The sequence below is a fragment of the Pseudomonas helvetica genome (genome assembly GCF_039908645.1).
GTDB lineage: Bacteria > Pseudomonadota > Gammaproteobacteria > Pseudomonadales > Pseudomonadaceae > Aquipseudomonas > Aquipseudomonas helvetica.
Genome location: NZ_CP150917.1, coordinates 4,503,875 through 4,561,545 on the forward strand (window position 1 = coordinate 4,503,875; position 57,671 = coordinate 4,561,545).

The 57,671-nt window shown below is 56.9% G+C and carries 52 protein-coding genes (2 of these 52 running past the window's edge); 9 read left to right on the forward strand and 43 right to left on the reverse strand.

Annotated elements, in window-relative coordinates; all coding sequences use genetic code 11:
- The 19 genes from AABM55_RS20965 to mtnA all read right to left on the reverse strand — a co-directional run.
- On the reverse strand, nucleotides 1–1,370 hold the 5' portion of the coding sequence (locus tag AABM55_RS20965; protein WP_347927686.1) for an ABC transporter ATP-binding protein. It extends 16 nt beyond the left edge of the window; 1,370 of the gene's 1,386 nt are visible here — the first part of the coding sequence; the start codon lies at nucleotides 1,368–1,370; the stop codon falls past the left edge of the window.
- Complete coding sequence (locus AABM55_RS20970; RefSeq protein ID WP_347927687.1) at nucleotides 1,360–2,112, reverse strand: ABC transporter permease; 753 nt, start codon at nucleotides 2,110–2,112, stop codon at nucleotides 1,360–1,362. Before AABM55_RS20970 ends, AABM55_RS20965 begins: the two co-directional genes overlap by 11 nt.
- 89 nt (nucleotides 2,113–2,201) lie before the next feature.
- On the reverse strand, nucleotides 2,202–3,353 hold the full coding sequence (locus tag AABM55_RS20975; RefSeq protein ID WP_347927688.1) for a glycosyltransferase: 1,152 nt from the start codon (nucleotides 3,351–3,353) through the stop codon (nucleotides 2,202–2,204).
- A 37-nt stretch (nucleotides 3,354–3,390) separates the two neighbouring features.
- On the reverse strand, nucleotides 3,391–4,281 hold the full coding sequence (locus AABM55_RS20980) for an NAD-dependent epimerase/dehydratase family protein (RefSeq protein WP_347927689.1): 891 nt from the start codon (nucleotides 4,279–4,281) through the stop codon (nucleotides 3,391–3,393).
- A complete protein-coding gene (locus AABM55_RS20985; RefSeq protein WP_347927690.1) occupies nucleotides 4,278–6,716 on the reverse strand; it encodes a glycosyltransferase in 2,439 nt (812 codons plus the stop codon). The genes AABM55_RS20980 and AABM55_RS20985 overlap by 4 nt, the downstream gene beginning before the upstream one ends.
- Before the next feature lie 13 nt (nucleotides 6,717–6,729).
- Nucleotides 6,730–7,653, reverse strand: a complete 924-nt coding sequence (locus tag AABM55_RS20990; RefSeq protein ID WP_347927691.1) for a glycosyltransferase family 2 protein — start codon at nucleotides 7,651–7,653, stop codon at nucleotides 6,730–6,732.
- Nucleotides 7,654–7,657: 4 nt separating this feature from the next.
- The gene (locus tag AABM55_RS20995) at nucleotides 7,658–9,109 is read right to left on the reverse strand and encodes a mannose-1-phosphate guanylyltransferase/mannose-6-phosphate isomerase (RefSeq protein WP_347927692.1); all 1,452 of its coding nucleotides are present in this window, start codon (nucleotides 9,107–9,109) and stop codon (nucleotides 7,658–7,660) included.
- Nucleotides 9,110–9,940: 831 nt separating this feature from the next.
- Complete coding sequence (locus AABM55_RS29865; RefSeq protein ID WP_367576140.1) at nucleotides 9,941–10,120, reverse strand: sugar nucleotide-binding protein; 180 nt, start codon at nucleotides 10,118–10,120, stop codon at nucleotides 9,941–9,943.
- Nucleotides 10,120–10,359, reverse strand: a complete 240-nt coding sequence (locus tag AABM55_RS21000) for a LapA family protein (protein ID WP_103315828.1) — start codon at nucleotides 10,357–10,359, stop codon at nucleotides 10,120–10,122. Before AABM55_RS21000 ends, AABM55_RS29865 begins: the two co-directional genes overlap by 1 nt.
- A 24-nt stretch (nucleotides 10,360–10,383) precedes the next feature.
- Nucleotides 10,384–10,680 carry an integration host factor subunit beta gene (ihfB, locus tag AABM55_RS21005; protein ID WP_003369729.1) on the reverse strand — a complete coding sequence of 99 codons (297 nt, stop codon included), beginning with the start codon at nucleotides 10,678–10,680 and terminating at the stop codon, nucleotides 10,384–10,386.
- 173 nt (nucleotides 10,681–10,853) lie between these two features.
- On the reverse strand, nucleotides 10,854–11,135 hold the full coding sequence (locus AABM55_RS21010; RefSeq protein ID WP_054593461.1) for a hypothetical protein: 282 nt from the start codon (nucleotides 11,133–11,135) through the stop codon (nucleotides 10,854–10,856).
- Nucleotides 11,136–11,331: 196 nt separating this feature from the next.
- The gene (gene rpsA / locus AABM55_RS21015) at nucleotides 11,332–13,023 is read right to left on the reverse strand and encodes a 30S ribosomal protein S1 (protein ID WP_019692981.1); all 1,692 of its coding nucleotides are present in this window, start codon (nucleotides 13,021–13,023) and stop codon (nucleotides 11,332–11,334) included.
- A 121-nt stretch (nucleotides 13,024–13,144) separates the two neighbouring features.
- Nucleotides 13,145–13,834 (reverse strand): (d)CMP kinase, encoded by a 690-nt coding sequence (gene cmk / locus AABM55_RS21020; RefSeq protein ID WP_054593462.1) that lies wholly within the window; start codon nucleotides 13,832–13,834, stop codon nucleotides 13,145–13,147.
- Entirely contained in the window at nucleotides 13,831–16,038 is a 2,208-nt protein-coding gene (locus AABM55_RS21025) for a bifunctional prephenate dehydrogenase/3-phosphoshikimate 1-carboxyvinyltransferase (RefSeq protein WP_347930073.1), read from the reverse strand. Before AABM55_RS21025 ends, cmk begins: the two co-directional genes overlap by 4 nt.
- Before the next feature lie 28 nt (nucleotides 16,039–16,066).
- Nucleotides 16,067–17,179: a histidinol-phosphate transaminase gene (gene hisC, locus AABM55_RS21030; RefSeq protein WP_054593463.1), complete on the reverse strand. Its 1,113-nt coding sequence runs from the start codon at nucleotides 17,177–17,179 to the stop codon at nucleotides 16,067–16,069.
- Between the two features lie 11 nt (nucleotides 17,180–17,190).
- Nucleotides 17,191–18,285: a prephenate dehydratase gene (gene pheA / locus AABM55_RS21035; RefSeq protein WP_019692985.1), complete on the reverse strand. Its 1,095-nt coding sequence runs from the start codon at nucleotides 18,283–18,285 to the stop codon at nucleotides 17,191–17,193.
- Entirely contained in the window at nucleotides 18,285–19,370 is a 1,086-nt protein-coding gene (gene serC, locus AABM55_RS21040) for a 3-phosphoserine/phosphohydroxythreonine transaminase (protein WP_103315827.1), read from the reverse strand. The genes pheA and serC overlap by 1 nt, the downstream gene beginning before the upstream one ends.
- A 64-nt stretch (nucleotides 19,371–19,434) precedes the next feature.
- The gene (gyrA, locus tag AABM55_RS21045; RefSeq protein ID WP_347927693.1) at nucleotides 19,435–22,104 is read right to left on the reverse strand and encodes a DNA gyrase subunit A; all 2,670 of its coding nucleotides are present in this window, start codon (nucleotides 22,102–22,104) and stop codon (nucleotides 19,435–19,437) included.
- A 404-nt stretch (nucleotides 22,105–22,508) separates the two neighbouring features.
- Nucleotides 22,509–23,585 (reverse strand): S-methyl-5-thioribose-1-phosphate isomerase, encoded by a 1,077-nt coding sequence (mtnA, locus tag AABM55_RS21050; protein WP_347927694.1) that lies wholly within the window; start codon nucleotides 23,583–23,585, stop codon nucleotides 22,509–22,511.
- 108 nt (nucleotides 23,586–23,693) lie between these two features.
- Between mtnA and AABM55_RS21055 the strand changes: the two genes are divergently transcribed.
- The 5 genes from AABM55_RS21055 (at nucleotide 23,694) to AABM55_RS21075 (ending at nucleotide 28,676) form a co-directional block, all read left to right on the forward strand.
- On the forward strand, nucleotides 23,694–25,025 hold the full coding sequence (locus tag AABM55_RS21055) for a TRZ/ATZ family hydrolase (RefSeq protein ID WP_347927695.1): 1,332 nt from the start codon (nucleotides 23,694–23,696) through the stop codon (nucleotides 25,023–25,025).
- 63 nt (nucleotides 25,026–25,088) lie between these two features.
- Entirely contained in the window at nucleotides 25,089–25,787 is a 699-nt protein-coding gene (gene ubiG, locus AABM55_RS21060) for a bifunctional 2-polyprenyl-6-hydroxyphenol methylase/3-demethylubiquinol 3-O-methyltransferase UbiG (protein ID WP_019692990.1), read from the forward strand.
- 4 nt (nucleotides 25,788–25,791) lie between these two features.
- Entirely contained in the window at nucleotides 25,792–26,463 is a 672-nt protein-coding gene (gene mupP, locus AABM55_RS21065; protein ID WP_054593468.1) for an N-acetylmuramic acid 6-phosphate phosphatase MupP, read from the forward strand.
- Nucleotides 26,464–26,638: 175 nt separating this feature from the next.
- Nucleotides 26,639–27,379 (forward strand): YciK family oxidoreductase, encoded by a 741-nt coding sequence (locus AABM55_RS21070; RefSeq protein ID WP_054593469.1) that lies wholly within the window; start codon nucleotides 26,639–26,641, stop codon nucleotides 27,377–27,379.
- 370 nt (nucleotides 27,380–27,749) lie between these two features.
- Nucleotides 27,750–28,676 carry a GGDEF domain-containing protein gene (locus AABM55_RS21075; RefSeq protein ID WP_347927696.1) on the forward strand — a complete coding sequence of 309 codons (927 nt, stop codon included), beginning with the start codon at nucleotides 27,750–27,752 and terminating at the stop codon, nucleotides 28,674–28,676.
- A gap of 111 nt (nucleotides 28,677–28,787) precedes the next feature.
- Here AABM55_RS21075 and AABM55_RS21080 read toward each other — a convergent pair whose 3' ends face one another.
- The 7 genes from AABM55_RS21080 to AABM55_RS21110 form a co-directional block, all read right to left on the reverse strand.
- Nucleotides 28,788–29,582, reverse strand: a complete 795-nt coding sequence (locus tag AABM55_RS21080) for a TenA family transcriptional regulator (RefSeq protein WP_054593471.1) — start codon at nucleotides 29,580–29,582, stop codon at nucleotides 28,788–28,790.
- 45 nt (nucleotides 29,583–29,627) lie between these two features.
- The gene (locus AABM55_RS21085) at nucleotides 29,628–32,087 is read right to left on the reverse strand and encodes an EAL domain-containing protein (RefSeq protein WP_054593472.1); all 2,460 of its coding nucleotides are present in this window, start codon (nucleotides 32,085–32,087) and stop codon (nucleotides 29,628–29,630) included.
- 211 nt (nucleotides 32,088–32,298) lie between these two features.
- Entirely contained in the window at nucleotides 32,299–34,116 is a 1,818-nt protein-coding gene (locus AABM55_RS21090) for an ABC transporter ATP-binding protein (protein WP_103315823.1), read from the reverse strand.
- The gene (locus AABM55_RS21095; RefSeq protein WP_177474832.1) at nucleotides 34,109–34,711 is read right to left on the reverse strand and encodes a DsbA family protein; all 603 of its coding nucleotides are present in this window, start codon (nucleotides 34,709–34,711) and stop codon (nucleotides 34,109–34,111) included. The genes AABM55_RS21090 and AABM55_RS21095 overlap by 8 nt, the downstream gene beginning before the upstream one ends.
- Before the next feature lie 36 nt (nucleotides 34,712–34,747).
- Complete coding sequence (locus AABM55_RS21100; RefSeq protein WP_054593475.1) at nucleotides 34,748–35,689, reverse strand: rhodanese-related sulfurtransferase; 942 nt, start codon at nucleotides 35,687–35,689, stop codon at nucleotides 34,748–34,750.
- A 270-nt stretch (nucleotides 35,690–35,959) separates the two neighbouring features.
- Nucleotides 35,960–36,259, reverse strand: a complete 300-nt coding sequence (locus tag AABM55_RS21105; RefSeq protein ID WP_103315821.1) for a BolA family transcriptional regulator — start codon at nucleotides 36,257–36,259, stop codon at nucleotides 35,960–35,962.
- 13 nt (nucleotides 36,260–36,272) lie between these two features.
- Nucleotides 36,273–36,797, reverse strand: a complete 525-nt coding sequence (locus tag AABM55_RS21110; RefSeq protein WP_054593477.1) for a DUF2059 domain-containing protein — start codon at nucleotides 36,795–36,797, stop codon at nucleotides 36,273–36,275.
- Between the two features lie 192 nt (nucleotides 36,798–36,989).
- On the opposite strand from AABM55_RS21110, the gene AABM55_RS21115 reads away from it, so the two are divergent.
- A complete protein-coding gene (locus AABM55_RS21115; protein ID WP_347927697.1) occupies nucleotides 36,990–38,384 on the forward strand; it encodes a class II fumarate hydratase in 1,395 nt (464 codons plus the stop codon).
- Nucleotides 38,385–38,503: 119 nt separating this feature from the next.
- Here the strand turns inward: AABM55_RS21115 and AABM55_RS21120 are convergent, their stop codons facing one another.
- Complete coding sequence (locus AABM55_RS21120) at nucleotides 38,504–39,466, reverse strand: DMT family transporter (RefSeq protein WP_103315819.1); 963 nt, start codon at nucleotides 39,464–39,466, stop codon at nucleotides 38,504–38,506.
- 221 nt (nucleotides 39,467–39,687) lie between these two features.
- Nucleotides 39,688–41,211, reverse strand: a complete 1,524-nt coding sequence (pap, locus tag AABM55_RS21125) for a polyphosphate:AMP phosphotransferase (protein ID WP_347927698.1) — start codon at nucleotides 41,209–41,211, stop codon at nucleotides 39,688–39,690.
- A gap of 340 nt (nucleotides 41,212–41,551) precedes the next feature.
- On the opposite strand from pap, the gene mnmC reads away from it, so the two are divergent.
- Together mnmC and AABM55_RS21135 are read left to right on the forward strand one after the other, a co-directional pair.
- Nucleotides 41,552–43,531, forward strand: coding sequence for a bifunctional tRNA (5-methylaminomethyl-2-thiouridine)(34)-methyltransferase MnmD/FAD-dependent 5-carboxymethylaminomethyl-2-thiouridine(34) oxidoreductase MnmC (gene mnmC / locus AABM55_RS21130; RefSeq protein WP_347930074.1), 1,980 nt, complete (start codon nucleotides 41,552–41,554; stop codon nucleotides 43,529–43,531).
- 78 nt (nucleotides 43,532–43,609) lie between these two features.
- The gene (locus AABM55_RS21135; RefSeq protein WP_019693006.1) at nucleotides 43,610–43,837 is read left to right on the forward strand and encodes a YheU family protein; all 228 of its coding nucleotides are present in this window, start codon (nucleotides 43,610–43,612) and stop codon (nucleotides 43,835–43,837) included.
- Between the two features lie 37 nt (nucleotides 43,838–43,874).
- Here AABM55_RS21135 and csrA read toward each other — a convergent pair whose 3' ends face one another.
- The 9 genes from csrA to AABM55_RS21180 form a co-directional block, all read right to left on the reverse strand.
- The gene (gene csrA, locus AABM55_RS21140; RefSeq protein ID WP_054593482.1) at nucleotides 43,875–44,060 is read right to left on the reverse strand and encodes a carbon storage regulator CsrA; all 186 of its coding nucleotides are present in this window, start codon (nucleotides 44,058–44,060) and stop codon (nucleotides 43,875–43,877) included.
- A gap of 141 nt (nucleotides 44,061–44,201) precedes the next feature.
- On the reverse strand, nucleotides 44,202–44,534 hold the full coding sequence (locus AABM55_RS21145) for a YnfA family protein (protein ID WP_347927699.1): 333 nt from the start codon (nucleotides 44,532–44,534) through the stop codon (nucleotides 44,202–44,204).
- A gap of 64 nt (nucleotides 44,535–44,598) precedes the next feature.
- Nucleotides 44,599–45,414, reverse strand: a complete 816-nt coding sequence (locus AABM55_RS21150) for an SDR family oxidoreductase (protein ID WP_347927700.1) — start codon at nucleotides 45,412–45,414, stop codon at nucleotides 44,599–44,601.
- A gap of 222 nt (nucleotides 45,415–45,636) precedes the next feature.
- Nucleotides 45,637–47,730, reverse strand: coding sequence for an LTA synthase family protein (locus AABM55_RS21155; protein WP_347930075.1), 2,094 nt, complete (start codon nucleotides 47,728–47,730; stop codon nucleotides 45,637–45,639).
- Between the two features lie 314 nt (nucleotides 47,731–48,044).
- Nucleotides 48,045–48,920, reverse strand: a complete 876-nt coding sequence (gene speE / locus AABM55_RS21160; RefSeq protein WP_123580367.1) for a polyamine aminopropyltransferase — start codon at nucleotides 48,918–48,920, stop codon at nucleotides 48,045–48,047.
- Nucleotides 48,921–49,180: 260 nt separating this feature from the next.
- A complete protein-coding gene (locus AABM55_RS21165) occupies nucleotides 49,181–49,372 on the reverse strand; it encodes a PLDc N-terminal domain-containing protein (protein ID WP_054593487.1) in 192 nt (63 codons plus the stop codon).
- Nucleotides 49,373–49,460: 88 nt separating this feature from the next.
- The gene (locus tag AABM55_RS21170) at nucleotides 49,461–49,991 is read right to left on the reverse strand and encodes a hypothetical protein (protein WP_347927701.1); all 531 of its coding nucleotides are present in this window, start codon (nucleotides 49,989–49,991) and stop codon (nucleotides 49,461–49,463) included.
- A 241-nt stretch (nucleotides 49,992–50,232) separates the two neighbouring features.
- Nucleotides 50,233–50,751: an ankyrin repeat domain-containing protein gene (locus AABM55_RS21175; protein ID WP_054593488.1), complete on the reverse strand. Its 519-nt coding sequence runs from the start codon at nucleotides 50,749–50,751 to the stop codon at nucleotides 50,233–50,235.
- Nucleotides 50,752–50,848: 97 nt separating this feature from the next.
- Nucleotides 50,849–52,687, reverse strand: coding sequence for a long-chain-acyl-CoA synthetase (locus AABM55_RS21180; protein WP_347927702.1), 1,839 nt, complete (start codon nucleotides 52,685–52,687; stop codon nucleotides 50,849–50,851).
- Nucleotides 52,688–53,091: 404 nt separating this feature from the next.
- Here AABM55_RS21180 and AABM55_RS21185 point away from each other — a divergent pair, with 404 nt between their 5' ends.
- Entirely contained in the window at nucleotides 53,092–53,370 is a 279-nt protein-coding gene (locus AABM55_RS21185) for a DUF3509 domain-containing protein (RefSeq protein ID WP_024264778.1), read from the forward strand.
- A gap of 67 nt (nucleotides 53,371–53,437) precedes the next feature.
- Here AABM55_RS21185 and AABM55_RS21190 read toward each other — a convergent pair whose 3' ends face one another.
- The 6 genes from AABM55_RS21190 to aroC all read right to left on the reverse strand — a co-directional run.
- Nucleotides 53,438–53,671 carry a response regulator transcription factor gene (locus tag AABM55_RS21190; protein WP_054593490.1) on the reverse strand — a complete coding sequence of 78 codons (234 nt, stop codon included), beginning with the start codon at nucleotides 53,669–53,671 and terminating at the stop codon, nucleotides 53,438–53,440.
- 245 nt (nucleotides 53,672–53,916) lie between these two features.
- Nucleotides 53,917–54,600, reverse strand: a complete 684-nt coding sequence (mtnC, locus tag AABM55_RS21195; protein ID WP_347927703.1) for an acireductone synthase — start codon at nucleotides 54,598–54,600, stop codon at nucleotides 53,917–53,919.
- A gap of 4 nt (nucleotides 54,601–54,604) precedes the next feature.
- The gene (locus AABM55_RS21200) at nucleotides 54,605–55,150 is read right to left on the reverse strand and encodes an acireductone dioxygenase (protein ID WP_054593491.1); all 546 of its coding nucleotides are present in this window, start codon (nucleotides 55,148–55,150) and stop codon (nucleotides 54,605–54,607) included.
- Between the two features lie 100 nt (nucleotides 55,151–55,250).
- On the reverse strand, nucleotides 55,251–55,871 hold the full coding sequence (locus AABM55_RS21205; RefSeq protein WP_347927704.1) for a methylthioribulose 1-phosphate dehydratase: 621 nt from the start codon (nucleotides 55,869–55,871) through the stop codon (nucleotides 55,251–55,253).
- Nucleotides 55,868–57,013: an MFS transporter gene (locus AABM55_RS21210; protein ID WP_054593493.1), complete on the reverse strand. Its 1,146-nt coding sequence runs from the start codon at nucleotides 57,011–57,013 to the stop codon at nucleotides 55,868–55,870. The genes AABM55_RS21205 and AABM55_RS21210 overlap by 4 nt, the downstream gene beginning before the upstream one ends.
- A gap of 34 nt (nucleotides 57,014–57,047) precedes the next feature.
- Nucleotides 57,048–57,671, reverse strand: the 3' portion of a protein-coding gene (aroC, locus tag AABM55_RS21215; protein WP_019693022.1) for a chorismate synthase. The gene runs 468 nt beyond the window's last position; only the last 624 of its 1,092 coding nucleotides appear in the window; its start codon lies beyond the right edge, outside the window — the gene reads right to left on this strand; it ends in the stop codon at nucleotides 57,048–57,050.

A 57,671-nucleotide genomic window follows, 5' to 3' on the forward strand; every position in this document is an offset into this window, starting at 1 on the left:
AATACAGCATCTGATTTGACACTTGCAAGACCATAAAATGGCTGAGCGTCAAAGCCAAGATGCCCCGTGGGCACTATAGAAAAACTAACGACATTCGAAACAACACAGTGTCTAATCGACTCGGACTCAATCTCGGTCATCGATACTCTTTCAAGATTGGCATGCAACAGCTTAGGCCAGGTTGCAAAGCCAACATCCAGCAAATACTCACCAGAAGCAAAATCCAATGGAATATCAAACGTCACTCGTACCCGCTGCCCAGCTCGGACCATCTCAGGCACCAAAGAACCACACTGCCCCGTATTGCGCCCGTGCACAATGACACCCTTGTCTGTCCGTAATACAAACCCTACGACAGGAGTCTCCAAGTTAGCCAGTACTTTAAACTCAACATGAACCTTCATTGTATTGTATTGATGATAAACCTGACAGGCCTTACCTTCGGCGTTCGCCAATCCGATACGAGTACACACAACAGCACCGTCCCCAGTCTGTTCTCGCCCCTGCACATCAATCGTGGTCCCGTCAGGCCATATGAAATCAGAAGCGATAGCATCGTCAGGCGATTCATTATCTACCATGTTGCTTGCTGCCTGATTCATCCGAGCAGCATCTTCATTGATTATTTTTTTTGCACTTACATGACCCAGCGCATAATACTTGTTGATCGCGTCCGCTGCGTTACCAATAAAGAGGGCCTCACCCTTGTGAAGAAGCAGTACTTCATCACAGTAATGCATCACATCATCCATGCTGTGAGTAACAAGTATAACTGTACAGCCTTTCTCACGAAGTCTTTCCAGCCGCTCATAACACTTCAAGCGGAAGAAAATATCCCCAACAGCCAAGGCCTCATCGACAATCAATACATCCGGATCTATACAGGCTTGCACAGCGAAAGCCAGCCGAACAAACATACCACTGGAATAAGCCTTAACCGGACTATCTATAAAATCGCCAATATCTGCAAAAGCCTCAATCTCTGGGAATACCTGGTCAAATTTCGCTCCTGAGACCCCCAAAATTTGAGCATTCAATCTGGCGTTTTCACGACCGGTAAATTCCGGGTTGAACCCAGCGCCCAACTCGAGTAACGCTGCAATTCGGCCTTTGACCTGTACCTGGCCTGTGGTGGGCATCAAAATGCCGCTTATAATCTGCAGAAGCGTGGATTTACCGCTGCCATTTTGACCAATAATCCCAAAGAAACGACCACGCTGAATATCAAAGGACAACGGATGCAGCGCTTGATACGTACTACGCTTGTTTAGGTGCTGAAAAAGCAGCCCCTTGATTCGCTGCATCGGCGACTTATAAATATCGTACAATTTAGAAACATTGTTGATACTAATGGCGATTTCAGAGGACATCAGCGAATCCTGTTCGTAATCTATGGAAGATAAAATACCCAAATACGCTCATCAATGCACCCACGGCGAGATAAACTCCCATAGCTTGCCAATTGACTGCATCATGAGCGAACACCAGAGCTCTAACAGTCTCCACAGGAATTGTTAATGGATTGATATTCATCAGCCACCTGAACTTTTCAGGCACCATTTCGGCAGGGTAACAAATAGGGGCGGTAAACAGCATAATTGTGGCGAGACTGGTCGTAATCTGTGAAAGATCGCGAAAGTAAACTCCTATCGCCGCTAGTAACCAACCAGCCCCTACGGTGAACATGAGTAAACCACCAATGGGGATCGGTAGTAGCAAAACACCCCAAGAGACCGCCCCTGTTGAGTATAAGACGCCAGCAATCAATATAAGAAGGCCGAACAGGATACCCACTCCCGTACTCAAGACGTTCACCACTGGCAAGATCTCGAGCGGAAATATAACGCGCTTTACATACGAAGTGTTACTAATGATCAAAGATGGGGCTCGTACCAAAGTATCCGCCAGCAGGCCATGAAGCAAAATACCGCAGAACAATAGAAGTCCAAAGGGAATATCTTCACCGGAGGGAGTCTGAATACCCCACCGTGACTTCAAGACCACTTGAAACACGAAACCATACAATAGTAACTGCAACAGAGGTTGCCCAACCATCCACAACGCGCCAAAAAACGAATTTTTATAACGCATTGATATATCACGCAGCGTCATCTGAAAAATCAAACTCCTATTACGGAGCATTGATCGAACACCTATCATCAACCCAGTCTTCAAAATTTTTTCCCGTACATTAGTACATCTCAGTTTTTGCTATTAGCGACCTTAACGGACGACACAAGGCGCATGAACGAGTTCGCAAATTCTACTTGAGCTTCCTTGTAGTTCAACTCTTCTCGCCGGGGTTCAATTTGTGAATATTTTTCCAACAGCCTGGATAGCTGTTCGGCATCATCGGGTTCAAAAAAATCGATATTTTTTTGAGATTGCTCGATATTGGCAGGTATCGCTGAAGCAATCACGTATTGAGATACGGATTTTGCATCTTCAATCACTGTAGACCATCCTTCGAACAACGAAGGTTGCACAATGCAGGTTGCTGCCTCAAATACAACCATCTGGTCATCTCTAGGAATAAAACCCAAGAATCGAATATTGTCAGTCAACCCCAACATTTCAACCTTGCTTTTGAGTCTGGATGTATGATCTGGAGCACGGTGATCATGCTCTTTACCAGAGAATGCTACCGTTACGTTCACTCCACGCTTCTTAAGCAAGTCTACAGCGTCTATAACGACGTCATGATTCTTATGAATCCAGAACTGATTGGGGCAATAAAAGAAGGTTTCCGGCAATCCGTACCTCTGCAAAACCTCAGCCTTGCTCTTTCCTACCGACCGATTCTCAAAAGTAGCGAACCTGACCACGTACTGATTAACATTCGCCTCAGGGAAAAACTCATTAAAATCCGCCTTGACGGCTTCACTGCTAAAAACAAGATGTTTATAGTTTTGGAAGTATTGTCTGTGTTGAGCATCCCGCGCAGCAAGTTCATCCGCACTAAAAAAATCGGGAAGGCGCTTGTCTTGAAAATCAGGTATCCAACAAGCAGTTTGCTGCATGCGCGTATCGATTGGATAGGGGAATACCAAATCGAACCGCATTTGATTTTTGAAAAAACGCGGGGTCAACCAAGACAACAATTTTGTCCGCCTCGATATCCCGCCATCAATATTGGCTATATTAGCGGGCTTTATCCAGTTCAGGCGTGGATACCCAGTACTGCCATTAATAAAATCAAAAGACTCTTTCGAGTGACTGATAATCCAAACATCTGGCTTTTCACTATCTGCAATCTCATTTAAAGAACTAATGAGATTCTTTATGTAATATGTGCCGCCTATCCAGCTCTCGTCATAGTTAAATGGCACACCAATTACTGGACGCTTAAACACGGCCTTGCTCCTACCACATCAAAAATATAAAAATAAATTATTGCTCGTGCATCCAGGCCGCTACTTTTTCCAGGCCTTGCTCAAGCGTGAAGTCGGGGGTGTAACCCAAAGAACTCAAATACTGTATGTCTGCCTGCCAATTCAATGGATCACCAAGTCGTTCAGAACCGCTAAACTCTATAGTTTTTTGCAGCCCCAGCGACGAAAGCAAGCTTGTTGCCGCACAACGAATAGTCGAAGCTATCCCGTTTGCAACATTCACTGCTCGACCATCAAAACAGCCTTTCTCAATCAGACACATCACAGCCTTGGCAACATCATCCACATAAATAAAATCCCTGGTTTCATATCCCGTCCCGAACAACTCCAGTGTTTTACTCTTCAGCGCTTTATTATAAATATCCCAAAAAATTTGTTTCTTTAAACCCGGCCCAAATGCCGAGAACACTCGCAGCGAAATAGTTTTAACCCCGAACATTTCATAATATTCTTTACAAATATTCTCAGCATGGTACTTGTGCCAGCCATACGGCGATAGCGGTTTCACTCTGCACGTTTCAGCCACAGGGCTAACATCAGGGTTCCCGTAAACAGCCGCACTCGAAAAGTGCACGAACTTTGCAGTTGGCGCACAAAGACGAATGGCCTCTAACATCTCGGCAATCCGGGCGGTATTAAGCGTGTAATCGTACAAAGGGGCGGTGAAGGAGTCTGGAACGCTCGCGGCACCTGTACAATTGATAACTACATCAGGTTTAGCTTCCCTCACCAGACTTTCAAAATCCGGGCTCAATGCGTCGAAGCGTATAAACGGCATCTCCGTTGAATCACGAACATCGGCACCCACTACATCCAGTCCCGAGGAGCGCATTGTTCTGAAAAGTGCCGCTCCAATAAAACCGGTAGATCCCAAAATCAGGTGTTTCATTGGTGCACCTCGGATTTTTTTGCGATAAAGGTGTAGGGGCGCCCTGCAATTTCCTGTTCAGAAATGGACTCAGCAACTTCCTTTGTATGAGGAAAATAGTTTATAGGGCTGCCAGCAAATACCAGCGTTTCTAGCAACTCAAATTTTGCCTGTTGAATGAAGGACTCATATTCATCGGCACGATATCCATTTTCCCCACCACTATATTTGTGGAAAGGGTGATTCAATAAAAAGTTTGTCTTATCTTCATCATCAAAAATGATGTGCTCTCTGACAAGAAGCGCAACGCCTCCCACATTGAGATTATCGTTAACTTTCTGCAAGGCCTTTACAGGATCTCTGAAGTGATGAACCACTTGCCGACAATAAGCGATATCAAAAAGTTGGCTTCCATCCAGACTCTCAACGGATGTTTGCCTGATAGTAATACGATCCTTGACAGTCGGATCTAGAGATTCACAAGCTAAGCGTACTAATTTCTCTGCCGCTTGTGTACCGACTATATTGTCACTGGACGGCTCAGCCAGTGTTACCGAGTAACCTTCAAGAGCAAGTGCGACAGACATCACGCCACCGGCGCCACCAATATCGATGATGGTCTTGGCCTCAGGCGCATGCTTACGTAACTCCTGCAATGTGGCGCTAAATTCTTCTGTAGCGCGGAATCTGTTAAGTGACCCAAGCAAGTCTTTGTGCAGATACGCATCCATCAACATCTGCTGGTCCTTGGGATTCCCTTGGGAGGCGTGAATTATTTCCTCCCAGCTCCAAGTGTCGCGTGGAACAAAACCTATAAACCTAGCGGGAGTACCTGCATAAATACAAAAAGGGGCAACATCACGCGTCACCATAGAACGCGCCCCGATAACTGCACCCTTTCCGATATGGACACCTTTCAAAATAGCCGTTTCAAACCCTACCCACACGTTATCATCAATACGGATAGGAGCAGAGGCTACCTGAGACCAATCTTTATAAGCACCGATACGGTTCGCATCTACACCAGCCTTCCAGTCATACGCATCGGATGCGCGGACTTCGGGATTAAGAGAATGCGAATCGGAATCCATCACCGTACAATCCCAAGAGAGCATTACATTGTTTCCAATGTGTATCCCACCCTCTTGGGTACAGATGAGTTTACATCCGCCACCAATTGAACTCCGATTACCGATGGTGATATCGCCCAGCCCTCTTTCAAAGACAAAAGTGCCACCTACATGGCTGTATTCACCAATATTTACGTAAGGGCGATCTTCAATATTTACACGCACATCGATGTACAGGGCCTCAAGTCTCGTACCAGTACCCGCTCTCAAAAAGCGTTGTCCGCTGAGATCCACCCCGCTGTGCTGAAGCTCACCCGCCAGGGTATTCTTGATTTTGATGGCTCTCTGTACGAGTCGTCGAATCAACCCAGCCCGGATTCTTTTTGCAAAGCGCTTGGCGCCTGCAAGTGTATACCTGTTACGTCGGACTTTGCCTTGAAGCAGATTCTTCCCAAAATCGTGACTCTTGCTCTCCAGCGCATCTGCAAATGCTTTGATTCCTTCATCACCATGAAGACGAGCAAACTCCACATCACTTTTGGAGGTTTCATCATGCAAACGGTGCAAAAATTCAACTTTGTAAGCATCTGCTACATGCGCATTGAAAAAATTAATAGGCGCAATATAACCAGCCACGATTGGACCGAGACGCTCCCGCTGACCATACTTTTCAAATAGATCCAAGCACGACTTTCTGACAGTTAAAAAGTCCATCGCCTTACGATCATTAACCTTGGTCGTTGAGTCCTGGCGCTGGTAATAAGAGTATGAAATACTTCCATCAACATAAACCCGATTCGCAGTCAACATCAAATGAATTGCAAAAGGGTGATCTTCATAAAACACACCGTGCTCAAACTCTATCTTATGCTCAAGCAGGTGTTTACGTGTGGCTATCAACCGCCAAGGAGGAGTATTCCAGCAAGAAACAGCAGCAAATGTGTGGACATCAACCGTCGGATGGATCATCTCACCCACTAAATGCCCAGGCACCAAGCTGGAAGGCATTGCGGCTTTGTCGTCGAAAGAATATTCGAAGTTCGCTACAAAAACGTCGGGACGCAACTGGCTCAGTATTCGATTGATCCTAGGCATTACGGACGGCAGTAACCAGTCATCGCTATCAACAAACCAGATATAATCACCTGTAGCCTGTTTCAACCCCAACGAACGTGCCGCCCCCTGCCCTGCATTAGCCTGGGTAATAGAAAACACTCGACTATCGAGGGTTTTATATAAATCTATAATCTGCTGCGTGGCATCCGTTGATCCATCATTAACAATGATTATTTCGCAATCATTGAATGGCTGCCTCAATATTGAATCCAAGCATCGTTGCAGTGTGGCAGCAGAGTTATAAGCTGGAATAATAAAAGAAATTTTCATATATTTTTGTATTCTATGATTTGATGAATACTGACAGTTTAGCCAGCGCAGCCACAATAAATAATGAAAACCGTTCCTTTACTCGCCGCTTTGGAACCGCCCCCCCCCCTGAAACATCTGCATCATACTTAGCAGCCATTGCGGTCTCGACAGCAAGAGATAACGCCCTATCACCTGCATACCTAGAGAGTACAGAAGACAGACTATCCCCTCCTATCCAGCCCCTTACTACTTTAAATACAGTCTCCGCATCTGCCTGCGAGAGGACTGGAAAATTCCCTCTCACCAAACTGTATGTTTCAGCCATGATCAACTCATCATTGTTCGACGATGTTCCGTCAAGGCTAAAATTAACAACTACTGAATTAACTCTGGCGCATCGACATCCGGCGATGATGGATCTGTGGACCCAGTGAGCATCTGCACAAATTTTATAGTCGAGACTGTACTCACCCACCCGCTGGTACGCGGCAGGTGTTACAAACATTGCGTTGTGGCAAAAAGGGATTCCGCTGACTAAAGCACCCACTCCATAAGCTTCGTCCACCCGGAGCGATGAGCTACCATCTGGTTTAATCAGCAGTGCTTTTCCAGCAATAATATCTGTACGGTCATTTCTCCACGCTTCATCTACGGCCTTCAATGCACCTTCAGCTAGGCTGTCATCTGAACCAATAATGCAGATCAGGTCGCCACTCGACATTCTGATACCTTTGTTAATGGCATCATATATACCGCGATCTTTCTCGCTGACCACAACACAACTCAGACCGGCATAATTACTGATCAAAGCCAACGTATTATCGGTAGACTTCCCATCTACGATAACCACCTCGAGCGGCGTCCATCTTTGGGCACTTAACGATTCAAGAGTTGACAATATCGTTTTAGCGGAATTGAAGGTCGGAACAACAATACTGAATTTCGTAGGCTTCACAAGCTTAAACACCTTCCGATGTTACACGACCATAATTATCTTCAAAACGCACGATGTCATCTTCACCCAGATAATCACCGCTCTGCACTTCGATCAGCACCAGGTCAATCACACCCGGGTTCATCAAGCGGTGCTGGTGGCCTGCACGGATGAAGGTAGACTCATTGGTGTTCAACATCAGTTCTTGCTGATCGTTGACGACCATTGCCATGCCGCTGACGACGATCCAGTGCTCACTTCTGTGGTGGTGCATCTGCAGGGACAGAGAAGCCTTTGGCTTCACCACGATACGCTTGATCTTGAAGCGCTCGCCGTTCTCCAGCGTCGTGTAAGTACCCCACGGACGATGCACCGTCCGGTGAAGCAAGTGTACCGTATGGCTATTGGCCTTGAGCTGGCCAACAATGTGTTTCACATCTTGCGCGTGGTCTTTATGCGCGATCATCACGGCATCTGGCGTGTCGATTACCAGCAGATCCTCGACGCCAACCAGAGCAGTGAGTCGACCTTCACTGTTTACATAGTTGTTGCGAGAACCATGAGATAACACTTCACCTTCGAAACGGTTGCCGTCAGCATCGGGCGCTGTCAGCTCAGCAACAGCATTCCACGAGCCGATATCACTCCAGCCGATATCACAGGGAATGGTCGCAACCTTGGCAGAACGCTCCATCAACGCATAATCGATGGAGATATCCGGCACCTCTGCAAATGCCTCGGCATCGAGGGCCAGGCAACGGTACTTGTCAGACGAAGTAACGCGAGACTGCTCAATGGTCCTGACAACCGCTTCGACTACGTCTGGAGCATGCTCACGCAGTTCTTCGAGGACAGTGCCGACCCGGAAGCAGAACATTCCGGAGTTCCAGTAGTAGTTGCCGGCACTTACGTAGCCTTGAGCGGTTTCAAGGTCAGGCTTCTCGACGAAACGCGCAACTTTCAAGCCGCCGTTCAGCGGAGCATTCTTTTGCGCCTCGATGTAGCCAAAACCGGTTTCAGGGTAGGTCGGCTGGATGCCAAAAGTGACCAGCCAGCCTTCGGCGGCTAACGCAACGGCATTTGCTACTGCAGCGGCAAAGGCCTTTTCATCCTTGATCAGATGGTCGGCTGCCAGCACCAGCATATGGACGTCGGAGCCATGGGTGGCCTCCAACTGCAGCGCAGCCGCCGCAACAGCCGCAGCCGTATTACGCCCGAAAGGCTCGAGAATGAAACCTTGAGAGTGCTTGGCAGTATTGACAGCGCCGTATTCGTCTTCGGTCTTGAACAGAAGCTCACGATTAGTCACCGTAAGCACTTCTACAACACCCTCCAGTTGCGAAGCTCGCAGGAAGGTTTTCTGGATTAGATTCTGGCCACCTGGCAGATCCATGAACGGCTTAGGATGGGCCTCTCGAGAAACAGGCCACAACCGGCTCCCCACACCGCCAGACAAAATTACGGGAATCAGTTCCATACTCAACGTCCTTAATCCTCACTCTCTGAAAGGTTAACTACAGAAAACGGAGTTCGTTTATATTCTGGTCGCCTTGCACCTCTTTCAGATGCAAAGTCGAGGGGTTGAATTCTTGCGAAACCATCGAGCAGTTCGCTTGTGCTACGGCCGTTCCGCCGTTAATGGCCATTACATTTGACCCGAGCTGTAGAGGCTCGCTCGGCCAGAAATGCATATCCACGCATTCTACAGCTAACACCATTTTTTACGAACAACTCACAACCCCGAATCTGAATCTCGATCAAAGGCCAATCGGAGACCTGGTCTGGCGCCGGCTAACCCGTCCCAAACCTAACGATAAGGCCCGAAACCACAGATTTTTTAGCGAGTGAATCACCTTCGAGCATGGCACTCACCAAAGCCCGGTCCTGCACTCCACGGAGCTATCGGATCGACCTCAAAATGCTGGCGGAACAGAACACGCCAAATCCGAGAGGCCGGCGTAAAGCTTCGATCAATCAGCTCATGTGTCCAGCAGCTTTGGCAAATACTGAGCATAAACAACGCTTTTCAGTCGCACAGCCTGAACATCGAGTTCAACCGGTGTGATCCGACCAAATTATAAGCAATCCAGTCCAGCCAAGCGATCTTCAGCCCCAGGAACTGCTCAACGGTATGGATCCTTATCCATTGGATTCACGGCGACCACGGTCAACGCCTCACCGCACCTACGCGCAAAGTCGACAACATGACAAACATAGCCGCACCCGAAGATTTCACCATCCACGACCAAGCGATAACCACCGCCAAACCCCGGATGTTCGACACCTCAAAACCGCCATCATTACGACATCAGTCATGAGAGCAACGCCAGTTACGCATACCAATCTGATCAGCAATTACACTCAAAGTTTCCTGATCTTTGCTCAGGCGCAGCATCGTCTTGGCGAAATTATTACCGCGAGCCTCACAAATCCAACCCGTACGAAAAATCAGGTATTTGCAGCCGGAACGGGTTTCGCCTGATTCCATCAAGCCAGATGTTTACGCCTTGCTTTGCCGACGCGCCCGACAAGCCACCCAAGACAAGGGCCAAGCAACATTCCGAGCAGCAGTGCAATGACCGTGACTACCGAGACCGGCAACTGTGGCCCTGCCCACCCCAGGAACAACAATGAAACTGACTGCTGATTCTCCAGCACGAATGCCAATACTGCCAAAACCAGCAACAACACAAAGACTCCGAGGAGTACGCGTTTGAGATTACGCATGAATCGCTCTCTGAATGACGACTGTCAAAGCCCCTCCTCCTCATCCTCATTCACCCGATCCCGGAGCTCTTTGCCCGGTTTGAAATGAGGAACGAATTTACCGTCGAGGCTGACGGATTGGCCGGTCTTTGGGTTACGGCCGACGCGCGGTGCACGATAGTGTAAAGAGAAGCTGCCAAAGCCACGGATTTCGATTCGATCACCGGTAGCCAGGCACTGGGACATTTGCTCAAGCATGGTCTTGATGGCCAGCTCCACATCCTTGGATGAGAGTAGCCCTTGATGGGTGACAATTCGTTCGATCAACTCCGACTTCGTCATATTTTTCCCTTCTTTTTCAAGCAGCTAGATCAGCGCTTCAAAGGTTTTAGCATGCTCGAAGGGTTTTGAACAGCCTATATATTGACTTATCTATATTCCCTGACAGACACCGCAAAGCTCGCTTCTCGGAGACCGACACCCCCACCCTTCCACCACAGAGGCAAACCGAACCGTCACCTGCAAACCACCAGCATGACGCGAGTGAGGTATCCGGCCGGGTTCCACCCGAATAGATAATCCTCTTCCTCCTCCTTAGCATCACTGGACCTGCCAATGACCTTGTACCCCTCCACCCCACACTCTCTTGCAGCACGCTTGTAACACTTATCCCAACCTGATCCGAGCCCCGAACAATCGATCTCGATACCACTCACGCCGCGCACTACGTGAGTCTTGGCACTAGTCGTACACCCCACCAAGACCAAGACTGCCAATGCAACAATGAGCTTGTTCATTCCCTTCCTTAATGCCAGGAGTCACACCCGACGAATGCTCGGTTCAAGCTAAAGCCTAGCTCCAGATAGGCAATTGATACACCCAAACAACAGACCACCTTATTCCCGCATTGTTTCCCCAGCACCCCGACAACCTCAAATTTCAGGCACAAAAAAGGGCGACCGAAGTCGCCCTTTTTCTATGGTCTGACAGAACTTAGTTCTGTTTTTCCATTTGTGCACGCAGCAGAGCACCAAGAGTGGTGTCAACTGGAGCATCCGAAGCAGCTGGCTTGTCGCGCAGGCTCTGGATTGCTTCCTTCTCGTCTTCAACGTCTTTCGACTTGATCGAGAGCTGGATTACACGGCTCTTGCGGTCAACGCTGATGATCTTGGCTTCAACTTCTTCGCCTTCTTTCAGAACGTTGCGCGCATCTTCGATGCGGTCACGGCTGATTTCGGAGGCTTTCAGAGTAGCTTCGATATCGGTAGCCAAAGTGATGATGGCGCCTTTAGCGTCAACTTCTTTCACGATGCCTTTAACGATTGCGCCTTTGTCGTTCTCTTGAACGTACTCGGAGAACGGATCGCTTTCCAGTTGCTTGATACCCAGGGAGATACGCTCGCGCTCTGGGTCAACCGACAGGATAACGGTGTCCAGCTCGTCGCCCTTCTTGAAGCGACGTACGGCTTCTTCGCCCACTTCGTTCCAGGAGATGTCGGACAGGTGAACCAGGCCGTCGATGCCACCGTCCAGACCAATGAAGATACCGAAATCGGTGATCGACTTGATGGTGCCGGAGATTTTATCGCCCTTGTTGAACTGGCCAGAGAAATCTTCCCATGGGTTAGATTTGCACTGCTTGATGCCCAGGGAGATACGACGACGCTCTTCGTCGATGTCCAGAACCATAACTTCCACTTCGTCGCCGACTTGTACGACTTTCGAAGGGTGGATGTTCTTGTTGGTCCAGTCCATTTCGGAAACGTGTACCAGACCTTCAACGCCTTCTTCCAGCTCAGCGAAGCAGCCGTAGTCGGTCAGGTTGGTTACACGCGCGGTAACGCGAGTGCTTTCTGGGTAACGGGCTTTGATAGCAACCCATGGATCTTCGCCCAGTTGCTTCAGGCCCAGGGAAACACGATTGCGCTCGCGATCGTACTTCAGAACCTTGACATCGATCTCGTCGCCAACGTTGACGATTTCGGAAGGATGCTTGATACGCTTCCAAGCCATGTCGGTAATGTGCAGCAGGCCATCGACGCCACCCAGATCGACGAATGCGCCGTAATCGGTGAGGTTTTTGACGATACCTTTGACTTGTTGACCTTCCTGCAGGGATTCCAGCAGAGCTTCACGCTCAGCGGAGTTCTCGGCTTCGAGGACGCTACGACGGGAAACGACAACGTTGTTGCGTTTCTGGTCGAGTTTGATGACCTTGAATTCCAGCTCTTTGCCTTCCAGGTGCGTGGTGTCGCGCACTGGACGGACGTCAACCAGAGAACCAGGCAGGAACGCACGGATGCCGTTAACGTCGACAGTGAAGCCGCCTTTAACCTTACCGTTGATAACGCCCTTGACCACTTCTTCGGCTGCGAAGGCTGCTTCCAGAACGATCCAGCATTCAGCGCGCTTGGCTTTTTCACGGGACAGCTTGGTTTCACCAAAGCCGTCTTCAACCGAATCCAGCGCAACGTGAACTTCGTCACCGACGTTGATATTCAGTTCGCCAGCGTCGTTGTAGAACTGCTCAAGCGGGATGAGTGCTTCAGACTTCAGGCCAGCGTGAACGGTTACCCAGCGAGCTTGGTAATCGATATCAACGATAACACCGGTGATGATGGAGCCTGCCTGAAGGTTCAGGGTTTTTAGGCTTTCTTCAAAGAGTTCCGCAAAGCTTTCGCTCATTTTAATTCCTGTTGATAAGGGCGAAGAATACGCCCATCTGCCACATCCCAGACAATGTGGGTTACGTTTATATAAAAGAAACGCCGCAAGACTATGACTGGTCCCCTGCGGTGCTTCTTGGTCACCCGGCGATATCGCGAATGGCGATCTCGCTCATGATGCGTTCCAGCACCTGCTCGATGGACAACTCCGTGGAATCCAGCTGTATGGCGTCGACCGCCGGCTTGAGCGGGGCTACCGCTCGCTGGGTGTCGCGCTCATCGCGCACACGGATCTCATCTAGCAGACTCGACAGACTAACACCCTCGACTTTGCCCTTCAACTGCAAATAACGTCGGCGCGCCCGTTCCTCGGCGCTGGCGGTCAGAAAAATCTTCAGCGGCGCGTCGGGAAATACAACGGTGCCCATGTCGCGGCCATCAGCCACCAACCCCGGCGCCTCCTGAAATGCCCGCTGGCGCTGCAGCAAGGCGTCACGCACGGCAGGCAGTGCCGCCACTTGCGAGGCCCATGCACCAACCTGCTCGTTGCGCAAATCGTCAGTGACATCATCACCTTCAAGGATGATGCGCTGCGGATGACCTTCGGTCGCCCCGATGAACTGCACATCGAGATGAGCGGCCAACAGCTTCAGCGACTCTTCGTTGGTCAGGTCGACACCATGATTGCGCGCAGCGAATGCCAGCAAACGGTACAACGCACCGGAATCCAGCAAGCACCAACCCAGGCGCTTGGCGAGAATCCCGGCGATGGTGCCCTTGCCCGAGCCGCTCGGTCCGTCGATGGTGATTACCGGAGCGTGGCTGGTCACGACTGAGCCTCTTGAGCAACACGAATACCGACTTGCGCGCACAACGCGAGGAAGTTCGGGAAGGAGGTCGCAACGTTGGCGCAATCATGGATACGGATCGGTGCATTGGCACGCAACGATGCAACGCTGAACGCCATGGCAATCCGGTGATCGCCGTGACCATGCACTTCGCCGCCGCCAATCTGGCTGCCGTCGATGATGATGCCGTCCGGCGTTGGCTCGCACTTGACGCCCAGCGCCAGCAAACCATCCGCCATCACCTGGATACGATCCGACTCCTTGACCCGCAACTCTTCCGCGCCGCGCAAAATAGTCCGACCTTCTGCACAGGCCGCCGCCACGAACAGTACCGGGAACTCGTCGATGGCCAGCGGAACCAGCGCTTCAGGAATTTCGATACCCTTAAGCTTAGCTGCCCGCACGCGTAAATCAGCCACTGGCTCACCACCGACTTCACGCTGGTTTTCCAAAGTGATATCGGCGCCCATCAGACGCAGGATGTCGATCACACCGGTACGGGTCGGGTTGATCCCCACGTGCTCGAGCACCAACTCCGAACCCTCGGCAATCGACGCCGCGACCAGGAAGAATGCCGACGAGGAGATATCGCCCGGCACTTCAATGTGCGTCGCGCTCAGCTTGTGGCCGGATTCGACCGACGCGGTGGCGCCGTTGACGGTAACCGGGTAGCCGAAGCCACGCAGCATACGCTCGGTATGGTCACGGGTCGGAGCAGGTTCGGTGACGGTGGTCTTGCCCTCGGCGTACAGACCCGCCAACAGCAGGCAGGATTTAACCTGGGCGCTGGCCATCGGCATGGTGTAGGTCAGGCCCTTGAGCTTGTTGCCGCCACGAATGGTCATCGGCGGACGACCTTCTGCCGCCGTCTCGATCACCGCACCCATTTCGCGCAGCGGGTTGGCCACACGATTCATCGGACGCTTGGACAGCGACGCATCGCCCGTCAAGGTGCTGTCGAAGTCCTGCGCAGCCAGCAAGCCGGACAATAGACGCATCGACGTACCCGAGTTGCCCAGATAGATCGGGCCGGGAGCCGGTTTCAAGCCATGCAGGCCGACACCGTGGATGGTCACGCGACCATGGTGCGGACCTTCGATCACGACACCCATGTCACGGAAGGCCTGCAAGGTCGCCAGGGCATCTTCACCCTCGAGGAAACCTTCGACTTCGGTAACGCCTTCAGCGAGGGAGCCGAGCATGATCGAACGGTGGGAAATTGATTTGTCGCCCGGTACACGAATCCGCCCACTCAGGCGGCCACCAGGATTTGCCAGGAAAATCAGATCGTTGGAGTTCATAGCGTCCACATAGGCCCGGCGGGCCAGGATTTTACTGAAATGCTCGCGGGCAACCCGGGCGCGCGTAAAGACGCCCAACAGTTGGTGCCCGTCCCCTGCATCGACCGCGTCGCGCAAGGCGTCGAGATCGCTGCGAAATGTATCGAGTGTGCGCAGGACAGCTTCGCGATTGGCGAGGAAGATGTCGTGCCACATGACCGGGTCACTGCCGGCGATTCTCGTGAAATCGCGGAAACCGCCGGCAGCGTAACGGAAGATTTCCAGATTTTCACTGCGTTTAGCCAACGAATCGACCAAACCGAATGCCAGCAGGTGCGGCAAATGACTGGTCGCCGCCAGCACTTCGTCGTGACGCTCAACCTGCATGTGCTCGACATCGGCACCCAATTCACGCCAGAGCCGGTCGACACCTGCCAGTGCAGCCGGATCGGTTTGTTCAAGCGGTGTCAGAATCACTTTGTGTCGACGGAACAACTGAGCATTGGAAGCCTCAACCCCGCTCTGCTCGGAACCGGCGATCGGATGCCCTGGAACGAAGCGTGCCGGCATGCCACCGAAGGCTTCGGTCGCTGCGCGCACCACATTGCCTTTGGCACTGCCGACATCGGTCAGAATCGCCGCCCCCAGGTCCATGCCAGCCAACAGCACCAGCAGTTTCTCCATCGCCAGGATCGGCACCGCCAGCTGAATCACATCGGCGCCGCAGCACGCGGTAGCGAGGTCGTCTTCACAACGGTCCACCACGCCCAGCTCAACCGCCAGTTTTCGCGATTGCGGATCGAGGTCAACACCCACCACTTCGCGGCACAACCCGCTTTCACGCAGGCCCTTGGCGAACGAACCACCGATCAGCCCGAGACCGATCACCACCAGGCGACCGATCATAGGCACAGCAGGTTGCACGGCGATGACATCAACCACGGGCCAGAACCTTGGCCAGCGCCTCGAGGAAGCGACTGTTTTCAGCCGGTAGACCGATGGTGATGCGCAAGTGATTCGGCATGCCGTAATTGGCCACCGGACGCACGATCACACCTTCATGCAGCAAACCCTGGAAAACCGGCGCCGCAACGCGCCCCAGATCGACACAGATGAAGTTGCCCTTGGAAGGAATCCAGCTCAGCCCCAACTCACGAAAACCTGCTTCGAGCTGCTGCATGCCGGACTCGTTCAGACGACGGCTTTCAGCCAGGTATTCATCGTCCTGCAACGCTGCGCAGGCTGCTGCCAGGGCCAGGCTGTTGACGTTGAATGGCTGACGCACACGGTTCAACACATCGGCGACCACTGCGGTCGACAAGCCATAACCCACACGCAGCGCAGCCAGACCGTAGGCCTTGGAGAAGGTCCGGGAAACCAGCAGGTTCGGGTACGCCGCGAGGAAATCCAGACCATCCGGCAGGTCGCTGCCTTCGGCGTATTCGATGTACGCCTCATCCAGCACCACCAGCACGCGCTCAGGCACGTCCTGCAGAAACTCGTCCAGCGCCTCGGCGTCGAACCAGGTTCCGGTCGGGTTGTTCGGGTTGGCGATGAACACCACGCGGGTGTTGCTGTCGATGGCTTCAAGCATCGCCGACAGGTCATGACCCCAGTCCTTGGCTGGAATCACTCGCGCCTCGGCACCCACCGCCTGAGTGACGATCGGGTAGACGGCAAACGCGTGCTCACTGAAGACCGCATTCAGACCTGGCGCCAGATAGGCACGCGCGACCAGCTCCAGAATGTCGTTGGAGCCGTTGCCCAACGTCACTTGATTGAGCTCGACCCGGCACTGCTCAGCCAGCAGGGTTTTCAGCGCAAACCCGTTGCCGTCTGGATAGCGAGTCAGCTCAGCCAGTTCTTCGCGAATCGCCGCCAGCGCCTTGGGACTGGCACCCAGCGGGTTTTCGTTGCTCGCCAGCTTGACGATTTTTGCCGGATCGATGTCCAGCTCGCGGGCCAGTTCGTCCACGGGTTTGCCCGGAACGTAAGGCGAAAGTTGTTGCACGCCCGGCTGTGCCAGAGCGAGGAAGTCGCCACTCATTATCAACGCCTTTAGAGAACTGCTTTCGGGTAGGAACCCAACACTTTAAGTGCTACCGCTTCCTGACTGATTTTCTCCAGCACCGCTTTTATCAGCGGGTCGCGGTGGTGGCCGACGAAATCGATGAAGAACACGTAGGTCCACTTGCCGCTGCGCGATGGACGGGTTTCGATTCGCGTCAGGTCGATGCCATTGTCATGGAACGGCACCAGCAACTCGTGAAGCGCGCCAGGTTTGTTGCTCATCGAGACGATGATCGACGTTTTGTCGTCGCCGGTCGGTGGCACTTCCTGGCTGCCGATCATCAGGAATCGCGTGGAGTTGTCCGGGCGATCCTCGATTTTTTCGGCCAGACGGGTCAAACCGTACAAGCCTGCCGCCATGTCGCCGGCAATCGCCGCCGAGTTCCACTCACCCTTGACCCGTTTGGCCGCTTCGGCGTTGCTCGATACCGCCACGCGCTCAACGTTCGGGTAATGAGCGTCCAGCCACTTGCGGCACTGCGCCAGGGACTGGGCATGGGAATAAATGCGGCTGATGCTGTCGGTCTTGGTGTTTTCACCCACCAGCAAGTGGTGGTGAATGCGCAGCTCGACTTCGCCACAGATAACCATGTCGTGTTCGAGGAAGCTGTCGAGGGTGTGGTTGACCGCACCCTCGGTGGAGTTTTCCACAGGCACCACGCCAAAGTTCACCGCTCCGGCAGCCACTTCACGGAACACTTCGTCGATCGCCGCCATTGGCTTGCTGATCACCGCATGGCCAAAGTGCTTCATGGCCGCCGCTTGAGTGAAGGTTCCTTCAGGGCCGAGGTAGGCCACTTTCAGTGGCTGCTCGAGCGCCAGGCACGAGGACATGATTTCACGGAACAACCGCGCCATCTCTTCGTTACCCAGCGGCCCCTGGTTGCGCTCCATTACGCGCTTGAGCACCTGAGCCTCACGCTCAGGACGATAGAACACCGGCACTTCGCCTTCGGCCAGCGTAGCCATCTTTACTCGCGCGACTTCCTGGGCGCAGCGTGCACGCTCACTGATCAGCTCGAGGATTTTTTCGTCCAGAGCATCAATGCGCAGGCGCAGTGCCTTGAGTTCTTGCTCAGACATTAGCCGTGTTCCTTCTCGAACTCTGCCATGTACGCCACCAGCGCGTTGACTGCGTTGATGTCGACGGCGTTGTAGATAGAGGCACGCATGCCGCCTACCGAACGGTGACCCTTGAGGTTCAGCAGTCCGCGTGCTTCAGCACCGACCAGGAACGGCTTGTCGAGGCGATCGTCAGCCAGACGGAACGGCACGTTCATCCACGAGCGGTCAGTCTTGTTGATCGGGTTGCTGTACAAGCCGCTGGCATCAATGAAGTTGTACAGCGTGCGCTGCTTGACTTCATTGAGCTTGCCAATGGCCTCAACACCACCCTGCTCTTTCAGCCATTCGAACACAAGACCGGACAAGTACCAGGCCAGTGTTGGCGGGGTGTTGTACATCGAGCCGTTGTCGGCCGCGACCTTGTAGTCGAGCATGGTCGGGCAGAACGAACGGGCACGACCCAACAGGTCTTCACGCACGATGTTGACGACGATGCCGCTCGGGCCGATGTTTTTCTGGGCACCGGCGTAGATCATGCCGAAACGCGAGATATCCACAGGGCGCGAGAGAATGTCCGAAGACATGTCGGCGACCAGCGGAACATCACCGGTTTCCGGGATCCACTGGAATTCCAGACCACCGATGGTTTCGTTCGGCGCGTAGTGCACGTAGGCCGCGTCTTGCGACAGCTTCCATTCGTTCTGGCCGGGAATTGCGAAATAGTCGTAAGGCTTGGCGGTCGCGGCGACGTTGACGTGGCCGTAGCGCTGCGCTTCTTCAATGGCTTTCTGCGACCAGATACCGGTGTCGATATAGTCGGCCTTGCCGTTTTCCGGCAACAGGTTCAGAGGAATCTGAGCAAATTGCTGGCTGGCGCCGCCTTGCAGAAACAGCACTTTATAGTTCGAGGGGATATTCAGCAGATCACGCAGATCCTGCTCGGCCTTGGTCGCAATGGACACGAACTCATCGCTGCGATGGCTCATTTCCATGACCGAGAGACCCTTGCCATGCCAGTCGAGCAATTCCGACTGGGCACGCAACAGGACAGCTTCAGGCAGCGCAGCAGGACCTGCGCAGAAGTTATAGGCTCGTTTGCTCACATCCACTCTCGCTATGCATTCACGGTAGCGGACAGAGCAAACACTCTGCCCTGCTACGATTTGGTTAGTCTTGCGACTCTTCTTCGTCAGCTGCTTCAGCCTGCTGGCTTTCGACAGTATCGTCCGGCTCGGTGCCGGCATCGAGCACCACACCTTCGAGTTCGGCACCCTCTTCGCCTTCCAGCTCTTCGCCTTCGACTTCCGATGGCTCCTGAACCCGCTCCAGACCGACCAGTGTTTCATCGCTGGCCAGTTTGATCAGGGTCACGCCCTGGGTGTTACGACCCAGACTGGATACTTCGTCAACACGAGTACGCACCAGGGTGCCCTGGTCGGAAATCAGCATGATTTCCTCGCCGTCGAGCACCTGGACTGCACCGACCAGACGGCCGTTACGCTCGTTGCTGACCATGGCGATAACGCCCTGACCGCCACGCTTGTACTCAGGGAACTCGGTGATGGCGGTACGCTTGCCGAAACCACGCGCCGAAGCGGTGAGGATCTGGCTGCCTTCTTCCGGGATCAGCATGGAAATCAGCTTCTGACCTTCCGGCAGACGCATGCCGCGGACACCGCGAGCGGTACGGCCCATGGCGCGAACGTCGGACTCTTTGAAGCGGGTAACCTTGCCGCCGTCGGAGAACAGCATGACTTCACGCTCGCCATCGGTGATGGCAGCACTGATCAACACGTCGCCTTCGTCCAGCTCCAGCGCGATCAAGCCAACGCTGCGCTGACGACTGAAGGATTCCAGCGGGGTCTTCTTCACGGTGCCGTTGGCGGTAGCCATGAAGATGTAGTGACCTTCGGTGTATTCCTCGACCGGCAGCATGGTGGTGATGTATTCACCGTCGTCCAGCGGCAGCAGGTTGACCAGCGGACGACCGCGGGCAGCGCGGGATGCCTCAGGAATTTCGTAGGTTTTCAGCCAGTAAACCTTGCCCTTGCTGGAGAACAGCAGCAGCGTGGTGTGGCTGTTGGCGACCAGCAGGTGAGCGATGTAGTCCTCATCCTTGACGCCGGTAGCCGATTTGCCTTTACCGCCACGACGCTGGGCCTGGTACGCAGCCAAAGGCTGGGTCTTGGCGTAGCCACCGTGGGAAATGGTCACGACGCGCTCTTCTTCCGGGATCATGTCACCCAGGGTCAGGTCCAGACGCGCATCGAGAATTTCGGTGCGACGCACATCGCCGTACTCGGCACGAATCACTTCCAGCTCTTCGCGGATCACTTCCATCAGGCGCGTGGCGCTGTTGAGGATGCGGATCAGCTCGCCGATCTGGTTGAGGATCTCTTGATACTCAGCCAGCAGTTTTTCGTGCTCCAGGCCGGTCAGACGGTGCAGACGCAGCTCCAGAATGGCTTGTGCCTGTTCCGGCGACAGGAAGTACTTGCCTTCGCGCAGACCGTATTGCGGGTCCAGGGTCTCTGGACGGCAAGAGTCAGCACCGGCACGCTCAACCATCGCAACCACCGCGGAGGACTCCCACGGCATGCTGATCAGCGCTTCCTTGGCTTCCGACGGCGTTGGCGAAGCCTTGATCAGGGCGATGACCGGGTCGATGTTCGACAGCGCAACTGCCTGACCTTCGAGGATGTGACCACGCTCACGGGCCTTACGCAGTTCGAACACGGTACGGCGGGTCACCACTTCGCGGCGGTGACGGACGAAGGCTTCCAGCAGGTCCTTGAGGTTCAGGATCCGCGGACGGCCGTCGATCAACGCAACGATGTTGATACCGAACACCGCTTGCAGCTGGGTCTGGGCGTAGAGGTTGTTGAGGATAACCTCAGGCACTTCGCCACGACGCAGCTCGATCACCACGCGCATACCGTCTTTATCGGACTCGTCGCGCAGTTCGGTGATGCCTTCCAGCTTCTTCTCTTTGACCAGCTCGGCGATCTTCTCGATCAGACGTGCCTTGTTCAACTGGTAAGGCAGTTCGGTGATGACGATCTGCTGACGACCACCAACCTTGTCGATGTCTTCGATGATCGAACGGGCACGCATGTAAATGCGCCCGCGACCGGTACGGTAGGCTTCGATGATACCGGCGCGACCATTGATGATCGCGGCGGTCGGGAAGTCCGGACCTGGGATGTATTGCATCAGCTCATCGATGGTCAACTCGGGGTTGTCGATGAGTGCCAGGCAACCGTCGATGACTTCACCGAGGTTGTGCGGCGGAATGTTGGTCGCCATGCCCACGGCGATACCGCTGGAACCGTTGACCAGCAGGTTGGGAATGCGGGTCGGCATGACCGCCGGGATCATTTCGGTGCCGTCGTAGTTCGGCACCCAGTCCACGGTTTCTTTATGCAGGTCAGCCAGCAGCTCGTGCGCCAGCTTGGTCATGCGCACTTCGGTGTATCGCATCGCAGCGGCGTTGTCGCCGTCGACCGAACCGAAGTTGCCTTGACCGTCTACCAGCAGGTAACGCAGCGAGAATGGCTGCGCCATACGAACGATGGTGTCGTACACCGCGGTATCACCGTGCGGGTGATACTTACCGATCACGTCACCGACAACACGGGCAGATTTCTTGTACGGCTTGTTGAAGTCGTTACCCAGCTCGCTCATCGCGAACAGCACACGCCGATGCACGGGCTTCAAGCCATCGCGCGCATCAGGCAGTGCCCGACCGACAATTACGCTCATCGCGTAGTCGAGGTAGGACTGTTTCAGCTCGTCTTCGATATTGACCGGGAGGATTTCTTTGGCCAGTTCGCCCATGAGAAGCCTGATTCCTTTTTCTGGTGAAACTTCGTCACATCCATATGGGACGAACGAAGCTCGCCGCTGCAGGCTGAGTGCCAGCACCGACTTACGACAAATCAACGAGTTATGCCATGGATCTGCGCAGTAAAGGCAGCCACATCGGACTACCTTGGAAACCGCCGGATGTTATCACAAGAGCCGCCACGCACCTATCCCCCAGATGCGCATGGAGCATAGTTAGTTGACCGGTGACAGGCGTAAAGGCGACGAGAGAGGCTTAGAGCCGTGACAACCCTCGATTCACAAGCAAAATATGGGTGCCAGGAACGGCAGACCGAGTCATCGTTCATCGCCGGCAAGCCTTGCTCCTACAGAGCAAGGCTTGCCGGCGATGGCAATATTTCAGGCGCCCCGGATCGTCAGTGCAAGCGCTTGCGGCACATCAGTTGCGCCATCTTCGCGGTATCCGGCCGCTCGACGATGCCTTTTTCGGTAACGATGACGTCGATCAGGTCAGCCGGCGTGACATCGAACACCGGATTGAATGCATCAACATCAGCCCCCACCCGCTTGCCACTGATGTCCAGCAACTCGCTGCCATCACGCTCTTCGATCGGGATGTCGTCGCCACTGGCCAGGTTCATGTCGATGGTCGAACTCGGCGCCACCACCATGAAACGCACGCCGTGGTGCATGGCATTGACCGCCAACTGGTAAGTGCCGATCTTGTTCGCCACGTCACCGTTGGCGGTAATTCGGTCAGCGCCGACGATCACCCAGGTCACGCCCTTGGTTTTCATGATGTGCGCAGCGGCCGAGTCGGCGTTCAGGGTGACCGGAATGCCTTCGTTGGCCAGCTCCCAGGCGGTCAAGCGCGAGCCTTGCAGCCAAGGCCGGGTTTCGTCGGCATAAACCCGCTCGATCATGCCCTCGAGGAACGCGCCACGAATCACCCCGAGCGCAGTACCGAAACCGCCAGTCGCCAACGCCCCCGTATTACAGTGGGTCAAGACAGCCTGGGCATTGCCCTGATGCTTGCGGATCAGGTCGACACCCAATTGCGCCATGGTCAGGTTGGCTTCGCGATCACTTTCATGGATTGCCAAGGCCTCTGCCTCAAGCATTTCCAATGGGTTGGGGTGATCCTTGAGCCGCTCCAGGCGTTCGCGCATGCGACCCAATGCCCAGAACAGGTTGACGGCGGTCGGCCGTGAATCCGCGAGCAGGGCAAAGTCTTCTTCCAGCGCCGCCTGCCAGTCGCCACCCGCAGCAAACCGCGCGCGCGCCGCCAGCACCACGCCGTAGGCTGCGCTGATGCCGATTGCCGGAGCACCACGCACCACCATCGAGCGAATAGCCTCAGCCACACCCGCTGCGCTGGTATAGGCAATCCAGGTTTCCTCGAATGGCAGAATGCGCTGATCCAGCAGGTACAGGGCGCCGTCCCGCCAATCGATGGCCTTCACCTTCTCCGCTGCCAACAGTCGATCGCGCATCCCTCACCCCGCACTCATGAACAAAAGCCGCCGATTATAGCGATCCCCCCGCGAAGACGCTCGGGTATACTTCGCCATCCTACATAAAAGCACTGGACCGAACCCTCGATGCCGAATCCTGCCGCTGCGCTCGACTTACTCTTGCTGCCAACCTGGTTAGTACCTGTCGAACCTGCTGGCGTAGTCCTCAAGGAGCACGGCCTGGGCATCCGTGACGGGCGTATTGCCTTCATCGGCCCGCGCAGCGAAGCCTTGAAGCTCAAGGCCAGCGAGGTCCGTGAACTGCCGGGCATGCTGCTGAGCCCGGGCCTGATCAACGCCCACGGACATGCGGCGATGACATTGTTCCGTGGCCTGGCCGATGATTTGCCGCTGATGACCTGGCTTGAGCAGCACATCTGGCCAGCCGAGACCAAATGGGTCGATGAGGCCTTCGTCCGCGACGGCACCGACCTGGCCATTGCCGAGCAGATCAAGGGCGGCATCACCTGCTTCTCGGACATGTATTTTTTCCCGAAAGTTGCCAGCGAACGCGTGCACAACAGCGGTATTCGCGCACAAATCGCCATCCCGATCCTCGATTTCCCGATTCCCGGCGCCTGCGATGCGGATGAGGCTATCCGTCAGGGCGTCGAGCTGTTCGGCGATCTCAAGCATCACCCACGCATTAAAATCACCTTCGGCCCTCATGCACCCTACACCGTCGGTGACGAAAACCTCGAAAAAATCCGGGTAATCGCCGAGGAGCTGGACGCAGCGATTCACATGCACGTCCACGAAACAGCCTTCGAAGTCCAGCAATCGGTCGAACAGCGCGGCGAGCGGCCATTGGCCCGCCTCGGTCGCCTAGGCTTGCTCGGCCCGCGCTTCCAGGCCGTTCACATGACGCAAATCAGCGAAGAAGACCTGACGTTACTGGTAGAAAGTAACACCAGTGTGATTCATTGCCCGGAATCGAACCTGAAACTGGCCAGCGGCTTTTGCCCAGTGGAGCGCTTGTGGCAGGCTGGAGTCAATGTGGCGGTCGGCACCGATGGCGCGGCCAGCAACAATGACCTCGACCTGCTGGGCGAAACCCGCACCGCCGCCCTGCTGGCCAAAGCCGTTGCCGGCTCGGCCTCCGCCCTGGACGCTCATCGCGCCTTGCGCATGGCGACCCTCAACGGGGCCCGTGCGCTGGGGCTGGAAGCCGAAGTGGGCTCGCTGGAAGTCGGCAAGGCCGCGGACATGGTGGCCTTCGACCTGTCTGGCCTGGCCCAGCAACCGGTTTATGAGCCGGTGTCGCAGCTTATCTACGCCACCGGCCGGGACTGTGTGAAACACCTTTGGGTCGCCGGCAAGCAATTGCTCGACGACCGGCGCCTGACGCGCCTCGATGAACAACAGCTATGCGCCACGGCCACCGCCTGGGGCCTGCGCATCAGCGGACACGCCGAATAGAACGACCCCTTGAATCGAACTTCAAGGCTGACAGCAGAATTTTTTAGATTTAGAGGATTACCCATGAGCAACGTCGACCACGCTGAAATCGCCAAATTCGAAGCCCTGGCTCATCGCTGGTGGGACCGCGAAAGCGAGTTCAAGCCGCTGCACGACATCAACCCGCTGCGGGTCAACTGGATTGACGAGCGCGTCAAACTGGCCGGCAAGAAGGTCCTGGACGTCGGTTGCGGCGGCGGTATCCTCAGCGAATCCATGGCACAACGCGGTGCCACCGTGATGGGCATCGACATGGGCGAAGCGCCGTTGGCGGTCGCGCAACTGCATCAACTGGAATCAGGCGTCAGCGTCGAGTACCGGCAGATCACCGCTGAAGCCCTGGCGGAAGAAATGCCCGAGCAATTCGATGTCGTCACCTGTCTGGAAATGCTCGAGCACGTGCCCGATCCATCGTCGGTCATTCGTGCCTGCTTCCGCATGGTAAAACCGGGTGGCCAGGTGTTTTTCTCGACCATCAACCGTAATCCGAAGGCTTACCTGTTCGCTATCGTCGGCGCCGAATACATCATGAAACTGCTGCCGCGCGGCACGCATGATTTCAAGAAATTCATCCGTCCTTCCGAACTCGGTGCCTGGAGCCGCCAGGCCGGCCTGAGCGTCAAGGACATCATTGGCCTGACGTACAACCCGCTGACCAAGCATTACAAGCTGGCCGCCGACGTTGACGTCAACTACATGATCCAGACGCTGCGCGAGGAGTAAGCCGATGGCAATCAGAGCAGTTCTTTTTGACATGGACGGCACCCTGCTCGACACCGCGCCGGACTTCATTGCCATCTGCCAAAGCATGCTGGCAGACCGCGGGTTGGCACCGATCCCGGACAAACACATCCGCGACGAGATCTCTGGCGGGGCCAAAGCCATGGTGGCGGTAACCTTCTCGATGGACCCGGAATCACCGGGTTTCGAGGCATTGCGACTGGAGTTCCTGGAACGTTATCTCAAGGGTTGCGCAGTTCACAGCAAACTCTTCGATGGCATGGCTGAACTGTTGGCCGACATCGAGAAATCCAATCTGATCTGGGGCGTGGTGACTAACAAACCGCTGCGCTTCGCTGAGCTGATCATGCAACAACTGGGACTGGCCGAACGCTCGGCGCTGCTGATTTGCCCAGACCACGTGACCAACAGCAAGCCGCACCCGGAGCCGTTGATCCTCGCCTGCAAAATGCTCGACCTGGACCCGGCCAGCGTGCTGTTCGTGGGCGATGACCTGCGCGATATCGAGTCGGGCCGCGATGCCGGCACCCGGACCGCCGCGGTGACCTTTGGCTACATTCACCCTGATGACAATCCACGAAACTGGGGCGCGGATGTGGTGGTGGACCACCCTTCGGAGTTGCGCAAGGTGCTCGATAGCGCGCTGTGTAGCTGCTGATCTAACTGGCTGCCGGAGGCATTTGTGGCGAGGGGGCTTGCCCCCGTTCGGCTGCGAAGCAGTCGTAAATCAGCCAGTTCGGTGAAGCTGACAAACCGAGCTTGGGGTCGCTTCGCAACCCAGCGGGGGCAAGCCCCCTCGCCACAGTCTGTTTTCTGCTTTGTAGAGGTTTTTTATGTTTGATTATTCCGCCCGCCCTGAACTACTCAAAGATCGGGTCATCCTGGTCACCGGCGCCGGTCGTGGCATCGGCGCTGCCGCGGCAAAAACCTATGCCGCTCACGGCGCTACCGTACTGCTGCTGGGCAAGACCGAGGCCAATCTGACCCAGGTTTACGACGAAATCGAAGCGGCCGGTTATCCACAGCCTGCAGTGATTCCGTTCAACCTGGAAACCGCCCTGCCGCATCAATACGACGAACTGGCGGCCATGATCGAAACCGAGTTCGGTCACCTTGATGGCTTGTTGCACAACGCCTCGATCATTGGCCCGCGCACGCCACTGGAGCAACTCTCCGGCGAAAACTTCATGCGCGTGATGCACGTCAACGTCAACGCCATGTTCATGCTGACCAGCACCCTGCTGCCACTGCTCAAGCTGTCTCAGGACGCCTCGGTAATCTTCACCTCCAGCAGCGTCGGCCGCAAAGGTCGTGCGTACTGGGGCGCTTATGGCGTGTCGAAATTCGCCACCGAAGGCCTGATGCAAACCCTGGCCGACGAAGTCGACAACGTCGCGCCGGTTCGCTCAAACAGCATCAACCCAGGCGCAACCCGCACCAGTATGCGCGCTCAAGCGTACCCGGGCGAAAACCCGGCCAACAACCCGACGCCTGAAGAGATCATGCCGGTTTACCTGTACCTGATGGGGCCGGACAGCACTGGCATCAACGGTCAGGCGTTCAACGCTCAGTAAGCCCCTCGCCGCACCCCGCTGCCGCGACGGCATACTGTCGCGGCACGTGCCTCCCCTCCTTCAAGCGTCTGTTTGAAGTCAATCAAATGCCGCCGAATCAGCCACCAGTCACCGACACACAAGCCAACAAGCTGATTTAAAACGAATTTTATTCGTCTGAACCGAATGGCATGACTTTCGCTCTAATCCTGTTGAAACACGCAGCGTGTTAGCGATCGGGCAGCGCCATGTCGAGCTTACGTTTGCTCGACAAAGCAGACTAAAATCTAGCCACATGTCCTACGGGACTGATGGACCAGTATGACGCGCAGCCCAAAGCCGCTCTCACCCAGCCTGTAAGACAGCATTCCTGCTTAGGGGCTCACGCCATATGAAATCTCCAACCCAGACCAACGCAATTGACTTTGATAGCGCCAAAATGCAGCGGCTGGGCTTTGGCCAGTTGCCAGCCCTTTTGGAGCGTCCTGCCAGCCTCGGTCAATTGCGCCAGCAGCTGGGCCTGCAACTGCAAACCAGCCTTGAGCCGCAGCGCATTCTGGGACTGTTTTTCCGCGAAATTCAGCGCCTTGTGCCACTGGACGCCTTGAACTATCAACACAAAACCAGCGACCTGCGCCTGGAGTTCGGTCAGCGCGGACATCACTCGGTGAGCTATAGCCTGAGCCACGAAGGCACACACCTGGGCGATCTGGTGTTCCGTCGCAATCAGCGCTTCAGCGAAAAGGATCAGGGTAACCTCGAATCCCTGCTATCCAGCTTGCTCTTCCCGATGCGCAATGCCCTGCTCTATCGAGCGGCCACTCAAAGTGCACTGCGCGACCCACTGACCGGCACCGGCAATCGCATTGCCATGGATCAGACCCTGCAACGGGAGATCGACATGGCCCGGCGACACTTGCAGCCGCTGTCGTTGTTGATGCTCGATATCGATCACTTCAAACAGATCAATGACAACTACGGTCACAGCGCCGGCGATGACGTGTTGAAGGCTGTCGCAACCTTGATCAAAGACCAGTTGCGCAACGTAGACATGGTCTTTCGCTTCGGCGGAGAAGAGTTTCTGATTCTGCTGTCCAACACCAGCCGCGATGCCGCTGCAATGATAGGCGAACGCCTGCGCTATGCCGCACAAGCCGGGGAGTATTCGGCGGATGGGACGCTGATCGGCTTAACGGTCAGCCTCGGATGCTCGACGCTGCTGCCGGGTGAGTCCGCAGACAGCTTGTTGCGACGCGCCGGCAGTGCGCTGTATGTGGCCAAGCGCGAGGGGCGTAACCGGTTGGCGATGGCGGGTTGAAGCTTGAACTCAAGCGCTCCGGAAAAGATCGCAGCCTGCGGCAGCTCCTACAGACTGCGGTCTGTCATGACACCCCGCCGAATATAGGAACTGCCACCTGGCTGTGATTGTTTAGCTTTCGGCCAGCGCCATCCGCTCCCGGGCTACCGGAACCCTTTCGGAGTGTTCCAGTTGCATGCAGCGTTCCAGGAACAGGTACATGTAGTCGTAGCTCTTGCAGATCGCCTGACGCAGTTCAGCTTGCAGGGATCTGGTGGGGTTCAGGCCCGCCAGCGTGCAGATGATTTCCAGGGCTTCCCATGGATGGGCATCATCGTATTGAGCGTGCATTTTCAGCCACTTCATCGCGCGCTTGCGGTCGTCCTCAGGGAACGCTGCCGCATAGACTCCACTGGAACACACCAGCGCCGACCACTCCCCGGTCGCCCCTTCAATGGCATAGTTGGTTGCCGCAATGGCAACAATCAGCGAATCCGCCGAGCTGGTATGCCAGCACCAATGACTCAACGCATGAAGCTCAGGTGCAACCTGCTGCGCCTGCAAATCATCGAGGCTGACGCCATGCGCGCGACTCCAGTGCACCCAATAGTCGGCATGATTGAGCTCAACCCGAATGTTGCGCATCAGCCAGCGACGCGCCATGTCCTCGCCGGGATGGCGGGCAAAGCGGGTCTTCGTCAGGTTTTGCGCCATGTACAACGCGAACTGTTCAACGACCGGCCAGCCACCAATCAGGTACTGACGCATGGTCCTTGCACTGAGTTTGTTGTCACGCATCCGCTGATACAGTTCATGTTCGACAACCCGACGCTTGCTCTCGCTGCAATCCCGGATCAGTTGCTGAGCCCAGGCGGGGTAACTTGCGGCTTCCATAAGCGGGCCGGACCTGTTGAATGTATCGATCACTGTCGCACTCCTTTTGATTGTGATGGTACGGATCAGCAAGAGATTTCAACGGAACGTGCCAGGCGCCCTGAATAACAGAGGCTGCGGTCTGGCGGGCCGACATTGCAGGCTGTCACAGGTAAACAATTGCGGGCGTTCAATGATATACCCTTGAGCATAATCCACCCCGATCTCCAGCAATGCCTGCTCGATCTGGGGTGTTTCAACAAACTCGGCAATGGTGCGCTTACCCATGACATGACCGATGTGATTGATCACTTCGACCATTGCACGGTTAATCGGGTCGTCCAGCATATCCTTTACGAAACTCCCGTCGATCTTCAAGAAGTCTACAGGTAAATGTTTTAGATAGGCGAATGAGGACATACCGGCACAAAAGTCATCCAGCGAAAAATGACATCCCAACCCTTTGAGCTCATTGATAAATCTGATTGCGCTGCCCAAATTGGAAATCGCGCTGGTTTCAGTGATTTCAAAACAAATCATTTCAGGCGGGATGGCATAGGCAGTGAATTTTTCACGCAGAAAGTGCAGAAAAGCCTCATCACCGATGGTAGTGCCTGACAGATTGATCGCACACATGGCCAACGGCCCTTTGCGCTCTTGGGCGATGCCCTGCGCAATGATCCTGAAAACATTCTCGACCACCCAACGATCCAGGGACGTCATCAGTCCATAACGCTCGGCGGCAGGAATGAAGCTGTCCGGCAGAATCATCCGCCCGGCTTCGTCGTGCAGACGCAGCAGGATTTCGATATGCCCGCCGCCCCGTTCGATATGCCCCAGCGCAGCGATTTCCTGTGAATACAGACAGAAGCGGTTCTCTTCCAGCGCCATGTGCAGGCGTTGCACCCAGGCCATCTCGCCAAAACGCAGGGACAACTCGGAGTCGTCGGCATGATAGACCTGCACCCGATTGCGGCCCTTCTCCTTCGCCATGTAGCAGGCCATGTCTGCAGCACGCAATGAAGCCTCAAGGGTGGCCGGAGCTTGAATGATGTGCACCAGACCGATGCTGACGGTGGTCACGAATGGCCGGCCTTTCCAGACAAAGTGCAGGTTTTGTACCGTCTGGCGCAGGCCCTCGGCGATTTTTTCCGAGGCTTGCGGCGAGCAGTTTTCCAGCAGAATGCCGAACTCGTCACCGCCCAATCGGGCCAAGGTGTCACCTTCGCGCAAACCCGATTGCAACAGTGCGCAGATATGCCGCAGCAGCTCATCACCCGCAGCATGCCCGCAAGTGTCGTTGACCAGTTTGAATTGATCCAGATCGAGGAACATCAAGGCATGTCGGGCTGGCTGGCGCGTCAGGCTGTGCAACGCCTGCTCCAGGCGATATTCGAATTCGCGGCGGTTGGCCAGCCCGGTCAACGCGTCGTGGGTGGCCTGCCAGGAAAGATTGGCAATGTACTGCCGCTCCTGGGTCATATCATGCAGCACCAGTACCGTGCCACTGACTTTACCGGCATTGCGAATCGGCGAACCTACCAGCGTGACTGAAACCGTGCTGCCATCCAGCCTCTGGATCAATTTGGAATGTTCACTGCCGCCGCTGAGCTGACCGCTGAGAATATGCTCGATCAGCGTGAAGCCATCCGCCTGGGCATTGTCATCCAGCAGATTGAACAAGGCTGCCAGCGGTAGCCCGATTGCCTGCTCAGCCTTCCAGTGGGTCAACTCCTCGGCTGCCGGGTTCATGTAAGCAATGGCACCTTCAACGTCGGTGGTGATCACGCCATCGCCAATGGACTGCAAGGTGATTTGCGCGCGTTCCTTTTCCAGCTGCAAGGCATTGGCAAACGCGTGGCGCTGAGCCAGTAGCTTATGGGTGCGCAAGAGTGCCAGGGCAATCAACCCCAACGCCGTGGCCAGGTTAGTGAACAGCAACAACCGCAGAATCAGCCGCGAGCCCTCGCCCAATGCGTCACTGAATGCTTTGGCGGCGGGGGTCACCGCTTCGTTGATGGCAAATATCCGGGCTTTCCAGCGCTGAATGTCGGCGTCGCTCGCCTGGTTGCCGACAATGCGCTGATGCATTTCAAGGGCGACGTTATCGAGCTGCATCAGGTAGGCATCGCCCACGGTCCAGCGATCGATAGCGGTTTCCAGGTAACTGAAATGCCGGAAGTTCAGGTACAGCCAAATCAGGCTTGAAACGTCATCGGGATGGTTACCGCCGTTGAGGATACCCCGCCTCGCGGCCTCAAGATCAGGCGGTTGATGATCCAGCGCGACCCGCAGTTCATGCCCGCCCTGGGGGACTGAAATAGCCTTCTGATACTTGAGGAAAATCGACTCGTCGCGACTGTCAGCGTACAGATTGAGGTAATAGATAGCGTCTTTCTGACCCTTGGACCACAGGCTTTCTCCGGCAACATAGCCGCGAACCGCCGACAAAACGTACAGGCTGACGCCGCCCAACAGGGCCTGAAACAATACGACGGCGATAAATGGCCAGACGATGCCCAACAACCGTGGCGTTCCGAGAGTCCGCTTTTGCTTCATGAGGTCCCTTGCATAAGCGCTGCCTGATGAACACCCTAGAGAATTCCGCTCCTAGCAGCACAGACTAGGCTAATTTTCGATTTTTCGAAGGCGTCAGGCTTCGATCAAGCTCGATTTAGGGACAATGTAACAATCAAAGGGTCCACAAGGCCGATTCCCAAAAAGGATGGCTGATCAATAAGTACAGAAATCCGGGCAAAACTCAAGATTGCTAATGCTGCTGCAAATGCCCATACAACTTGGCATACAGGCCACCTTCAGCAATCAGTTGCTGATGGTCGCCGTCTTCGGCAATCTGCCCGCCATCGAACACCAGCACACGATCCGCCTGTTTCACCGCCGACAACCGGTGAGCAATGATCAGTGTCGTGCGACCGCTGAGAAACCGCGCGAGCGCCTGATGGAGGTTGTATTCGGTGGCGGCGTCCAGCGCCGAAGTCGCCTCATCGAGGACCACGACCTTGGGTTCGGCCAGCACCATGCGCGCAATCGCCAGGCGCTGACGCTGCCCGCCGGACAAGCGCACACCGGAACGGCCAACGACGCTATCCAGACCTTGCGGCAGCGCCTTGACCGTTGCCTCGAGCTGGGCGATTTCCAGTGCCTGCCAACAGGCTTCGTCACTGCGTTCGCGGCCCATGGCGAGGTTGGCCCGTATGGTGTCGTTGAACAGTGCCGGGTGCTGCAACACCACGGCGACATTCTCGCGCACGGTTTCCAGGCCGATGTCCTGTTGAGTGACGCCACCAAAACGGATGCTGCCCGACTGTGGCGTATAGAGCCCCAGCAGCAACTGCACCAGCGTGCTTTTACCGCCACCACTGGCGCCGACGATGGCGACTTTTTCACCGGGTGCGATGGACAGGTTCATCTGATCCAGCACCAGCTCACCGCCATAGCCGAAACTCAAGCCTTGCACCTCGATGCCCACCGTCTCGCGCCCTTTGAACGGGTCGACGCCACCTGGGTATTGCGGCTCGTCGGCACGCGATAACAGCTCGTTGATTCGCGTCAGTGCACCGCCGGCCGCGTAATAGGCGTATTGCAAATTCAGCAACTGCTCGACCGGCCCGATCATGAACCAGAGGTAGCTGAACACCGCCAGCATCTGGCCTATGGACAGGTCGGAGAACAGCACCGTGAGCATCGCGGCGGCGCGGAAGATATCGATACCGAACTGGAACAGCAAACCGCTGGCACGGCTCGATGCGTCGCTTTTCCACTGTGAGTTGACGGCGTAGTTGCGCACTTCCTGCGCCCGCAAGCCGAGCCGTCCCAGGAAAAACCCCTGGCGATTGCCAGCGCGGATTTCCTGTATCGCATCCAGGGTCTCGGTCAGCGCCTGGGTGAACCTTGAGGTACTGTCGTTCTCAAGTTTCTTCAGGTGTTTGACCCGCTTACCCAACTGCACGGTGGCGTAGATCACCAGCGGGTTGAACAACAGGATCAGCAGCGCCAGCTTCCAGTGCATCCACACCAGAATCCCCGCCGTGCCGACCAGTGTGAGCATCGCCACCAGAAAGCGGCTGAGGGTTTCGCCGACGAATTTGTCGACCGTGTCCAGGTCCGTGACCAGATGCGTGGTCACCGTGCCGCTGCCCAGGCTTTCGTATTCGCCAAGGGAAATACGCTTGAGTCGCTCGATCAGCCGTACGCGGATACGGTAAACGATGTCCTTGGCCAGACTTGCAAACAGACGCGCCTGCAAGACGTTGAACATCAATGCGCCGCAACGCAGGGTCAAGGTCACCAGCAACATCAAACCGATGTAACCGGCAGCACGTTGCCAGCCGGCGGGCAGCGCGTGGTTCATGACTTTCAGTGCGGCGTCGCCATGCCCCAGCAGCACTTCGTCCACCAGCAATGGCAACAGTAAAGGGATTGGCACACTGCACAGGGTTGCCAATACGGCGACGCCGTTGGCGATCCACAAGGATTTTTTATGCTGAAGTGCCAGTCGACGGATTTCCGCCCAACTCAGCCGATCGACCCGCTTGGGTTGCGGTGCATCATCGGGTTGCTCATACACAGGCTGCGCGCTCCAGCCAACGGCCGAGCAACGGTGCCAGTTCGCTGAGCGGTTGATAACCATTGGTCAACAGCGCCAATTGACCGTTGCGCTCGGCGAGCAAGGTCGGGAAGCCGGCGATGCCCAGATCCTGAACCCAGGTGAAGTCTGCCGCCGTCGCCGCGTGCTGATCGGCACGGTCGAACGCTGCCGCGAACTCGATACGCGGCAAGCCGGCTTGTTCGGCCAACTCCACCAACACGCTGGCGCGGGTGACGTCACGACCCTCGGTATAAAAAGCCTGCTGGATGAGTTTGAGCAGTTTCCAGGCGCAATCCGGTGCCAGGCTGCGCGCCGTCACCAGCGCACGGCAGGCAGGTTCGGTGTCGTAGACAAAACCGTCGGGCAGCGCGCCTTCGAACTTGAACGGCTGGCCGGTGGCTTCGGCGACCGCCTGCCAGTGTTCGAGAATGTAGCGCCGCGTGGTGGGTTCCAGTGCTGCACCACTGCCGGTGCGCAAACCGCCGACGACCAAATGCACATCGACGCCCGCAGCCTGCGCCTGCTTGACCAGGGCCTCGGCCACCGGAGCGAAGCCCCAGCACCAGGAGCACATCGGATCCATTACATAGAGCAGGCGCGCGGACATGGTTCAGGCCTCGGTGTTGGATTGCTTGTAGTTGTAACCGATCGGGTGCGGCTGATTACGGGCCTTGGCCAGTTCGATCTGTTTCTGCCGGTCGATCGCACTGCGACGGGTCTTCTCACTCAGCTTATCCCAGCAATGCGGGCAGCTGATGCCAGCGACATAGTGCTCGGATGCACGGTCTTCCACACTCACTGGCGTACGACAGGCATGACATTGATCGTAGTCGCCTTCGCTCAGGTCGTGGCGAACGGTGACGCGGTTATCGAACACAAAGCAGTCGCCCTGCCATTTGGTTTCTTCCTGCGGCACCTCTTCGAGGTACTTGAGGATTCCGCCCTTGAGGTGGAAGACTTCATCGAAGCCCTGGCTGAGCATGTAGCTCGAAGCCTTTTCACAGCGAATGCCGCCGGTGCAGAACATCGCGACTTTCTTGTGCTTGGCCGGGTCGAAGTTGGCTTTGATGTAGTCGGGAAATTCGCGAAAACTGGTGGTCTTCGGATCGATCGCGCCTTCGAAGGTGCCGATCGACACTTCGTAGTCGTTGCGGGTATCGATCAGCAGCACTTCAGGGTCGCTGATCAACGCGTTCCAGTTCTGCGGATCAACGTAGGTGCCGACCTTCTTGTTCGGGTCAACGCCTTCAACACCCAGGGTGACGATCTCTTTCTTGAGTTTGACCTTGGTGCGGTAGAACGGCTGCTCGTCGCAGTACGACTCTTTGTGATCGATGTCGTCCATGCGCGGATCGTTCTTGAGCCAGGCCATCAGCCCGTCGATGCCTTCGCGGCTACCGGAAACCGTGCCGTTGATGCCTTCTTCGGCAATCAGCAAGGTGCCTTTGATGCCGTTGTCGACCATTGCCTGCAACAGTGGCTCGCGCAAGGCGACGTAATCTTCAAGGGTGACGAACTTATACAGTGCCGCCACGACAATCTGTTGTGTCATGGGTGATTCTCCAGGTGGCTACCCGCGCAAGGGGTGAACCGGATGCGAAAAAAAACGCGCCGGCTAAGCGGCGCGTTGCGGATTCTAACAAAAACACTGTGGTTTTAGGACTGTGGTGTTTCACCTGTGGCGAGGGAGCTTGCTCCCGCTGGACCGCGAAGCGGTCGTAATCCGGCAATCGCGTTCCATCTGAATACTCGCGGCGGTTGATATTAGGGTCGCTTCGCAACCCAGCGGGAGCAAGCTCCCTCGCCACAACAGCCCTCAGAATCAGTGCTTGCTACCGCCAGCACAGGTCGGCGAGGCAGGTGCCGCGCCGGTCTTTGCCCATTCCTCAGGCGTATAGGTATGCAGCGCCAACGCATGGAATTCACCCATCAGGTCACCCAACGTGGCGTAGACCTTCTGGTGACGCTTGACGCTGTTGAGCCCGGCAAATTGCTCGCTGACCACCACGGCCTTGAAGTGGGTTTGCAGCCCGCGGCTGTGCATATGACTTTCGTCCAGCACCTCCAGATGTGCAGGTTGCAACGCGTTCAGTGCCGATTCAATACGTTGTTGCATGGTCATTGCGGGGCTCCGCTCAAGGCTTTTTCTTGGCGGGAGCAGCGGCGTCTTTCGGCGTCAGCTCGGCAGTCATGTCAGCCAGCAGCTTGTTGACCACAGGCACTGCGCTTTCCAGCTTGGCTTGAGTCATCTGGGCCGATTGCTGAGTCAACTGAGGCATTTTTTCCAGGACTTTCTTGCCCAGTGGCGACTGGTAGAACGCGACCAGGTCCTTGAGCTCGGATTCGCTGAAGTTGGTGGTGTAGAGCTTGACCATGTCCGGCTTCAGTTTGTTCCAGCCAATGGCTTGGTCCAGAGCGGCGTTGGCCTTGGCCTGGTAGGTTTCCAGCAAGGCTTTTTTCGATTCCGGCGCTTTGGTTTGTTCAAAGCGCTGGGCGAACATTTGCTGCACTTGCATGTACACCGGTGTGCCCAGTTTGTCAGCATGCGCCAGGGTCAGGAAAGCTTCGGCACTGGCGTTGTGGCTGGCGGTATCGGCGAAAACCTGGCCGCTGGCACAGACCAGAGCAACCGCGGTACAGATGGCACGAAGACGAGTCATCGAGTTTCCTTTTCTAGCAGGCGAGGTAAAACCCCAAGGGGGGCCATTCTGCGCCTAAAAAACTCATGCGCTCAACCCCTCCCCCTTGCCAGGCCTGATTTTCAGGACCGAACGGTTAAAAAAACGACTGATGGAACCCCAAGCGTCATTCACGACCTAAACTTCGCTATCAGACCTACAGGAATGTAACCGATGAGCCGTATCGAAACCGACAGCCTTGGCCCAGTGGAAGTCCCGGATGAAGCCTACTGGGGCGCTCAGACGCAGCGCTCGCTGATTAACTTTGCCATTGGCAATGAACGCATGCCGCTGGCCGTACTGCACGCCTTGGCCCTGATCAAGAAAGCCGCGGCACGGGTCAATAGTCGCAATGGCGATCTGCCAGCCGACATCGCCCGGCTGATCGAGCAGGCCGCCGACGAAGTGCTCGACGGCCAGCATGACGACCAGTTTCCGCTGGTGGTCTGGCAGACCGGCAGTGGCACCCAAAGCAACATGAACGTCAACGAAGTGATCGCCGGCCGCGCCAACGAACTGGCCGGCAACCCTCGTGGCGGCAAGGCTCCGGTGCACCCCAACGACCACGTCAATCGCTCGCAAAGCTCCAACGACAGCTTCCCCACCGCCATGCATATCGCCACGGTGCAGGCCGTACAACAGCAGCTGTTGCCGGCCATCGCTGAACTCTCCGCTGGGCTGGCCGAGCAGGCCGCACGGCACATGAAACTGGTGAAGACCGGTCGCACGCACATGATGGATGCCACACCGATCACCTTCGGCCAGGAGCTTTCAGCGTTCATCGCCCAGCTCGATTACGCCGAACGTGCGATCCGCAGCGCCTTGCCGGCCGTCTGCGAGTTGGCTCAGGGCGGTACTGCGGTGGGGACCGGCCTCAACTCGCCGCATGGCTTTGGCGAAGCGATTGCCTCCGAGTTGGCCGCGCTCTCCGGCCTGCCGTTTATCACCGCGCCGAACAAGTTTGCCGCACTGGCCGGGCACGAACCGTTGACCACCTTGTCTGGCGCGCTGAAAACCCTCGCCGTGACCCTGATGAAAATCGCCAACGACTTGCGCTTGCTGGGCTCCGGACCACGGGCGGGTTTCGCCGAGGTCAAGCTGCCCGCCAACGAGCCCGGCAGTTCGATCATGCCTGGCAAGGTCAACCCGACTCAGTGCGAAGCATTGTCGATGCTCGCCTGCCAGGTACTGGGCAACGACGTGGCGATTGGCTTCGCCGCCAGCCAGGGCCACCTGCAGTTGAACGTGTTCAAGCCGGTGATCATTCACAACCTGCTGCAATCGATCCGCTTGCTCGGTGATGGCTGCAGTAACTTCCAGCAGCATTGCATTGCAGGCCTTGAGCCGGATAACGAGCAAATGGCCGCTCACCTGGAACGCGGCTTGATGCTGGTGACGGCGCTGAACCCGCACATCGGCTACGACAAATCCGCCGAGATTGCCAAGAAAGCCTATGCCGAAGGGCTGACCCTGCGCGAGGCGGCGTTGCAGCTTGGTTATCTGACGGATGAGCAGTTCGATGCGTGGGTGCGGCCGGAGAACATGCTGGAGGCCGGGAAGCAGGGTTGAATCAGTCAGTTATCTAGCGTCTGACGGTCAGTCATCGCGAGCAAGCTCTGCTCCTACAGAAGAGAAGCTCGCATCTCCTCTGCAGGCGTAAAGCTTGCTCGCGATGAACGATAACGCGGTTACCGGCTGACCGCGGCCCGCATCCGCCGGGCCTTGAGCCCGGCGATCAGCGATGGCCCCAACGCGACCAGTGCCGACCCCAGCACCACCAGCACCGCACCGCCATACGCCAGACTGTTGATCTGTTCGGCCTGTACATAATCGGGCCATAACCAGGCGGCCAGCGCCACGGCCGCGAAGGTCACCAACGGTGTGATGGCGAGCGTCGCACTGACCCTCGACGCCTCCCAATGGGCCAGCGCTTCGGCAAAAGCGCCGTAAGCGATCAGCGTGTTCAGGCAGCACCCAAGCAGCAACCAGCCTTGCAGCGGGCTCAGTTGCAAAGCTTCCAATGGATGTACCCACGGCGTCAGCAACAAGGCGCAAAACAGGTAGATCACCATCATCACCTGCAACGAATTCCACGCCGTCAGCAATTGTTTCTGGCCCAGCGCATAGAAGGTCCAGACGGTTGACGCCGCCAGTACCAGCAACACGCCTGCGGTGTAATCACTCAACGATGTCAGCAACTCGCTGAGCCGCTGATTGAAAAACAACCCGAACCCCAACAACAGCACCAGCAGGCCAATCCCCTGCCCCACGCTGAAACGTTCCTTGAACACAAACAGGCTGGCGATCAGCAACAGGATCGGCCCCATCTGCACGACCAGTTGCGCAGTACCCGGGCTCAACAGGTTCAGGCCCATCAGGTACAACACGTAATTGCCCACCAGCCCGAGTACCGCCATCAGCACCAGCCAGCCACCTTTAGGCCCGAGCGCCCGTCGGCTCGGCAGACGCTTGGTCGCCGCCAGATAAAGGAACAGCAAGCTGCCGGATACAATCAGCCGAAACCAGGTCACCGTGACCGGGTCCATCACCAGCAATACCTGCTTGAGTTTGATCGGCAGGATTCCCCACAAAAACGCGGTCAGCAAGGCGAGGAACAGACCATAAACCCAGCGACCGGACGAAATGTGCATGGAAACCCCAAAAGGCTGACGGCGAGAAAAGCCATTCTAGGCTGCCGGCGAGGCATCACACACGGACAGTTGGCGACAAGCCGTAAATGAGACTGTATCGGTCGCACCGAGAAGTTGACGTTTACCGTTGATCAGTTAACCACGCGTGCCCATGACATCGCCCCTGCCAGCTCCCGGCCGACCGCGACAATCATCCACCCCGCGTATGCAAACCCATCGGGCTACTTCTTGTCCTTCTTCAGCTTCTTCTGGTCCTTGTCGGATTTCTCGAAGGCCTCTTCCAGCGCGCGGTTGAGGGTGCGCAGTACTTTGACCCGGGCCCAGCGCTTGTCGTTGGCTTCCACCAGGGTCCAGGGCGAAACCTCGGTACTGGTGCGGTCGACCATATCGCCGACAGCCGTCCGGTAGTCGTCCCACTTCTCGCGGTTGCGCCAGTCGTCTTCGGTGATCTTGAAGCGCTTGAAGGGGATTGCTTCGCGCTCCTGGAAACGCTCCAGCTGGGTCTGTTTGTCGATGGCCAGCCAGAACTTCACGACGATCACCCCGGAGGCGCTGATCTGCTCTTCGAAGTCGTTGATTTCGCCATAGGCGCGCAGCCAGTCGGCCTGGCTGCAAAAGCCCTCGACGCGTTCCACCAGCACCCGGCCATACCAGGAACGGTCGAAGACAGTAAATTTTCCCCGCGCCGGGATCTGGCGCCAGAAACGCCACAAATACGGCTGGGCGCGCTCGTCCTCGGTCGGCGCGGCAATCGGCACGATGCTGTACTGGCGCGGGTCGAGTGCGGCGGCCACACGACGAATCGCCCCGCCCTTGCCCGCGGCGTCATTACCCTCGAATACCGCGATCAGTGCGTGTCGGCGCATGCGTTTGTCACGCATCAGGCCGGATAACCGTGCCTGTTCGGTAATCAGTTGCTCCTCGTAATCGTCCTTTTCCAGCCGCTGGCTCATGTCCAGACTACCGAGCAAACTCAAGTGATCGACACTGGCCGACAGCGGCGCAGCGCTGACTTTGTCCGGGTTGATCCTGGGGCGCTTGAGGGCATTTTGCAGACCGTCGAGCAGGATCTTGCCCACGGTCAGACTGCGGTAATGGGCATCCACACCTTCGATCACATGCCAGGGTGCGTAGTCGCGGCTGGTGCGGCGAATCACCCGCTCACCATACTGCACGAACTTGTCGTAGGTTTTCGATTGCTGCCAGTCCAGCGGGCTGATGCGCCAGCTGTGCAACGGGTCGTCCTGCAAGGACTTGAGGCGCGCTTTCATTTGTTGCTTGGACAGGTGAAACCAGAATTTGAAGATCACTGCGCCTTCATCGCAGAGCATTTTCTCCAGGCGCTCGGTCTGGTTGATCGCCTGGTCCAGCACCGCATCCTTGAACAAACCATGGACCCGCCCTTGCAGCATCTGGCTGTACCAGTTGCCGAAAAACACCCCCATTCGCCCCTTGGCCGGGAGCATTCGCCAATAGCGCCAGGCCGGTGGTCGCGCCAGCTCTTCATCGGTTTGCTGATCGAAGGTGCGGACCTCAATCAGTCGCGGGTCCATCCACTCATTGAGCAACTTGACCGTCTCGCCCTTGCCTGCACCTTCAATCCCGTTGATCAGCACGATCACCGGAAATCGCGCCTGCTGCTGGAGGTCGAACTGGGCTTCAAGCAAAGCCTCACGCAACGCCGGCACTTCAGCATCGTAGGTTTCTTTATCAATCACATGACCGATTTCAGCAGATTCGAACATGAGCGACTCCCTTCCAAGATTGTCCAAGACTAGCGGATTGAGCAGGTGCTTAGCAGAGAAATTCCCTGTGGCGAGGGCGCTTGCTCCCGCCGGCCGGTCCGCGCTCGGGCGAAGCAGTCGCGAATCAGGATGACGCGTTCTGTCCGATAAACCGCGCGCGCCGGTTTTGGGTCGGCTTCGCCGTCCAGCGGGAGCAAGCTCCCTCGCCACAAAAAACGAACCCGACCGGGACTTTCGTTGAGCCAGCATCCCAGAACGTTGCCATGGATCAATCGCTTGTGTCGCGATCGGCTAGAATGGCCACCTAGCCTCGCTTGAGCCGACCATGAACCCTGAAACACTGCCGAACCCCGTACCGCATGCCCAGCTCGACTGGGACGACCAAGGTCGCCCGCGCTCGCGGGTGTTTGACGACGTGTATTTCTCCGACCAGTCGGGCCTTGATGAAACCCGTTACGTGTTCATCGAGCAAAACCGCCTGAGCGAACGTTTTGCCGAACTGCCGGCCGGAGAAAGGTTGGTGATTGGCGAGACCGGTTTCGGTACCGGGCTGAATTTTCTCTGCGCCTGGCAATTGTTCGAGCAACAGGCTGTGGCTGGTGCACGGCTGCATTTCATCAGCGTCGAAAAGTACCCGCTGAGCCCGGCAGATATGCAACGGGCCCTGACACTCTGGCCCGACCTCAAACCGTTTGCCGATCAGTTGTTGGCGCAGTACGTCGCCATCCACCAGGGCTTTCAGCGACTGGTGCTGGACAATGGCCGCGTAACCCTGACGCTGTTGATCGGTGACGTGCTGGAACAACTGCCACAGCTGGACGCGCAGATCGACGCGTGGTTTCTCGACGGCTTCGCTCCAGCGAAAAACCCCGACATGTGGACCGCTGAACTGTTTGCCGAATTGGCGCGTCTGTCGGCACCCGGTTCGACCATCAGCACCTTCACCAGCACCGGCTGGGTCCGCCGCCTGCTCAATGCGGCGGGTTTCAAAATGCGCCGCACGCCAGGCATCGGACACAAATGGGAAATCCTGCGGGGTGAGTTCGTCGGCTGGCCGCAGGAAACACCGGCCCCGGCAACCGCCAAACCCTGGTTTGCTCGCCCGAATCAGCTGAGCGGCGAACGTCGTGCGCTGGTGATCGGCGCCGGTCTGGCCGGTTGCGCCAGCGCCGCCAGCCTCGCCGCGCGCGGTTGGCAGGTCAGCCTGCTGGAACGGCATGCCGACCTGGCCCAAGAAGCCTCCGGCAACCCGCAAGGCGTGCTGTACCTGAAACTCTCGGCCCACGGCACCGCACTTTCGCAATTGATCGTCAGCGGTTTCGGGCACACCCGGCGCTTGCTTGAACACTTGCAACGTGGCGTCGATTGGGACGATTGCGGCGTGCTGCAACTGGCATTCAATGCCAAGGAAGCCGAGCGTCAGGCGCAACTGGCGGCGGCCTTCCCCGCCGATCTGTTGCACCTGCTGGACCAGCCGCACGCGCAGGCCCAGGCCGGAATCGAACTGGCCCATGGCGGGCTGTTCTATCCAGAGGGTGGTTGGGTTCATCCGCCGGCCCTGTGCCAATGGCAAGCATCGCCCCCCAATGTCCAACTGCTGACGCACCGCGATGTACTGGAACTGCGCAAGGTCGATGATCAGTGGCAAGCCTGGGACGGCGAGACCCTGCTCGCCAGCGCGCCCGTGGTGGTACTGGCCGGCGCGGCGGAAATCAAACGCTTCGCGCACAGTGCCGAGCTGCCGCTCAAACGCATTCGCGGGCAAATCACCCGCTTGGCGCAAACTGCTGAGAGCCAGTGCCTGGCGACGGTGGTTTGCGCTGAAGGTTACGTCGCACCCGCACGCTTGGGTGAACACACCCTGGGCGCCAGCTTCGATTTCAAGAGCGACGACCTGACTCCAACCACCGCCGAACACCTCGGTAACCTGGAACTGCTGGAAGAGATATCCAGCGATCTGGTCACCCGTCTGCACGCCAGACAGCTGGACCCGGAACAGCTACAAGGTCGCGCCGCGTTCCGTTGCACCAGCCCCGACTACCTGCCGATCGTCGGCCCATTGGCTGACAGCCAGACGTTCGCCCAAGCCTACGCCGCACTGGGCAAAGACGCTCGGCAGGTGCCAGACATAGCGTGTCCATGGCTCGACGGGTTGTACGTCAACAGCGGGCACGGTTCACGCGGATTGATCACTGCACCGCTGTCCGGCGAATTGCTGGCAGCGTGGCTGGACAACGAACCGTTGCCCCTGCCGCGAAGCGTCGCCGAGGCCTGTCATCCGAATCGGTTTGCCTTGCGCAAGCTGATTCGCGGTTCGTGATGATGGGATCAAGGCGGACAGACTGGTCCTGCGGCGTGAAGCGCCGTAGGATCGCCGGATTGATGATCCGAGGTGCCTATGCTGATTCCCCACGACCAACTTGAAGTCGACACCCTGACCCGCCTGATCGAAGACTTCGTCACCCGTGACGGTACCGACAATGGCGACGAAACCCCGCTGGAAACCCGCGTGTTGCGGGTGCGCCATGCGTTGAGCAAAGGTCAGGCGCTGATCGTGTTCGACCCTGAAAGCCAGCAATGTCAGCTGATGCTCAAGCACGACGTGCCCAAGCACCTGTTTGACTGAGCACCCGTTTGGCCGGGCAGCTATTTGTTCGAGTACTTCAGCCGCGTTTGCCGTGTACCTGTTTGGCCTGAATGCGCTCGTAGACTTCAGCACGATGCACATTGATGTTTTGCGGGGCTTCGATACCGAAGCGGACATTGCCTCCGTTCACGGCGAGGATACGCACAGAGATGTTGTCGCCAATGGAGATCATTTCGCCCACAACGCGGCTGAGTACGAGCATGGCTCTAGTCCTTGAGATTACCGGGCCTTGAAGATGACCGGCTGAGGCCGGGTCTACAATGCAACAGCGGCAAAACAGTCCCCCCCTACGCGGCAAAACGACTCCTCTTACAGACTTCCCTTTCACGGCAACATCAATGACTCAAGGTGTCGTGAAGCGTGGGCCAAACAGAATGATGCTCGCGCCTAGTACGCACAGTGCAACGCCCAGCCAGTCCGAGCCCAGCGGTCGAATCCGCTCGACCACGCCGAGCCAGCCGATGGACGCAATAATGTAAATGCCGCCGTAGGCTGCATAAGCACGGCCCGCGTAGGTCGATTCGACTTTGGTCAGCACAATGGCGAACAGCGTCAGGCTGAGCAGCGCCGGCACGACCCACCAGATGCTTTTGCCCTGCCGCAACCACATCCAGAAAGCGAAACAGCCGGCGATTTCGAACAGCGCCGCAAGGAAAAACCACAGGTAATTGAGCATGCACACATCTCGTCAGGGCGGCCAGAAGCGGCAACCCTAACGACGCAGCCCGCTACTCGCAAGCTCAGCTGGCGCTTTGCCTGGCCTTGGCGCGCATCTTGTCGGCCATCACGGTCATCTCGTTGTAGAGCAACTGCGGATTCTTCTGTTTGAGTGCCCAGGCCGTACGGCCCTGCTCATGAGGCAGAATCATGAACTCGCCTACGGCAACATGCTGGTAGATGTAGTCAGCGATATCGCTGGCGGTAATCGGCGAGCTTTCCAGCAACTTGCCGACCTGGGCTTTCATGGCCGGGGTCGGGCCACGGAAGGAGTCCAGCAGGTTGGTCTGGAAGAACGACGGGCAGACCACATGCACAGTGATTTCCTGCTGTGCCAGTTCAATCAGCAGGCTCTCGGACAGCGCCACGACACCGGCCTTGGCCACGTTGTAGTTGCTCATGGCAGGCCCCTGCATCAACGCAGCCATCGAGGCGATGTTGATGATCTTGCCTTTACTCTTTTCCAGCAGCGGCAGGAACGCCTTGCAGCCTTTGACCACGCCCATCAGGTTAATCGCAATCTGCCAATCCCAGTCTTCCAGCGACAGCTCACTGAAGAAACCGCCCGAGGCCACGCCGGCGTTGTTGACGATCACATCGATGCCGCCCAGCTTCTCTTCACAGGCTTGGGCGAAGGCGGTCAGCTGGCTGTAGTCGCGCACATCGCAACGCTGAATGAAACCGTCACCACCCGTCTCACGGACCTGTTTCAGGGTTTCTTTCAAGCCTGGCTCGCTGACATCGGACAAGGCCAACTGCCAGCCTTCTCGAGCCCAGCGCAGAGCGATTTCGCGACCCAGGCCGGACCCGGCACCAGTGATCATCATGCGATTTTGCATAGGGAGTTGCCTTGATGTTCCGGGGGAAGATGCTCGCAGTGTAGCGAAGGATTTTCCTACACCCATGACCATCAGATTGCTGAATACCCCAGGCAAACCATAGCGGTTGCATGGCACGGAAACGCGCCGAGCCGACCGGGTTGTCGGCAGGGTTCAACCGCCCGCCGACAGATTCGGCAGACGAAAAAAAAGGCCCTCGCGGGCCTCTTTTTTATTGACGGTTTACTTGGTCTGCATGCTTTCGGTCACACCGGCGGTGTTATCCAGCAAGCTCTTGGTCGCGGTTTGCAGGAACGCTTCCAGCTTGAGCTTCAGCTCAGCGGTACGCGGTGCATTCGGGATGATTTCGGCATGCGGGTTGGCACCCAGTTGGTACTGGTACATCTTCGGATCCATTTCCTTTTCCTTCGGCAGAATCAGGATCTGGTCAGCCGTGACGATGGCCGTGGTCTGTTCAGTACCCGATGGCTTGATCACGCCAAAACCGGTGTCGCCTTGCGGCAGGTTGAGCAGGTCTCGTCCCCAGCACTGTTGACGCACTTCGCCACCGAGGCGGCCCATGATGGTCGGCACGATGTCGATCTGAGTGCCCACTGTGTGGTCACGCTGACCGAATTTTTCCTGGATGCCCGGTGCAATCATCAGCATCGGCACGTTGAAGCGGCCCAGGTCCATTTCGGTGATTTGACGCTCGTTGCCGAAACCATGGTCGCCCACGATGACAAACAGGGTTTCCTTGAAGTACGGCTCTTTACGGGCCTTTTCAAAGAACTGCCCCAACGCCCAGTCGGCGTAACGCATGGCCGTCAAATGCTCGTTCAGGCTGCCACGATCAGTGACTTTTTCGACCGGCAATGGCGTCGGCAAGGCATAGGGAGTGTGGTTGGACAGGGTTTGCAGCAGCGCGTAGAACGGCTTGCCTTCGCGCGCCTTGAGTTCCTGCAGGCCACGGTCGAACATGTCCTGGTCGGACACGCCCCACGTCGGGTCGGAGAACACCGGGTTGACGTAGTCGTTACGCCCGATGAAGTTGGTCATGCCCTGGTTGCTGAAGAAGCCCGACTGGTTGTCCCAGGCAAAATCACCGTTGTAGACGTACACATCGTCGTAGTTACGGGCGCTGAGCAACTGTGGCAGGCCGGACAGCATGTGGCTGCCTTCCGGGGTCTGCATCAGGTATTCGAAACCTGGCAGGTTCGGGAAGCAGGCCATGGTGGCGAACATACCCTGGTGGGTATGAGTGCCGTTGGAGAAGAAGCGGTCGAACAACAGGCCTTCTTTCGACAATTTATCGAGGTTGGGCGTGATGTTGCCCGGCGCGCCCAAGGCACCGACCGAGTGACCGGCCATGCTTTCCATCAGGATCACAACGACGTTCTTGATCGGCAGCGTCTTGTCGGCCGGTGGCGTGTAATCGCGGCGTACCGCAGCGATACCGGCATCAACCAGCTTATCGTCCGGCATCACCAGCATATCGCGGACAATTTTCTGGGCCACGGACTGTTCCATCGTCGGCTTCCAGATGTTGTCGCGCTCTTCGGACATGCGGCTCTTTGCAGCAGCAACCAATTGCAACGTGCCGTTCAGGCCCAACTGGTTGGCGAAGTTCGACTCGGTGGTGTAAACGTCACCCCAACGCAGCGGCGGACCTTGACGCAACGTGCCACGGGCAGCCACGACGCAGATCAACAGGCACACCACGAATACCGCGATGCGCGCGTACCACGGGGCTACCTGACGGGTGCTGATGGCGCCACCGCTGAACGGGCCGCGTGGGCGGGTTGCACGGTCGGCGCCCTTGAACGCCAGGCTCAGCAACCAGGTGCCAACGGCCCAGGCCAACAGATAACGGACGACCGGGAAGCCATACCAGAGCATGCTCATGACGGTTTTCGGGTCTTCCTTCACATACTGGAAGACCAGGCCGTTGAGGCGCTGGTGGAACTCACGGTAGAAGTCCATTTCCATCAGGCCGAGGAACAGCGCGATGCTCGAGGCAATGGTCAGCCAGCACCGGAACAGACCACGGGCAGCCATCGCCCGGACACTGAACAGGGACAGCAATAGTGGAATGCTGAGGTAGACCACCAGGCGCAGGTCAAAACGCAAGCCATTGGCGAACGCTTCGAGGAAGGTCGAGGCGGGTGTGTCGAGGATCATCTCCCGGTTGTACACCAGCAGCGCAACGCGCAGCAGGGAGAGCATTGCCATCATGACCACGGCACAGAGCAGTGTGTACGCCAGATGCGATTTGACGGTCGGTTGCAGCAAGCGATTCGAAGCTCGCTGCTGACTAAGGGCGTCCGGGTTAGCCATGTCGTTTATAGGACTCATTGGAAGTTGAAGTTTCAAAGATGTTGCGGCGCCCTGCCCTCCGTTGCGATTACTTGCAGGAAGTGGCCGGGAGCGTGCGCGATGCGCAAATGTTGCACGATCACTCGCGGCATTACCATTCATTACTGGCAAACACCCCCCCAAAGCCTGGCTTCCAGGGCTCTGGAACAAGGGTCACAGGGGGTTGAGCGTTAAATCGGCGTGGGTGAATTGTCTTGGAGTGTTTGTGAAAATTTCGTGCAACGTATATCTGGAAACACAAAAAGGGCCTCTCGGCCCTTTTCGGTCAGCCCGGCTTAATCATTACTCGGCTTGTTCACCGCTTGCAGCACGTACTGCGGAAGAGCGAATGCGCCAATATGGATTTCCGGATTGTAGTAGCGGGTGATGATGCCGCTGCCGGCAAAACGCTGACTCAGGGTTTCGCGCGACAGCTTGCGGTACGCCGTGTTGGTCGCGCCCCAGGCAAACGTCATGGCACCGCCGATGTAAGTCGGCACCGCAGCCTGATAGAAGTGCCAGTCCGGGAACAGACTGCGCAAGCGCCCGGCGGTGGTTTTCACTTCTTCGATCTGCATGAACGGCGTGCCGTTCTGGGTCACCAGAATACCGCCTTCATTCAGGCAGCGGCGGCAGGCCTGGTAGAAGTTCTCCGAGAACAGCACTTCACCCGGACCGATCGGGTCGGTGGAGTCAGAGATGATCACGTCGAATTTTTCCTGGGTGGTGGCGACGAAACGCATGCCATCGTCGATCACCAGGTTCAGGCGTGGATCATCGAACGCACCTTTGGAGTGATTCGGCAGGAATTCCTTGCACATGTCGACCACGGTGCCGTCGATTTCGACCATGGTGATGTGTTCGACACTGCGGTGCTTGGCCACTTCACGCAGCATGCCGCCGTCGCCACCGCCGATGATCAATACGCGCTTGGCGGAGCCGTGAGCCAGGATCGGCACGTGAGTGAGCATCTCGTGGTAGATGAACTCGTCGGCTTCGGTGGTCTGGATCACACCGTCGAGCGCCATGACCCGGCCCATGCGCGGGTTCTCGAAAATCACCAGGTGCTGGTGCTCGGTGCGCACTTCGTGCAGCAGTTTTTCCATGCGAAAACGCTGGCCGTAGCCTTCGTAGAGGGTTTCCAGGTACTCGCTTGTCTTGGTGGTGCTCATGGGAAGTCCCCCGGTGAATGCTGGTGGCAACGGACGGTTACCCGCCCATGATGGACAATCGCAGGCGCTGGGCAGGCGATTGTCCACGGAAAGGCGCGCATTCTACGTCGCCGAACATGACAGGTCGAACCTCACGTTACGGCTGGCCATACTTCGGCGTAGGAGCAAGGCTTGCCCGCGATGCAGACTCCGCGTTTTTCAGCCAAACCGCGTTATGTTCATCGCGGGCAAGCCTTGCTTACAGGGTCATGGTGTGGGGGTTAGAACCGTACGTTGCCCCGGGGGCCCGCAATTGCCCAAATAACCAGGCCCAGCACCGGAAGCAGGAGAATCAGCAGCACCCAGATGATTTTCATCCCGGTTTCTGCACCGCTTTTAAGCACGTTGATGATCGCCCAGATATCCAGCGCGAGGATGATCAGGCCAACCAGGCCATTGAAGGTGGAACCCATGGTGTCGCTCCCAGGAGAAGAATTTCCCCCTTAGGATAGTCGGGCCTGACAAGGGCTCCGATTTATTACGGTTGGCGCCGTAATGGCCTTAAACGTGGATCGCCACTTTCAGCGCTTCCAGCGACGGTGCCGCGGCAATCCCGATGTGCGCACACAACTCCAGCACCCGTGGGACATCGTTGCCATAGACCAGCACGACCTGAATCTCGTCATCGAGCAGCTGGCTGAAGTTCATCAGCGTGTAGCCGCCGTTTTCCGGGTTCATGCTGCCCATCTGGATCTGGATGCGGTTGAGTGCAGTCAACGCTTCGGTCTTGGCCAGTTGCTTGGGCTTGATGTTGAACGTCACGCCCGGGCCGAAAGACGCAACGATCTGCTCAAACAGGTCCATGTAGGTGTCGGCCTGGAACAGCACGGTTTCCGGCAGGCTGCCGACTACCACCCATTCACCCAGCGGGATCGGGAAAGTGTCGTCGTAGTTGATGTCCGGGTTGGCCGCCAGAAACGCCTCGGGATCGGCATAGGCCTGGGCGGCTTCATCGGCGATCTGCACAATTTCCGCCTCGCTCATGCAGCCGGAGCTGATTTTGCTGATGAGTTCGATGAGTGCGGCTTTCATGGGCAGATCCTGTAGCGAGGGAAATTTGAGGGCGCGAAGGATAGCGCATTCGCGAATGGATACCGAGCCCGAGGTCAAGCGCGAACCTGTGGCGAGGGAGCTTGCTCCCGCCGGCCGGTCCGCGCTCGGGCGAAGCAGTCGTAATCAGAAACACTCGGAGTATCAGATACAACCGGGGTTCAGGATTCAGGGCCGCTTCGCGCCCCAGCGGGAGCAAGCTCCCTCGCCACAGGGTTCGGGATCAGCCAAGCAGCTTCTGCAACTGCGCCGTGGTATCTGCCGCGCCCATGGTCCTGGCCGCGTCCAGGGCGTTGATGCCGTTGGCGTCCTTGGCCTTGGGATCAGCACCTTTGCTGATCAGGTAGTCGACGATTGCGCTGCGATTGAACATCGCGGCCATCATCAACGCGGTGCGGCCGTCAAAGGACGAACCTTCAACCTCGGCGCCACCCTCAACCAGGGCGGTCACCACTGCCAGATCGCCTTTGAACGCCGCGCCGGCAATCGGGCTTTGGCCATTTTCGTTGCGAATCTCTGGATCGGCCTTGTGCTCAAGCAGCACTTTCACTGCATCGACGTGGCCGTGATAGGCGGCCAACATCAGCAAGGTGTCGCCCTTGTGGTTACGCAGGTTCGGCGGCAGGCCTTTGCTCAGCAGTGCGGCGAGCATCGCCGCGTCACCATCACGTGCCTTATTGAACACCTGCTCGGCAAACTCCGCGGCTTCTTCCGGGGTCATCTGGCGGGATTTGTCTGTCATTGGGGACTCCACATTCGGTCAATCGCAAAGCCGCTAGTTTCCTTAAGCGGCGTGATACCTGTCACTCCTTTTTTCTCTCGTCCGGCCATAGCCAGAATCAATAACGGAACTTGCCAGCGTGGATATCCGCCAGTACCTGTTCGGTGACCTGCACATAAGTGTCCGAGCCCGGCAGCCAGGCGTAGATTGGATCTTCGCCGGTTTTGCGCGGATCGAATGCTTCATCCTTGAGGCGGGTCTTCTGGTACTTGAAGGTCCCGGTGGTCTCCATTTTCACTTTCACCCGCAAAAACAACGGCACCGCATAGGCCGGCAGGTGTTGACGGGCGAAGCTCAGCAACTCGCTGAAGTCCAGGGTCGCCAGGGACTCAGCCGGGGTAATCGCAGCCATGCCGGCGCGGCCGTTGGTGTTGTTGATCTCGACGCCATAGGCCACCGCCTCGGCGATGTGGGAGTGTTTCAAGAGGATGTTCTCGACCTCGGTGGTCGACACGTTCTCACCCTTCCAGCGGTAGGTATCGCCGAGGCGGTCGACAAACTGTGCATGACCAAAACCGATGCTGCGCAGCAAGTCACCCGTATTGAAGTAGCGATCGCCCTTCTCGAAGACATCGTGGAGCACAACTTTTTCGGTCTTCTGCGGGTCGGTGTAGCCGTCCAACGGCGCCTTGTCATCAATCTTTGCCAGCAACAGGCCTTGCCGTCCTTTACCGACTTTCTGCATGAAACCCTTGCTGTTGCGAATCGGCGTGCAGCTGTCGTGGGTGTACTCGACCAACGCCCAGGACATCAGTGAGAAGCCGATGGTGTTGTCGAAGTTGAGGATGTTGCTGAAACCGATATTGCCGTCGCTGGCGGCGTACAACTCGCAAATGTGATTGACCCCGAAGCGCCGCTTGAACTCGCTCCAGACGCCGGGGCGCAGCCCGTTGCCGATCATCTTCAGCACCGCGTTATCACAGTCGGCGGTGCTCGGCGGCTGATCGATCAGGTAACGGCACAACTCGCCGACGTAGCCGATGGTGGTCGCCTGGTATTTGCGCGCGTCGTTCCAGAACTGACTGGCGCTGAACTTGCGCCGAATGGCAAAGCCCGACGCCCCACAAATTGCCGAGCCCCAGCACACGCACAACCCCGTGGCGTGGTACAGCGGCAAGGTGCAATAGATGACATCGTCGGGGGTCATATCCAACGCGATCAACCCGAAACTGGCGGAGGTCTTCATCCAGCGGCCATGCTTGAACACTCCGGCCTTGGGTAACCCGGTCGTGCCGGAGGTGTAGATATAGAAGCAAGGGTCGTTGAGGTATACCTGCTGACTGCTGAGCGGGTTGTCGGTCGGGCAATCTGTACTGACAAGCATCAGGTTGATGAAGCCTGCGGGAACCGAACCGGGATCACGGGAAGTGTCCTGATCGGCCACCCACCAGGTTCTCGCGGTATCGATTGCAACCTGCTCGCGGATCGCCGAATAAACCCCGACCAACTCCTCGCCCACCACGATTGCCGCCGGAGCCACCAGATTCACGCTGTGCACCAGCGCCTGTCGGGTTTGCGAGGTATTGAGCATGGCGCTGATCGCGCCAACCTTGGCCACCGCCAACACTGTGACCAGCAGTTCCGGGCGGTTTTCGATGAAGACCCCGACCACATCACCTTTGCCAATGCCCTGGGCAATCAGGTAGTGAGCAATGCGGTTGGCCCACTGATTGACCTGTGCATAACTCAGTCTGACCTCACCTTGCAGCAGCGCCGGACCATCGGGATTACGCTGCGTCGCTTGCTCGAAGCTCCAACCGAGGCCGCAGGGTTGATCCGGTTGTTTGACATTGGCGACTTTCAGCCCCTTGACCACCCGTGGCAGGGCCTTGGCAATGGACGGCAACTTACGGAGCATCATGCCCCAGGTGATCATGTCGTTTGACGCGAGACTCATGGTTGCTCCCGTTCGGCCCTTGATGCCAGGCCTGTTTTGTTATTGTCGGGTGAACATTTGGTCGCAGATGTTGAGGCAACTTCATCCCCGAATCAGAGACGGCAGATAACCTCTGGTTAGAGATAAAAACAAACGTGGAAGAGTCGATTCAAGCCAAAAAGTACGCCCGCGCTTGTGTCGCTGTACACGCGGTTTTTGAAATGTTTTGTATCCGGGTCGATACTGCGGCAAACACGCAAAATGCAGGATGCACGATGGCCATTCATGCAAAATGCACGATGCCAAAAAATTACTAACTTTCTATACTATTGATTTATAACAGTTTTTATAAAATCTCATAATGGCACAATCAGTGCACCTATCACTCCATGCTTGCCATTCAAGTGCAAACGGAGCTGATCGACATGAGCCTGATCCAGGAAAAATTTTCGTCCCTGTTCTCCAACTTCGACGTCACCACGCAAGCACGCCCTGACGGCGGTATTCTGCTGACGCTCAATAGCAGCGATGGCCGAGTGTTCAAACGCTCGATTTCCTACGCTCAATTGCACGCCGGCGATCAACTGTCCTGGGTAATCAGTGCCATTCGCCGTGACTTGGCCGAACAGGCCAGCGAACTGCCGCAGATTTCAATGCTGCAAAGCCAGCAGCGTTTCGCCTTGCCGACCTATCACTCGAGATAAGCTTCAACCGTTCAAACCTTTCAGGTCGTGCAAGCCTTGCGCTGCACGGCCTGAGTGCGTTTTGAGCTCAGCTCAACAAGCCACGATTAACCGCCTCGCCGACCGCTTGGGCACGGTTGGTGACTTCGAGCTTGGAGTAGATGTTGCTCAGGTGAAACTTCACCGTCGCCTCGGAAATGTCCCGAATCACACTGATTTCCCACACCGTTTTGCCGGCCTTGGCCCAATACAGAATCTCCAGTTCCTTTTCGCTCAGCGGTTTGCCTGCCGGATCCGGACGCTGTCGCTTTGGTGTTTTCATCCTTAGCCCTCTCACCAGGAGTCCGCACCATTGCCAAGCGCGAAAAGTGCCTGGGTAAGCGAACAAACTTAAGGGCCGAAGAGTTACACAGGGACAAGATTAAACAAGTAAGGAAAACCACAAACAGGCATGGCCGACTTATCAACAGGCAACTTCCTACACGTCCTACAGACGTGCGTTGGCCATGATGTTAGTCCGTGATGGAAAGTCGGCTGACCGCGTGAGTTGCAGTCAGCCGTAGCCACTCAGAACGTGGCGGGATCGATCTGTGAAAAGCTGCTGACGTTCAGATGCCCGGCGAGCTCACCGCCTTCGCGTACCAGTCCGCAGGTGGCCATGCCGGCTTCACGGGCGGCATCCAGCTCCTGAACGATGTCGGAGAGAAACAGGATCTGCGCAGGCTCGCAGCCAATGGCTTGAGTAATGCGCTGATAGGACTGCGCCTCACGCTTGGGTCCCGAAGTGGTGTCGAAGTAGCCACTGAACAGCGGCGTCAAATCACCGGCCTCGGAGCAACCGAAGATCAGCTTCTGGGCCTGGATCGAACCGGACGAGTAAACGAACAGTTGATAACCGGCCTGATGCCAGCGTTTCAGCGCCTCGACTGCGTCCGGGTAAACATGCCCCTTCAACTGCCCGGCCTGATAACCCTGCTCCCAGACCATCCCTTGCAACGCCTTGAGTGGCGTGGCCTTGCGGTCTTCGGCAATCCAGCCCAGCAGGATTTCAATCACCCGTTCAACGTCAGCGCCAGGCTCGGCGCTGTCCTGGCGAACGGCGTCGATCTGCCGGGCAACATCGGCCCGTTGCGCCTGTTGCCGGACAAAGTCCGGCAAATGTCTGGCGGCATAGGGAAACAGCACGTCGAACACAAAACTCACCGCGCTGGTGGTGCCTTCGATGTCGGTGAGAATGGCTTTGATCGTCATGCCATCAGTCCTCGAGACGCGGGAAGCGGCTGGCGATGTCGTCGCCGGTGAAGTTGGCCACCCAGCCTTCGGGGTTGTTGAACAGCCGAATCGCCACGAAGTGCGGGTGCTCGCCCATGTCGAACCAGTGTGCAGTGCCGGCGGGCACCGAAATCAGGTCGTTTTTCTCGCAGAGCACGGCGTACACGTAGTCGTCGATGTGCAAAGTAAACAGGCCACGGCCCGCGACGAAAAATCGTACTTCGTCTTCGCCATGACGATGTTCTTCCAGAAACTTGGCACGCAATTCGGCTTTTTGCGGGTGATCGCTGTTAAGGCTGACCACGTCGACGGTGATGTAACCGCGCTCGGTCATCAATTGATCGATCTGCACCTGATAAGCGGCAATCACTTCTTCCTGACTGGCACCGGGCTGGATCTTCGCCGCGGCTTGCCAACGGTCGAAGCGCACACCTTTTTCGGCCAGGGTCGAGGCGATATCGTCGAAGTGGGTCAGGACCTTGTTCGGCAGGTCCGGGCTTGAAACGTGGTAAACGGACAGGCTGCTCATGCTGGCAATTCCTCGTTAGCGGCGCTGCCGTCCGGCTTTTACAGACCGGTCAGGCAACGCGTTTCATCGGGCGGTTGGCGACTTCAGGTAGAAGTAGGCCTTAACGGTTAATCAACGCGCGCATTTTCAGCTCGCATTCAAACAGGAACTCAAACGCTTCGATCTGCCGCAACGCATCGCTCATCTTCGGGCCCCAGGTGTAGAGGCCATGACCGCGAATCAGGTAACCGACACAGTCGGGATGGTCGTCGAGCCATGGCTGGACTTTGGACGCCAGGCGCTCGATGTCCTGATCATTGTCGAAGATCGGCACCCGCACCTTGGACTCATGAGTCGAGATCCCACTAAAGGCTTTTTGCAGTTCGTAGTCTTCAAACGTAATGACCGGACTCTGCAGCAGCCGCGACAACACCGTGGCATTGACCGAATGGGTGTGCAGCACCGCACCGATGTCGGCACGCCAATTATATAACTGGGTGTGCAGCAGGGTTTCGGCAGACGGCTTCTTGCCCGGTTCCAGGCTGCTGCCCGACATATCCGTGGCCAGCACGTCATCCATCCCCAACTGCCCTTTGTGTTTACCGGAAACGGTCAACAGGGCTTCGGTGGCCGACAGTCGCGTCGAATAGTTGCTGCTGGTGGCGGGCGACCAGCCACGGCCATACAAAAAACGCCCGGCGTCGATGATTTGCTGGGCGAGTTGTTCACGGGTAAGGCTCATGGCCTGTCCTCTTGCATACGTGTGGCAATGATAACGGCTGCAGCGAACGCTGCGAGGCTGGCAATACTAAAGGTCAATGTAGCGCCCAGGGCATTCCAGCTGTAACCGGAATACAACGCGCCCAACGCTCCGCCGGTGCCGGCCAGTGCCGCGTACAACGCCTGGCCCTGCCCTTGCTGGCGTGCACCGAAGCTACGTTGCACGAAATGGATGGCCGCGGCGTGAAAACTGCCGAAGGTCGCCGCGTGCAGAATCTGCGCAAACAGCAGCACCCACAGGAATTCGGCGAACGAGCCGAGCAGCAGCCAGCGTAACGCCGCCAGCAGGAAACTCGCCATCAACACCCGGCGTACCGAGAAGCGCCCAAGGATCTTGCTCATGAACAAAAACATCAGGACTTCGGCGACCACTCCCAACGCCCAGAGCATACCGATCACGCCGCGGCTGTAACCGAGGTGTTCAAGGTGCAGGGTCAGAAAAGTGTAATACGGCCCATGGCTCATCTGCATCAGTGCCACGCAGCCATAAAATGCCAACACGCCGGGGCTGCGCAGTTGCTTGAGAAAGCCCTCGCCCGCCAGCCGATTGCCTTGCGCCGGCTGGGCGTTCGGCACCCAGAGGCTGCTGATGATTATCCCGCCCATGATCACCACCAGCGTCACCGGGTAGATGTCCAGGCTCAACCATTCAAACAGCCGCCCCAACGCAACCACGGTGATGATGAAACCGATCGATCCCCACAAGCGGATCTGGCTGTAGCGCGAAGTCTGGCCCTGCAAATGCGCGAGGGTGATGACCTCGAACTGCGGCAATACCGCGTGCCAGAAGAATGCATGCAGCGCCATGACCATCGCCAGCCAGGCGTAGCTTTTGCTGACGAAGATCAGCGAAAAGGTCAGCAGCGTACAGATCGCGCCGAAGCGCACGATGGCCAGGCGCCGGCCGGTGTAGTCACCGAGCCAGCCCCAGATATTCGGTGCGACGCAGCGCATCAGCATCGGAATCGCCACCAGTTCGCCAATGCGCGCACTGGAAAACCCCAGGTGATCGAAGTACAGCGCCAGGAACGGCGCGGTCGAACCGAGCAAGGCGAAATAGAACAGATAGAAGCTGGACAACCGCCAGTATGGAAGCGCCGCCACGGCCGTCAGACCGCGGCGACGTCAGGGCATGGCTTCACAGCTGGCCCAGCACCGGAGTGCTGACGCGCACATCGGCGTTTTGCCCGCGATTGCGCAGCAGGTGGTCCATCAACACGATGGCCATCATCGCTTCGGCAATCGGCGTAGCGCGGATGCCGACGCACGGGTCATGACGGCCCTTGGTAACGACGTCCACCGGGTTGCCGTGGATATCGATCGAACGGCCCGGCGTGGTGATGCTCGACGTTGGCTTGAGTGCCAGGTGCGCAACGATCGGTTGCCCCGAAGAGATGCCGCCCAGAATCCCGCCCGCGTTGTTGCTGAGGAAACCTTCCGGGGTCATTTCGTCACGGTGTTCGGTGCCGCGTTGGGCGACACTGGCGAAACCGGCACCGATTTCCACGCCTTTCACCGCGTTGATGCTCATCAGCGCATGGGCCAGTTCGGCGTCGAGACGGTCGAAGATCGGTTCGCCGAGCCCAGGCTTCACGCCTTCGGCGACTACGGTGATCTTCGCGCCGACCGAATCCTGGTCGCGGCGCAATTGATCCATGTAGGCCTCAAGCTCTGGCACTTTGTCCGGGTCGGGGCTGAAGAAGGCGTTTTGCTCGACCGAGTCCCAGGTCTTGAACGGGATTTCGATAGGCCCAAGCTGGCT

Coding starts and splice junctions, on each gene's coding strand:
- AABM55_RS20970 (WP_347927687.1), bottom strand. CDS start 2,112: ATGACGCTGCGTGATATATCAATGCGTTATAAAAATTCGTTTTTTGGC.
- AABM55_RS20980 (WP_347927689.1), bottom strand. CDS start 4,281: ATGAAACACCTGATTTTGGGATCTACCGGTTTTATTGGAGCGGCACTT.
- AABM55_RS20985 (WP_347927690.1), bottom strand. CDS start 6,716: ATGAAAATTTCTTTTATTATTCCAGCTTATAACTCTGCTGCCACACTG.
- AABM55_RS20995 (WP_347927692.1), bottom strand. CDS start 9,109: ATGGAACTGATTCCCGTAATTTTGTCTGGCGGTGTGGGGAGCCGGTTG.
- AABM55_RS29865 (WP_367576140.1), bottom strand. CDS start 10,120: ATGGAATCAGGCGAAACCCGTTCCGGCTGCAAATACCTGATTTTTCGT.
- AABM55_RS21000 (WP_103315828.1), bottom strand. CDS start 10,359: ATGCGTAATCTCAAACGCGTACTCCTCGGAGTCTTTGTGTTGTTGCTG.
- ihfB (WP_003369729.1), bottom strand. CDS start 10,680: ATGACGAAGTCGGAGTTGATCGAACGAATTGTCACCCATCAAGGGCTA.
- AABM55_RS21010 (WP_054593461.1), bottom strand. CDS start 11,135: ATGAACAAGCTCATTGTTGCATTGGCAGTCTTGGTCTTGGTGGGGTGT.
- rpsA (WP_019692981.1), bottom strand. CDS start 13,023: ATGAGCGAAAGCTTTGCGGAACTCTTTGAAGAAAGCCTAAAAACCCTG.
- AABM55_RS21025 (WP_347930073.1), bottom strand. CDS start 16,038: ATGATCGGTCGCCTGGTGGTGATCGGTCTCGGGCTGATCGGTGGTTCG.
- hisC (WP_054593463.1), bottom strand. CDS start 17,179: ATGAGTGGCGACTTCCTCGCTCTGGCACAGCCGGGCGTGCAACAACTT.
- pheA (WP_019692985.1), bottom strand. CDS start 18,285: ATGTCTGAGCAAGAACTCAAGGCACTGCGCCTGCGCATTGATGCTCTG.
- gyrA (WP_347927693.1), bottom strand. CDS start 22,104: ATGGGCGAACTGGCCAAAGAAATCCTCCCGGTCAATATCGAAGACGAG.
- mtnA (WP_347927694.1), bottom strand. CDS start 23,585: ATGCGCGATCGACTGTTGGCAGCGGAGAAGGTGAAGGCCATCGATTGG.
- AABM55_RS21055 (WP_347927695.1), top strand. CDS start 23,694: ATGCCGAATCCTGCCGCTGCGCTCGACTTACTCTTGCTGCCAACCTGG.
- ubiG (WP_019692990.1), top strand. CDS start 25,089: ATGAGCAACGTCGACCACGCTGAAATCGCCAAATTCGAAGCCCTGGCT.
- mupP (WP_054593468.1), top strand. CDS start 25,792: ATGGCAATCAGAGCAGTTCTTTTTGACATGGACGGCACCCTGCTCGAC.
- AABM55_RS21070 (WP_054593469.1), top strand. CDS start 26,639: ATGTTTGATTATTCCGCCCGCCCTGAACTACTCAAAGATCGGGTCATC.
- AABM55_RS21075 (WP_347927696.1), top strand. CDS start 27,750: ATGAAATCTCCAACCCAGACCAACGCAATTGACTTTGATAGCGCCAAA.
- AABM55_RS21085 (WP_054593472.1), bottom strand. CDS start 32,087: ATGAAGCAAAAGCGGACTCTCGGAACGCCACGGTTGTTGGGCATCGTC.
- AABM55_RS21095 (WP_177474832.1), bottom strand. CDS start 34,711: ATGTGCTCCTGGTGCTGGGGCTTCGCTCCGGTGGCCGAGGCCCTGGTC.
- AABM55_RS21100 (WP_054593475.1), bottom strand. CDS start 35,689: ATGACACAACAGATTGTCGTGGCGGCACTGTATAAGTTCGTCACCCTT.
- AABM55_RS21105 (WP_103315821.1), bottom strand. CDS start 36,259: ATGACCATGCAACAACGTATTGAATCGGCACTGAACGCGTTGCAACCT.
- AABM55_RS21110 (WP_054593477.1), bottom strand. CDS start 36,797: ATGACTCGTCTTCGTGCCATCTGTACCGCGGTTGCTCTGGTCTGTGCC.
- AABM55_RS21115 (WP_347927697.1), top strand. CDS start 36,990: ATGAGCCGTATCGAAACCGACAGCCTTGGCCCAGTGGAAGTCCCGGAT.
- AABM55_RS21120 (WP_103315819.1), bottom strand. CDS start 39,466: ATGCACATTTCGTCCGGTCGCTGGGTTTATGGTCTGTTCCTCGCCTTG.
- pap (WP_347927698.1), bottom strand. CDS start 41,211: ATGTTCGAATCTGCTGAAATCGGTCATGTGATTGATAAAGAAACCTAC.
- AABM55_RS21135 (WP_019693006.1), top strand. CDS start 43,610: ATGCTGATTCCCCACGACCAACTTGAAGTCGACACCCTGACCCGCCTG.
- csrA (WP_054593482.1), bottom strand. CDS start 44,060: ATGCTCGTACTCAGCCGCGTTGTGGGCGAAATGATCTCCATTGGCGAC.
- AABM55_RS21145 (WP_347927699.1), bottom strand. CDS start 44,534: ATGCTCAATTACCTGTGGTTTTTCCTTGCGGCGCTGTTCGAAATCGCC.
- AABM55_RS21150 (WP_347927700.1), bottom strand. CDS start 45,414: ATGCAAAATCGCATGATGATCACTGGTGCCGGGTCCGGCCTGGGTCGC.
- AABM55_RS21155 (WP_347930075.1), bottom strand. CDS start 47,730: ATGGCTAACCCGGACGCCCTTAGTCAGCAGCGAGCTTCGAATCGCTTG.
- speE (WP_123580367.1), bottom strand. CDS start 48,920: ATGAGCACCACCAAGACAAGCGAGTACCTGGAAACCCTCTACGAAGGC.
- AABM55_RS21165 (WP_054593487.1), bottom strand. CDS start 49,372: ATGGGTTCCACCTTCAATGGCCTGGTTGGCCTGATCATCCTCGCGCTG.
- AABM55_RS21170 (WP_347927701.1), bottom strand. CDS start 49,991: ATGAAAGCCGCACTCATCGAACTCATCAGCAAAATCAGCTCCGGCTGC.
- AABM55_RS21175 (WP_054593488.1), bottom strand. CDS start 50,751: ATGACAGACAAATCCCGCCAGATGACCCCGGAAGAAGCCGCGGAGTTT.
- AABM55_RS21180 (WP_347927702.1), bottom strand. CDS start 52,687: ATGAGTCTCGCGTCAAACGACATGATCACCTGGGGCATGATGCTCCGT.
- AABM55_RS21185 (WP_024264778.1), top strand. CDS start 53,092: ATGAGCCTGATCCAGGAAAAATTTTCGTCCCTGTTCTCCAACTTCGAC.
- AABM55_RS21190 (WP_054593490.1), bottom strand. CDS start 53,671: ATGAAAACACCAAAGCGACAGCGTCCGGATCCGGCAGGCAAACCGCTG.
- mtnC (WP_347927703.1), bottom strand. CDS start 54,600: ATGACGATCAAAGCCATTCTCACCGACATCGAAGGCACCACCAGCGCG.
- AABM55_RS21200 (WP_054593491.1), bottom strand. CDS start 55,150: ATGAGCAGCCTGTCCGTTTACCACGTTTCAAGCCCGGACCTGCCGAAC.
- AABM55_RS21205 (WP_347927704.1), bottom strand. CDS start 55,871: ATGAGCCTTACCCGTGAACAACTCGCCCAGCAAATCATCGACGCCGGG.